This window comes from Mesorhizobium sp. M0833 (assembly GCF_040319905.1).
Taxonomy (GTDB): Bacteria; Pseudomonadota; Alphaproteobacteria; order Rhizobiales; family Rhizobiaceae; genus Mesorhizobium.
This window is the reverse complement of record NZ_JAMYOQ010000017.1, coordinates 55134-108948: the sequence shown is the minus strand read 5'-3', so window position 1 is coordinate 108948 and position 53815 is coordinate 55134. Positions and strand designations below refer to the sequence as shown.

Below are 53815 nucleotides of genomic sequence, written 5' to 3'. Positions count from 1 at the left end.
TTCAACGCCGGAGACTAGCGAAAGCCTGGGTGACATCCGATCTCCCCCTGAGGGACCCTGAGGGGGAGATGCCCGGCAGGGCAGAGGGGGGCGCTGTCCCGCTGGCCTTTCGGGTGGATCGCAATTCAAGGAGCATCCTTTGCCAGTCGAAGCCATTGCGCCCTCTCCCGCCCTGCTCGCCGTCGAGGGCGTGACCAAGCGCTTTGCCGGCGTCACCGCGCTGAACGACGTTTCGCTTGAAGTCCGTCCCGGCGAGATCCTCGGCCTGCTCGGCGAGAACGGAGCCGGCAAATCGACGCTGCTCAAGATCCTGTCCGGCGTGATGCCGCCGTCCAGCGGCCGCATCGTCTTCGACGGTGTCGAATTCAGCCCGCACAATCCGCAGGATGCCAAGCGCCACGGCATCGTAACAATCTACCAGGAGCTGAGCCTGATCCCGACGCTGACCGTGGCGGAGAATATCTTCATCGGCCGCGCGCCGCTCGGCCGGTTCGGGCTGGTCAGTTGGCGGCGAATGGAGGAAGATTCCCGCACGATCATCGCTCGCGTCGGGCTCAATCTCGACCCGGCGACGCCGGTTTCCGCACTGTCGGTGGCCGAGCAGCAGCTGGTCGAAATCGCCCGCGCGCTATCGCTGAAGAGCCGCTTGATCATCATGGACGAGCCGACCTCGGCGCTGACCGAAACCGAAGTGCACAGGCTGATGTCGATCATGGACCGGCTGCGCAAGGATGGCGTCGCCATCATGTTCGTCACCCACCGGCTGGAGGAGGCATCGGCGATCTGCGACCGCATGACCGTGCTGCGCGACGGCAGGCTGGCCGGCCATCTCGACCGCGAAGGCGGGCCGATCAGGCTGCCGAAGATCATCGAGAAGATGGTCGGCCGTGCCGCGTCCGAGCTCTATGCCAGGCCGACGCAGCGCGATGTCGCCGGCGACGTCCGGCTCTCGGTGCGCGGCCTGCGCACGGTGCGCGATCCGCAGGCGCCGCACGCCATCGTACTCGAAGGCGTCGATCTCGACCTCAAGGCGGGCGAAATCCTCGGCGTCGCCGGGCTCGTCGGCTCCGGCCGCACCGAGCTCGCCCGCGCCATCTTCGGTGCCGACCGCATTGCCGCCGGCACCATCATGCTCGACGGCAGGCCGATCGCGCCGGCCTCGCCCGCCGACGCCATCGAGCTCGGCATCGGCCTGGTGCCGGAGGACCGCAAGCACCAGGCAATCTTCGCAGCACTCGCGATCCTAACCAATTTCTCGATCGCCGCGCTCGACCGCTACTCCAGTGTCGGTTTCATGGCCGAGCGGCGCGAACGCGAGGCGCTGGCAAACTACAGGAAGATGCTGTCGATCCGCATGGCTTCGCCCGAACAGGCGATCGAGGGCCTGTCCGGCGGCAACCAGCAGAAGGTGATCCTTGCCCGATGGCTGGCGCGCGATCCCAAGGTGCTGATCGTCGATGAACCGACGCGCGGCGTCGATGTCGGCGCCAAGGCGGAAGTGCACCAGATCCTGGTGGAACTCGCCGCGCGCGGCATCGCCATCATGATGATCTCATCGGAGCTGCCCGAGGTGCTTGCAGTGTCGGACAGGATCGTGACCATGCGGCGCGGGCGCATTACCGGCGAGATGCCCGGCGTCGAGGCGACCGAGGAGAAACTGATGGAACTGATGGCGCTCGACCAGAAGCAGGAAGCAACGCAATGACCAGTACGACCGAACGGAGCCAGCGCGGTGGCGTCAATATTGCGCGCCTGCTGATGAGCTTCGGCCCGCTGATGTTCCTGGCGTTGCTGATCGTCGTCTTCACCGTGCTGAAGCCGAGCTTCATCGACCCGATCAACCTGTTCAACATCATGCGCCAGATCTCGATCACCGGCCTGATCGCACTCGGCATGACCTTCGTCATCCTCACCGCCGGCATCGACCTGTCGGTCGGCTCGCTGCTCGCCTTCTGCGGCATGGTCGCGGCGGTGGTGGCCAAAGGCGGCACCGCCAACACGCTGTCGCTGTCGACAACGGGCACGCAGGGCTATGGCTGGTTCGCCGCCCTTCTCGCCGCCGTCGTCGTCGGCGCCGTGGCCGGCGGCGTCCAGGGCTTTGCCATCACCAGGCTGAAAGTGCCGCCTTTCGTCGTCACGCTCGGCGGCCTAACCGTGTTTCGCGGCCTGACCTTGACAATCTCCAATGGCGGCCCGATCTCCGGCTTCGACGCCTCGATGCGCTGGTTCGGTACCGGCCTGATCGGCCCGGTACCGGTGCCGGCGATCATCTTCGCGATTGCCGCCATCCTTTGCCACATCGTGCTGCGCTACACGCGCTACGGCCGCGCGGTCTACGCAGTCGGCGGCAATGCCGAGGCCGCGCGCCTCTCCGGCCTGCGTGTCGACCGCATCCTGATCTCGGTCTACATCATCGTCGGCTTCTTCGCCGGCCTTGCCGCCTTCGTTTTGTCGGCGCGGCTCAACTCCTCCGAAGCCGTCGCCGGCATAGGCTACGAGCTGACGGTGATCTCGGCGGTCGTTATCGGCGGCACCTCGCTGTTCGGCGGCATCGGCAGCGTCGGCGGCACGGTGGTCGGTGCAGGACTGATCGGCGTCTTGCAGAACGGGCTGCAGTTCAACAACGTCTCGTCCTACACGCAAAGCATCGTCATCGGCCTGATCCTCATCCTCGCCGTGGCCTTCGACCGCTGGCTGAAATCGCGGGTAAGGCGGTGATGGCCGAGCGAACGTTGCGGTGCCATAAACTGCCCGGGAGGTGGCGATGCCTCAAATAAGAACCATGACCGAACAGGATGTTCCGGCGGTATCGCGGCTGCTTGGAGGGTCCTGGCGACAGACCTATTCGCCGATCCTGGGTGCCGAGACCACGGCACGGCTGTCGGATGAGAGGCACGCGCCGGAGCGGCTGGCGTCCGAGCTCGGGGACGACAACAAGATGTCCTTCGTCGCCGAGCGGGCTGACGGCTCGCTCGCCGGTTATGCGATGGCAGCGATGGACGACAAGGGCGAGGTCATGCTCGAGCGGCTCCATATAGACAAAAGCGAGTACGGCACCGGCCTTGCCGCCGACCTGCTGCATGCCGTTCTTGCCGCGCATGCGGGTATTCCCAGCATCGCCCTGGAAGTGATCGAGGGCAACGACCGCGCAATCGCCTTCTATCGTAAGCACGGCTTCGAGGTCGTCGAGCGCCGGCCGGCTGCACACGGCGTGGGCGGCCACGCCTCGCTGATCATGCGCCGGCTGCTGCCGATGGCTTAGCAAGCGAAAGCGGCTGAGCGCGTAATCTCCCCCCTTGAGGGGGAGATGTCCTGCAGGACAGAGGGGGGCGCCAACTTTCTCTTTCGTCCAATATGGCGTCGCGCCAGGACGTGCCGACCCCCTCTGTCGCCTTCGGCGACATCTCCCCCTCAAGGGGGGAGATTGGCACTCGCTCAGGCCGGGGCGTTGACGCGCTGTGGGCGCGTTGCCCAGTCGGCAACGGTCGCGCCAGCAACGCTCTCGCCGGCAACCATCCCGTTCGTCTGCGGCGCAAGCAGGTCGTTGCGGCGGGCGAAGGCAACGAAGGTGGCGCGCGCCGTTTCGGCGTCGATCTCTCCTTCCAGTGCTGCACGGCACGCTTTTGCGGCGATGTCATGCGCGGCCGTCCGGCTCGCTGCCGGCCATTCAGCCAAAAGTGCATAGGCCTCAGCCGCGCTTTCTATCTTCGTCGGTGTACCGAGGCCGGTGAGGATAGTAACCGGCTTGTCGAACGAAGCACGATCCATGACACTCTCCTTTCCTGGCTCAATCGGCTCCTTTCGGAACTCCACCGCGCGGGCGCTTCGATCCCCGAGGGCCGCCTGCAGAACGATGCCACCGATCTGCGAGTTGGACGCAATCGGGGGCATGCCCGGCCGCGGCAGCAGCCGATGCACCTTGACCAGCGCCTCGAGCCAGGCCGCCACGCCCAGCGGCGGATGTTCGCGCCCGTAGAGCCACGCCTTTGCCTTGGCGAGCGGGTATCCCGCCTCTTCGGCGAAATCGTTTTCCGACCACCGCAGCAGGCGCAGGCATTCGCGCATCCGCGCCGCGATCATTTGCGCTCCTCCGTGCCGGCCCCCACGCGTTGAGCCGACAGAAACATCAGCGTGTAGGCCGCCTTGCGGCGGTCCCAGCCGGCCGACTCGGCCATATCCAGCAAGCCGTCGACCAAAGGCGCCAGCGCCGCCCTGCAGTCGGCTTCATAGTTGAAATCGTTTTTCGGGCGGGTCGGCGCCGCGATCTTTCCAAAACTGTCCATCATATCCATGGCAACACCTGCTCAGCATTAGTCCCGGACCGGCAAGACCGTGCCCGCTTTTGGCGGACACGGTCCATCTGCCGTTTCGAAGTCGCGCTTTGGAAGCCTGGCTTTAGAAGTCCATGCCGCCACCGCCGGGCATTGCCGGCGCACCAGCTTCCTTCTTCGGCTTCTCGGCCACCATCGCCTCGGTCGTCACCAGCAGGCCGGCGACGGAAGCGGCATCCTGCAGAGCGGTGCGTACCACCTTGGCCGGATCGATGACGCCCTGGCCGAAGAGATCGCCATAGTCGCCGGTCTGCGCGTTCCAGCCGAACGAGAACTCCTGCTTTTCGCGCAGCTTACCGACGATGATCGAACCTTCGGCGCCGGCATTCTCGGCAATCTGGCGCACCGGAGCTTCGATCGCGCGCCGCACGATTTCGACACCGGTCTTCTGGTCGGGATTGTCGACCTGAATATTGTCGAGCGCCTTTGCCGCCCGCAGCAGCGCCACGCCACCGCCGGGCAGGATGCCCTCCTCGACCGCGGCACGGGTGGCATGCATGGCGTCGTCGACCCGATCCTTGCGCTCCTTGACCTCTACCTCGGTCGAGCCGCCGACGCGGATGACGGCGACGCCACCGGCGAGCTTGGCCAGCCGCTCCTGCAGCTTCTCGCGATCATAGTCGGAGGTGGTCTCCTCGATCTGCGCCTTGATCTGGGAGACCCGGCCCTGGATTTCGCTCTTCGAGCCGGCACCGTCGACGATCGTGGTGTTTTCCTTCTCGACCACCACCTTCTTGGCGCGGCCGAGCATGTTGAGCGTGACGTTCTCGAGCTTGATGCCGAGATCCTCGCTGATTGCCGTGCCGCCGGTCAGGATGGCAATATCCTCCAGCATGGCCTTGCGGCGATCGCCGAAGCCCGGTGCCTTGACGGCCGCGACCTTCAGGCCGCCGCGCAGCTTGTTGACGACCAGCGTCGCCAGCGCCTCGCCCTCGACGTCCTCGGCGATGATCAGCAGCGGCTTGGACGACTGCACCACCGCCTCCAGCACCGGAAGCAGCGCCTGCAGGTTGGACAGCTTCTTCTCGTGGATCAGCACATAGGGCTCGTCGAGCTCGACGCGCATCTTGTCCTGGTTGGTGATGAAATAGGGGCTGAGATAGCCGCGGTCGAACTGCATGCCTTCGACGACTTCGAGCTCCGTCTCGGCGGTCTTGGCTTCTTCGACGGTAATGACGCCCTCATTGCCGACCTTTTCCATCGCTTCGGCGAGGAAGCGGCCGATCTCGGCGTCGCCATTGGCCGAGATGGTGCCGACCTGGGCGATTTCGTCGTTCCTGGTCACCTTGCGGGCATTGGCCTTGAGTTCGGCGACGACGGCTTCGACCGCCTTGTCGATACCGCGCTTCAGGTCCATCGGGTTCATGCCGGCGGCAACCGCCTTGGCGCCTTCCTGGACGATCGACTGCGCCAGAACGGTCGCGGTCGTGGTGCCGTCGCCGGCGACGTCACTGGTCTTCGAAGCCACCTCGCGGACCATCTGTGCGCCCATGTTCTCGAACTTGTCCTCGAGCTCGATCTCCTTCGCCACGGTGACGCCGTCCTTGGTGATGCGCGGGGCGCCGAACGACTTGTCGAGGACGACGTTGCGGCCCTTGGGACCGAGCGTCACCCTCACCGCGTCGGCAAGGATGTTGACGCCGCGCAGCATCTTCTCGCGGGCTTCGGTATGAAATTTCACATCTTTGGCAGCCATTGGATCACTCCTTCGATAGGCAGCTTCGTTGACTGGAATGCTTGTTCAGGCCCACTCAGGCAGCCTTCTTCATCTCGCCGGCGCCCTCGATAACGCCCAGCACGTCGCTCTCTTTCATGATGAGCAGATCCTCGCCATTGAGCTTGATCTCGGTGCCGGACCATTTGCCGAACAGGATGCGGTCGCCGACCTTGACGTCGAGCGGCTGCAATTGGCCGCTGTCGTCGCGCGCGCCCGGACCAGCGGCAATGACCTCGCCCTCCTGCGGCTTCTCCTTGGCGGTGTCGGGGATGATGATGCCGCCGGCGGTCTTCTCGTCGACCTCGATACGGCGGACCAGGATACGGTCGTGCAATGGACGGAACGTCATGTCGTTCTCCTCTCGGGACAAACAGATTTTCGAAGATCCTCCTGACCGAACCGGCAATATCGGCCCGGCACGGGGTGCGCGACCCCTTCATCAGGCATCGCGCGCATACGAACTAGTCGCGCTTTTTTCTGCTTTCAAGAGGGTCGCGCAAAAATTTTAGCACTCGACGCATGAGAGTGCCAATGCACTGTAATCGTTCGCACATTAGCCGCTCTCAGCTAAAGTGCGGCTCAAATTTTGGCGCGATATTTCAAAATGCCGCCCGTTCGGAGCCGCTCGTGGCGGCGGGAACCTATGTGGAAGGCGAGGCGTTTTGCAGACCGAGATTTCAACGGGCCGAGATTTCAACGGAAAGGACGATCGCATGACCAGCAGGGACTTTCAGCTCCAGATGCAAGGGTTTGGTCTTACCACGGCGGAGATCCACTACCGCCTGCCCGATCATCGGAGCCTGCTGCAACTCTATATCTGGCAGGAATACGATATTGCCCCCGATTTCCCGACGCTGAAGCATTTCCTCGATTTCTGGGAGCGCGAAATCGAAGGCCCGCTGCATTCGGTGCGCGTCGCCCATCATCACCTGATCCAGCCCTCCGAATGGCGGGCCGTAAACGGCATTATCACCGTCCACTGAAGAGCAAGCCGATCTGCCGCTAGACAGCGGACAAAGTCTCTCGAGGGGGGGAAAGGGCAGTTGCATCTCCCCCCACTTGTTTTGGATCTCACAATATCGGAGGGGTCCGGGCTAGCCGGGCGTGGTCGACAGGCTCGCAGGCGAGCAATCCCGCGTTGCGCGCCGCCCTGACGAAGGCCTTGCGCGCATCACGCGCGCTGCGCCAGCCGTCGAGCGCGTCGCGGCAGGCCCGATAGGCGGCGCGCCAAATCCGGCCGCGTGCACGGTCCGGCCACTGCTGACGCATGCATTCGATGGCTTCCCAACTACTGGCGACCTTGCGCTCGCTGGATTGGAATTTCAACGTGATCGGCTCGGCGAAGCGGACGTCGTCCATCACTTCCTCCTTGTTTTCTGATCGTCTTCTTGTTTGAGCAAGCAACGTCATGCTGGCGGCACCGTCGACCAGCCGGCGCCGCTGAAGGACATGGTTCGTCCCTTTGCGCGGTTCAAGAGCATCGCGGCAACAGCGGTTATTCCTCCTCGTCCGGCCCTTGCAGCAGTTCGATCAGCGTCGCTACTCTTGCCGTCGGCAGCGGTCGGCCTTCGTTCACCAGCGCCTCGTCGGCGGCGATCCAGGCCAGGGCCTCACGCAATTCCTGGACCGTCCCGTCCGTCGCCGCAATGTCGGCGATAACGGCGTCGTCGACCGGGCCCAGCACGGAAATGATCTCGTCGCGTGTCATGGTCAGCTCCATCTGCGAGTGCCGGGAATGGGCCCGGCAACACAAGAATCTGGGTCTTGACCTGCGGCAGACAATAACCGGCCGGGGAACTCGGCGTTGGCGATTGAAGCCAAACAGGCAATCTCCTGCCGGACATCTCTCACAAGTAGATTGGCAGCCTCGCCGAACCGACCAAAAACCGGCCCGAAAACCGGCAACGCGAGAGCCATCGGGGTCTTGACTTGCGGCGGACAATAACCAAATCGATGGCACCGGTCGCCGAAATGGGGCCGGCGAAACCAGGGAGCGCCAGCTCTTTGGCGCTCCTCGTATCTATGTTGCTCGATGGAGGATGTAGCTATGAGAACCGCATTCGACTTTTCCCCGCTCTATCGGTCGAGCATCGGCTTCGACCGCGTCTTCAACCTGCTGGAAAATGCGCCGCAGGCTTTCGACGCCTGGCCGCCCTATGACATCGCGCGCAGCAGCGAGAACAACTACCGCGTCACTATCGCCGTCGCTGGCTTTTCCGAGGACGACCTCGAAATCATTCATGAACCCAACCTCCTGATTGTCTCCGGCCAGCATAAGGAGCCGGACAACGCGGAGTATCTGCATCATGGCCTCGCCACACGGCCCTTTACCCGCCGTTTCGAGCTTGCCGATCACGTCAAGGTCGCAGGCGCCTCGCTCGACAACGGCCTGCTCAGCATCGATCTGGTACGTGAGGTGCCCGAGGAGATGAAGCCTCGGCGCATCGCCATCGCGACCGATGTCGCCTCGCCGAAGACCGGGCCGAAGGCCGCGCAGGTCGAAGCAAACAAGCAGGCTGCCTGAACGAACCAGTCGAGAAAGGAGACTATGCAAATGGCTATTCGTGATCTCATTCCCTGGGGCCGGGAGAATAATCAGGCCCCCAGCCTGTTCCGCAGCGGCGATCGCGATCCCTTCCTGACGTTGCATCGCGAAATGAACCGCCTGTTCGACGAGGCGTTCCGCGGCTTCGACACGAGGCTGCCGTCGCTCGGTGGCTTCGCCGCTGCCCGCGCCGGCTGGCCGAGTGTCGAAATCTCCGATGGTGAAAAGGAAATCCGCGTCACCGCCGAGATCCCCGGCATGGACGAGAAGGACGTCGAGGTGCTGCTCGATGACGGCGTGCTGACGCTGCGCGGCGAGAAGCGTGAAGAGACCGAGGACAAGGACAGGCAGTTCTCCGAACGCTTTTATGGCCGTTTCGAGCGGCGTATCCCGCTCGGCTACGAAGTCGACGAAGACAAGGTGAACGCCGCGTTCCGGAACGGCGTGCTCAGCGTGACGCTGCCGAAGACTGAGCGCGCTCAGGCCAAGGCCAAGCGTATCGCCATCAACGGCGGCAACGGCAAGTCCTGATGGCTCGCAGCAGGACGATGCCCGCTTCTGCCCTGCCGGTTCCGGCGGGCAGAAGCGGGCAATGTCGATGACCCGTTCTCCTGACGCTCCGGTTCCGCCTGACCAGGCGCAGCAAGTCTTGCAGTGCCTGACGACCGAGCATGTCGTGCTGCAAAACGCTCGCGCCGCGACCATTCAGGAAGCGAACCAGCGAGCCAATCTGTTCCTGACCTCGGTCTCGAGCGCAACGATTGCCTTGTCCTTCGTCGCCCAGGTCACGGAGATGGGCAGGCCGTTCGTGTTGTTCAGCCTTATCTTGCTACCTTGCCTTTTCTTCATCGGCCTGGTCACCTTCGTGCGCGCTGTGCAGGTTGCCATCGAGGACATGGTGCATGCCCGCGGCATGGCCAGGATCCGCCACTATTTCGTCGAGCTGGCGCCGGTCCTGCAAAGATACCTTGTCAACTCCACGCATGACGACCTCTCGGCGGTGCTGGTCGACAAGGGCCTCCGCCCCTCGCCGCTGCAATATTTCATGACCACCGCTGGGATGGTGGGCACGATCAACGGCGCCATCGCCGGCGCCTTCACCGGCATCGTTGTTAAGTCCGCTTTCGGCGGAGGCATGTCGCCCGGCGTGATTTGCGGGCTGGCGGTCTTCGCGACATGCATTCTCGTCCTGCGGCGTTATCATAGTCGCGCCTGGGCCACGGCCGAAGAAAGCTTGCCAGCACGGTTCCCGGTCGACAATGACAGGAAAAGCTAGCGCCGACATATCCGGATGTCGAAAAGTGGCAGGGCGCCGCCCTTGCGTCTTGCGCGCCAATTGACCATCCTCGCCAACATCATTTGCACCGCGGCCGGGGGGTTCGCACATGCCGACGCTTTATGCGCTGAAACCGGCCTTCCAGGCCAGGCTGCGGCCGCTTGCCGACGGCCTGGCCAAGGCCGGCGTCACCGCCAACCAGATCACACTGCTGGCCGCTGCCCTCTCGCTCGCCGCCGGCCTTGCGGTGGCAGCCCTTGCAGGCCGCCGCGCGGTCTTTCTGCTGATGCCGCTCGTGCTGTTTACGCGAATGGCGCTAAACGCCATTGACGGCATGCTCGCAAGGGAACATGGCCAGGCCTCGACGCTCGGCATGTATCTCAACGAGCTTTGTGATGTCGTCTCCGATCTCGCTTTGATCCTGGCCTTTACCGTCATTTTTCCTGCCTGGGGCGTCGTTGCATTCGCTATCGCGGCTATGATCGCGGAATTCGCCGGCGTGCTCGGCATCGCGGCCGGAGCTGGGCGCAACTATGCCGGCCCGTTCGGCAAAAGCGACCGGGCGCTGGCGCTTGGCATCCTCGCCGTGCTTATCGCGTCCGGCCTGTGGGTCCCGGCGCTCACGCCGCTCGTGTTTCCGGCCATGGCTACACTCTCGCTGGCGACCGCCATCAACCGGATACGCAGCGGCCTTAACGGGAGCGGTAGCTGAATTCCGGTCTCGCCAGGGAGAACAATATGCTTCACCAACAGACGGTTGCCGCCGTGGCTTCAGTCAATATCGAGCGGGTGGCGCAGGAGCGCAGCTTCAAGAGCCACGATGGCACAGAGATCTTCTATCGCTATTGGCCGGCGCTGTCGGAAAACCCCAAGGGCGCCATCCTGCTGTTCCACCGCGGCCACGAGCATGGCGGCCGTATGGCGCATCTGGTCGACGAGTTCCAGATGCCCGACCACGCCTTCTATGCGTGGGACGCGCGCGGCAATGGCCGCTCCGCCGGCGAACGCGGCTATGCGCCGTCGTTTGCCGCGCTGGTGCGCGACATCGATTGTTTTGTGCGCGAGATCGACAGCGACGGTTTTGCCCGGCGCGACATCGCGCTGATCGCGCAATCCTTCGGCGCCGTACTTGCCGCCGCCTGGGTGCACGATTACGCGCCCGACATTCGCGCCCTGGTGCTGGCCTCGCCAGCCTTCTCGGTCAAGCTCTACGTGCCCTTCGCCAAGCATGGCATTGCGTTGTGGCAGAAGCTGAAGGGCCGCTTCTTCGTGAATTCCTACGTCAAGGCGAAATTCCTGACGCATGACCCCGAGCGTATCGCCTCCTTCGACGCCGACCCGCTGATCACCCGGCCGATCGCCTCCAACATCCTGGTCGAGCTCTACGACCATGCCGCGCGCATCGTCGCCGACGCCCGCGCCATCACCGTGCCGACACAGCTTCTGATCTCCGGCAGTGACTGGGTGGTGCGGCATGAACCGCAGCACGAGTTTTTCGTCAATCTGGCGAGCCCGGCCAAGGAGCGGCATGTGCTGCCCGGCTTCTTCCACGACACGCTGGGCGAGCGCGACCGCCACAAGGCACTCGACCTGATCAGGCCTTTCCTTGAAAAGCAATTCGCGGCGTCGGAAAAGCCAATCGACCTGACCGAGGCCGACCGCGCCAGCTACACGCGCGACGAGGCCGACCGGCTGGCCTCGCCGCTGCCGCTGCTGTCGCTAAGGGGCCTCTACTGGGCAATGAGCCGCGCATCGATCCGCATGGGCGCCTGGCTGTCGTCCGGTATGAAGACGGGGATTGCCACCGGCTTCGATTCGGGCTCGACGCTCGACTATGTCTACGAGAACGAGGCGCGGGGCATCAGCCCCATCGGCCGCATGATCGACCGCACCTTTCTCGATGCCATCGGCTGGCGCGGCATCCGCCAGCGCAAGCTGCATCTGGAAGAACTGATCGGCAGCGCCGCCGCCTCGCTCAAGGCCGCCGGCCGGCCGATCCATATCGTCGATGTCGCCGCCGGCCATGGCCGCTACGTGCTCGATGCCGTGCAGAAATGCGCCGAGCCGCCGGCAAGCGTACGGCTGCAGGATTTCTCCGAGCTCAACGTCTCGCTCGGCCGCAAGCTGATCGCCGAGCGCCAGCTGCCGGCGAGCGTCACTTTCCATCAAGGTGACGCCTTCGACGCAACGATGCTGGCCGGGCTCGACCCGGCGCCGGATCTCGCCATCGTCTCGGGGCTTTACGAATTGTTTGCCGACAATGCCGTGATCGCTCGCTCGCTCGGTGGACTGGCCAGCGCCATGCAGCCGGGAAGCCTGCTCGTCTATACCAACCAGCCCTGGCATCCACAGCTCGAGATGATCGCGCGCAGCCTGACCTCGCATCGCGGCGGCCAGGCCTGGGTGATGCGCCGCCGCACGCAGGCCGAGATGGACCAGCTGGTGGCGGCCGCCGGCTTTGAGAAGCTCGACCAGCGCATCGACCAGTGGGGCATCTTCACCGTTTCGGTCGCGCGGCGCGTCTGAACATGGACTTGCCTGCCTCTGCCTTACCTCGCGATGCCCTTCCGGCCTTGCCGCGCGAGCCGTATCCCGGGATCGTCCTGCGCGCCGCATTGTGGCTGGCATTTCTGGCGCCGTTCTTCTACGCCACCTACGGCTTCGCCAATTGGCTGGCGTCGCGGCGCGACGATGTCGGCAGCATCGTCTTCGGCTGGGAGCATGGCATCCCGTTCCTTGCCTGGACGATCGTGCCCTACTGGTCGATCAACCTGTTCTATGGCTTGTCGTTGCTGTTGAACAATTCGAAGAGCGGCGTCGACCGCCTTGCCGGCCGCTATCTGACGGCGCAGCTCGTCGCCGTCGCCTGCTTCATCCTGTTCCCGCTGACTGCGACCTTCGTGCGCCCGCAGACAAGCGGCCTGCCCGGCTTCATGTTCGCCGTGCTCGGCGGCTTCGACAAACCCTTCAACCAGGCGCCGTCGCTGCATATCGCGCTGCTGGTCATCATCTGGGACCATTGGCGTTACAGATTGACCGGCGTCGCCGGCTTCGCCTGGCATGTCTGGTGTTTCCTGATCGGCGCCTCGGTGCTGACGACGTGGCAGCACCATTTCATCGACATTCCGACCGGCGCGCTGCTCGGCCTTTTCGCCCTGTGGCTGTTTCCGCGCGACAGCGAGCTGCCGTTCACCGGCTTCCGCCTGAGCGCTGACCCGAAGGCGCGGCGGTTGGCGCTGTTCTATGCGCTCGGCGCAAGCCTTGCCCTGGCCGGCGCCGCTGCCGGCGCGTTGGTCTCGGCGCTGTGGCTCATCCTGTTGTGGCCGGCACTGGCGCTGGCCATAGTCGCTTTCGCCTACGCCGGCGCCGGCGCCAAAGTGTTCCAGAAAACAGCCGACGGCCGCGTGTCGCTGGCCAGCCGTCTACTGCTTTGGCCCTACCGCCTTGGCGCCAAGGCCAATGTGTGGGCATGGACGCGAAAGCTTCCGGCGCATATCGTCATTGCCGACGGTGTTTCCCTTGGCCGTTTTCCGACCGCCGCCGAAGCCGACCCTTTCGGCACGGTGATCGACCTTGCCGGCGAACTGGAAAGGCCGCGCGGCACCTCGATCCGCTGGGTGAGCCTGCCCATGGTCGACCTTTTGCCGCCGTCTCGCGAGGCGCGTGCGCAAGCGGTGGCGGCGATCGGGGCGGCGCAGAAGCAGGGCGCGGTGCTGGTCTGCTGTGCGCTCGGCTTCCAACGCAGCGCCGCCGTGGTCGCCGAATGGCTGGTCGCCAGCGGCCGGGCCGCCACGCCCGATCAGGCGCGAGGCAAGCTCGCCGCCGCGGGCCGGCCGGTGCATCTTTGCAGGGACGCACCGGCATGACCCTCTATCGTGACAGGGCCGAAGCGTTCGCTGCCGGGCTGATGGTGCAGGTGACATGGCCGCTGCTGCTGATTGCTGCTGCCTTGCTGGCGGCGCCGGTCATCGGCCTGGCGGCTGCGCCGAAAACATCGTCGCTGTCCGCGGTAGCCTGGCTGATCGCCGCCGCAAGTGCCATAGCCACAATCATTCTCTCGGCCCTGCTTTTGTTCGACGCGCTGCTGTTTCGGTTGATGGCCAGCCACGCCAGCGAGGCAGGCGGCGGCGCGGCGATCGACGACGTGCTGGCGCGCATGCGGCTGAAGTCCACGGCTGCCGGCGGCCGCCCGCTCGAGCAGCGGATGGCCGGCACGCGCCGCCTGCTCGCCAAGCAGCGTATCGCGTTCGGCCTGTTCGCGGCGGCCTCGCTCGTCGCGGCATTCTTTTGAGCCCGTCCATGACAAAGCTTCGCGTCAGCACCTATACCCTGCTGCAGACGGTGACCTCGGTCGGCCTGTCGGCGCTGGCCTGGGCGGTCACCGGCGTGCGGCCGATCTGGAACGGCAGCCAGCCATCGGACCGGCAGCGCATCTACTTCGCCAACCATGCCAGCCACGGCGATTTCATCCTGCTGTCGGCCTGCCTCAGCGAGAAGGAACGCGCCCGTACCCATGCGGTGGCGGCCGCCGATTATTGGGGCAAGACGCGGCTGCGCCGGTTCATTGCCGAGGACATGCTGTCTTCCGTGCTGATCCACCGGCAGTGGACGGATGAAACGCAGCACCCGATCTCGATCATGCTGTCGGTGCTCGACCAGGGCCATTCGCTGATCCTGTTTCCCGAAGGCACGCGCAACATGACCGACGAACCGCTCCTGCCGTTTCGCTCCGGCCTCTACAATCTGTCGATGGCGCGACCCGATGTCGAGCTCATCCCGTGCTGGATCGAGAACATGTCGCGGGTGCTGCCCAAGGGGCAATTCGTGCCGGTGCCGCTGCTCTGCCGCGTCGTCTTCGGCGCGCCGATCGCCATTCAACCTGGTGAGGAACGCCGCGCCTTTCTCGACCGCGCCCGCGAAACGCTGCTGGCGCTGAACCCCCGGCCGGAGCGAGACGATTGAGGATCAAGGCAAAATGCTGCCGATGATGCACGAAACCCTCATTCTGATTGTCGGCCTGCTGGCGGTGCTGATCAGCGCCAGCGTCGTCGCCGGCGTTTTGTCGTGGCGCGCGCCGAAGCCGTTGTCGCCGACGCTGGTCAACCTCACCCAGCGCATCAATGCCTGGTGGGTGATGGTGGTGGCGATCACCGTTGCCTTCTTCTTCGGCCGCCCCGGCATGACCATCCTGTTCGCGCTGATTTCGTTCGCCGCGTTGCGCGAATTCGTGACGCTGACGCACAGCCGCCGCAGCGACCACTGGGTGCTGCTCGGCATGTTCGGCATCGTCATCCCGTTCCAGTACTGGCTGGTGTGGACCGCCTGGTATGGCCTGTTCACCATCTTCATCCCGGTCTACTGCTTCCTGCTGATGCCGGCGATCACCGCGCTGCACGGCGACACCGAGCGCTTTCTCGAGCGCGTCTCGGCGCAGCAATGGGCGGTCATGATTTCGGTCTACTGCGTCAGCCACGTGCCGGCGCTGCTGACGCTCGATGTGCCTGGCTTCGAAGGCCGCAACCTGTTGCTGATCGCTTTCCTGATCATCACCGTGCAAGGCAGCGACGTGCTGCAATATATCTTCGGCAAGCTGTTCGGCCGGCATCTCCTGGCGCCGACGGTCTCGCCGTCGAAGACTTGGGAGGGGCTGGTCGGCGGGCTGGCGGCATCGAGCCTGCTCGGCGTGCTGCTGTCGTTTCTGACGCCGTTTTCGCCGCTGCAGGCAGCCGGCGTCGCCTTCATCGCCTGCCTGATGGGCTTCCTCGGCGGGCTGGTCGCCTCCGCCATCAAGCGCGATCAGGGCGTCAAGGACTGGGGCCATCTGATCGAAGGCCATGGCGGCATGATGGACCGTGCTGACAGCCTGGTCTTCGCCGCCCCGGTCTTCTTCCATACGGTGCGCTATTTCTGGACTGTATGAAGGTTGGCGCCGTTTGCCGGGGCGGACGGTTCAGCGCGACCTTGCGAAGATAACCTGATCCGTTTGGTTATTACCACTTTCGCGAAAGCGGTAATAACCCGACCTGCCGCCGTCGTCGGCCGCGTTCATTTTGCCGCGGCGAGCGGCTCTTTCTTGCGCGCTGGCGTCAGGCGGCGCATGCCGCGTTTGGCGGTGGCCTTCAGCGCCACCGGCGGAGCGCTGGACAACGCGCCGATCACCGCGCCGACCATGCCGTGTGCGACGAAATCGGCGTTGATCTCATTGGCCAATCTGGCGTCTGCCTCCTGGTTGTCGCTGTCGGGCTCCGACCACAATACGACGCCCACCCGCAACCTTGGTTTGGCGCGTTTCAGCCGACGGACCAGGAACCGGCCGTGCTTGACGGAATCGCGGTTCAAAAATCCGACGACGACGGTATCGACGGCGTCGAGTTCAAGGCGGCGAATGCTTCCCGGTTCCAGATCGGCGAAGCTCGCCCTCAACACCGTAGCGCCCTGGACTTCGAGCACCTGCGCCAGCATGGCGGCAGCGGCGTCGTCGAGTTCGCCGCGCCCTCCGGCGCACAGCACCGACATGCCCGTGCCATCCGGCAGTTCGGTGTCGTCCTCGTCCTCCCCCTGAATCTGCTTGTCCTCGCGTACGCCGTTGTCCTCGGCCGCGGCCGTATCGTCCGCTTCCGCCTCCTCCTGCGCGCTGTCGTCGAGGTTCGCCACCATCGTCAGCGCGCTGCCGGCGACCTGCTGTCTTTGCTCATCGCTCAACACACCACGCACACGGTCCTGCTCGCCGAGCAGAAGTGCGGGAATCGCGACCTTGTCGTAGAACTCGACCAGATAGTTTTCCTCCAGCATCTCCTCGGCATGGTCTGTCGCTTCCTCGGGATCGCCGGCCAGCAGCCGCTGGTAAAGCCGGGCGTGCGGTTCGAGCACGGGTTCGTTGCCGAACAGAACGTCGAGGAATTCGAACTGCGGCACATGGCGGCCGAGCACGACGAGGCAGACCGTGAGCGGCGTCGACAGAACCAGGCCCAATGGCCCCCAAAGCCAGGTCCAGAAGATCGCCGCCACGATGATGGCCAATGGCGACAGCCCGGTGCGCGAGCCGTAGAGCCAAGGTTCGATCACGTTGCCGGTGATCAGTTCCACCACGACGAAAAGCCCGGCGGTCCATAGCACGAGCGACCAGCCGGGCGCCACGGCCAGCGCCAGGAACAGAGGCAGCAGCGTCGCGATGACCGGGCCGATATAGGGAACGAAGCGCAGCGCCAGCGCCAGCAAGCCCCACAACAATGGATTGGGTATGCCCAGAACCCAAAGCCCGAACGTAATCGGTACGGCATAGACGATGTTCACGACCAATTGCATGAGCAGATATCGGCCGACCCGCTTGCCGGCATCCTGCAGCGCCTCGGTGGTTCGATGCAGATCGCCGTAGCCGACGAGACGTATGAAACGATCGCGCAGGTCTTCCCGCTCGAGCAGCATGAATATGACGACCACGACGATCAGCCCGGCCGATGCCAGCGGGCTCAGCAGCGGGCCGATCAGATTCTGGAGAACCTCGAGCGGTCGTTCGCGCGCGACGATTTCGACCGGGATCGGCTCCCGCGGAGGCTGATCGGCGGCGGGTTGCACAGGTCCGGGTCTGTCGAGTTCCTGGCCGACGCGTTCGATCACCCGGCTCAATCTGGAAACGATACCGCCGCCGACGCCGGTGTCCTTGAGGGACCGGACCTTGGTCAGGATATTAGCCTGGTAAAGCGGGATGTTCTGCGCCAGTTCACTAACCTGCGTGGCGACGATGAAGGAGAACAGCGCCAGCACCGTGAATGCGCCGAGCACGCTCGCAATCACGGCAGGAAGACGCGGTATGCCGGCGCGCTTGAGTGCCGACACCATCGGTACAAGCGCAAAGGTAAGCAGCAGGGCGATTGCGATCGGCAGAAAGACCTCGCGCCCGAAATAGAGCGCCGCGACGGCCGTCACGACCGACGCTACGCTGGGCAACGATGTGCGCGGAAGCGCCCTGGCAGCGGCAACAATACCCGCCCGCCGGGGCTCCGCCAGGTGCGCGCCGTTTCGACGATTTGCCGCCACTTTATACCTCCGCCCCGCCGTCGTCATGATCGGGCATATTGAGCCGGCGTGCAACGTCGCAGCGCCTCCCCCAACTGGACACCGATTGCCTGGACCTTCGTTGGCTTTGTCGGGCTTCAGATCGGCAGCGCGGCTATTCAGTCACGGTAGAATTTTTTGCATAAATGGCGTCACGGGCAATCCTGTTCCATGTCTGCGCCAGAACGCGGAACTTTTGGGTCAAAACACCGTTCCTTCGTAGATCGCTGATGGATAACCTCAAAGCAGCAGCTCAGGAGGAATGATCATGAACATCAAGATGCTTTGCATGGGCGCGATGGCGCTTTCGATGATGACCGGCGCAGCGCTCGCCGCCGGTGCCACTGGCACTTCGGCGCTCGACGATCCGCAGAAAATGTCACCCTTCTTCACCGACGCCGGCATGAAGAGCATGAAGTCGGAAGCCGAATTCAAGACCGCATGGATGGCCATGTCCACGAGCGACCGGGCCATGGTGTTGAAGGAATGCAGCGACGCCGGCATTGCCAAGACGCATGCCGACTTCTGCAAGATGGCCAACCAGCTCGGTAACAAGTGACCGCCGGCTTCTTGCCGATTGCAATAACGGACCAAGCGAAAGGCGGCAGGTCCGCCATTGTGCGACCTTCCAGTCTGCACCGGCGGGCGTTCAGCCATTTGATGTCGCTACGCCGGAATGTCCGCGCAATGAAGGCCACGGCTTTTGTTCGATTGCCGTGGCGCCATCGGCATGGCCTGGTCGGAACGCATGTCGCGGAGTGGCAATGCCACCCCGAGCGGTCCCGTCTGCTCGTAGCCCGCCGGTTAGCCTCCGCATGGCATTGCCGGCACCGGCAATCCAGGCGAGATCGAATGCAGCACCAGGCAGGTGAAGGGCCTGGTGCTGAAGACCGAGTTTTTGAAAAAGGCCTGATCGCCTCGGCACCCTTCGCTTCCATATCAATCGCCTCATGACTGAACCGCCAATGTGAGCGAATCGCCCATGCGACGAGTGGGAGGAGCCTGTCCCCTCGCCCTATGTTGCACTGCGTTAGATTTGTTGCATTGCAATATCGGCGCATCGGGTCGAGCCTCTGCGAGGTGGGCATTCCTTGCACGAGGTGATTGTGTCGGCATCATTTCGGCCTGACATCGAAGGGCTGCGCGCACTGGCGGTGGCGGGTGTCATCGCCTTCCATTTTGGTCTCTCCGGCCTGCCCGGCGGCTTTGCTGGCGTCGACATCTTCTTCGTCATCTCCGGCTACCTGATTACAAAACACCTGGTTACGGAAATAACCGAAACCGGGCGGCTGAACCTCTGGCGCTTCTACGCCCGGCGCGCCCGGCGCCTGCTGCCGGCGGCACTGTTCGTCATTCTCGCCACGCTGTTTGCTGGTTACTTCATCCTGTCGCCGGAGGAACAGGCGCTCTATTCGAAAGGCGCTATGTTCGCCTCCGCCTACATGATCAACCTCTGGCTGATCCGCTGGTCGTTCGACTATTTCGCCGCCGACGCCACCAACAACCCCTTCATCCACTTCTGGTCGCTCTCGGTCGAAGAACAATTCTATTTGGCATGGCCGGCGCTGCTTTTGATGGCCGCATGGCTGCGCCCAGGCAAGCGCACCGCTATAATCGTCATTGGCCTCGCCGGCCTAGCCTCCTTCGCCGCCTGCGCCTGGCTGACGGAAGTGTCGCAGCCCTGGGCCTTCTACTTCTCGCCTCTCAGGGCCTGGGAATTCGCCGCCGGCGGCCTCGCGACCATGGCGCCGGCAAAGATCTGGCGCGACCGGCCGCTGCTGGCCACGCTCCAGGCATGCCTCGGTCTGGTGCTGATCGCCTGGGCCTATCTGATGCTGGACGAAGACTCGCCGTTTCCCGGGGTGAATGCGCTGGCGCCTGTCGCCGGCACCGTGCTGCTGCTGCTCAGCGGCAGCGGCGGCCGCAATCTGCCGAGCGCCGTGCTGGCGCTGGCGCCCCTGCAATGGCTGGGCCGGCTGTCGTATTCACTCTATCTCTGGCACTGGCCGGTTATAGTCTACGCGGCAATGGTGGTTCCCAACCTGTCCATCCTGGACCGCTTTGCCTGCGCGGCGCTGACGCTGGTTCTGTCGATGTTCACCTATCATTTCATCGAGAACCCGATCCGCCGCAACGGCTGGCTGATGGCCGGAGCAGCGCGGGCGCTGGTGCCCGCCGCCGCGCTGACCGGCGCCGGCGTGGTCGCGGCCTATGGCAATGCGCGCTTTGCCGAGCACAATCTCAGCCCCGAACAGCACGTCATCGCCGACAACGCCGCCCAGCTCTCCACCGTGCGCGCGACCAATGGCGGCTGCGTGCTCGATTTCGAGACCGTCAAGCCGAAGCCCTGCATGTTCGGCCGCAAGGATGCCCAGCGCTCGGTCGTGCTGTTCGGCGACTCGCATGCCGACCATTGGTCGACGCCGCTGATCAAGGCGGCCGAGAAGAACAATTTTCGCGTCGTCACCTTTCTCAAATCCTCCTGCCGGGCTTCGCGGGTGACGACCTGGAACTGGCGGCTGAAGCGCGACTACACCGAATGCGACCAGTGGCGCGAGCAGTCGGTCCAGGACATCATCGCGCTGCACCCGCAACTGGTGGTGATTTCGGAATTCTCGATCGGCAATGTGATGAAGGAATCGCCCGAGGAGTTGAAGCACGCCGATTGGCAAGCGCAGTGGCGGACGGGTCTCGCCTGGACGCTTCAGGCCTTCAGCCAGGCCGGCATCAAGGTCGCGGTCATCAGGGACGTGCCCTACAATGCAAGCTATGCCGACAAATGCGTGGCACGGGCGCTGTGGCGGGGCCAGACGCCCGCGACATGCGACACGCCGAGGATCATGGCGGCAAACGACGACATCGCCACCGTCGAGCGCGACATCGTGCGCTCGACGCCGAACGCCACTTACGTCGACATGACCGACCGGTTTTGCGACCAGACCACCTGCCACGTCTTCATCGACGGCAAACTAGCCTTCCGCGACCGCCACCACCTGGCAACGCCCTTCGCCGAAACGCTGGAGCCGGCGGTGGAACGGGCGCTGTTTTCGGATGTGATGGCGGCGGCTGTGAAGTAACAGTGCGGGATCTTGTCGGATCACGACCGACCAGCCCTTGGCGAGCAACCCACGCCAGGTCAGCTAAGGATGAGACCAGCCAGTAAAACGGTAAGGATAAGCGACAGCGGAACTGCAAGAAGGCAGCACAGCTCGAAAGTATTGGCTCGCCAAGAAGTCATTGGTCGCTTTTCCATGTTGGCCTCCTCCCTCAACGGCCAAACCGGGACGGCAGTTCCTAGATGGTGCTCATCCCCACCACTCATCACGCAATTGGCGCAGTTCGTTCCGCTTCCTGGTCATCCACCGTGCACGCGCCAAATGTGTCGCCCACGCCCGGAAAGCCCTCTCCGGTTCCCGCTCCGGATCAATGTGCAGAACGATACGGGCGACCTCGCGCCAATCGGTTCCTTCCGCCGAAGCATCGAGCAGCCGGATATAAGTAAGCATGCGATCTTCGTCATAACCGGTCAGAACCGAAGACGTCGGCGCTGCGTTCGCGATATGAAGGTTTGGCGGCTTTAGCATTGCGACCTACCAGCAATGGCGCACCGTAGCAGCCTATGAAGAAGCCCGCGCCCTTTGATCGGAGGATGCGGATCGAGATTCGCCTCGACGGTCGACAAATGCCGACCTCGGGCGGGGGTTCCGCGCAGTTGGGCTCACGTCTTGCCCATCGCGATCGGGTGGGCGCAATCTATGTATTTTACTATGTATTTCAGTGGAACCTAATTTAGTCGGCGCAATTATGCGTGCGTGAGAAAGCGTGAAATCCAGACCGTCACTGAGAGCCGGCTATCGCGGGATCAGTTGGCCGATGATCCAGTGATTGCAGTCGATTTGACCGAACGGATATTACAGGCGGCCGACAACGACAGGATAGTCTGCCTCGTCGTGGCAACGGAGCAGCTGGAAGCCGACCGCGTCGAGAAAGCGGAGCCTCAGGAGACCAGGATTGCTGCAAGCTTCGTCCGGGACTTTGAGGTCATGCTGCTTGTTCTTTATGCGGCCTACGCCCTCGCTGTGCTGGGTGCGACCGCTTTCGTTTTGCTGGAACTGGGCCATGTCCTATAGGTCGGTGACGGGACTGGCACCCCCCGATTGTCGCTGTTTGACGGGACACCGGGATACATACGGCGCGGACCACAACCGGCTCGAGGCTTGCGTCGACGGCCACCCTGCCGCACAGCCAGAGGCGTTTTCGCCCACGCGGCGCTAATTTAGGGCTCTAGGTTCGTGGCATCTTGCAAATTTGTGGAACGAGCCTGCCCTTCGCGGGTTTTTCTATTAGAGGGACGTTAAAGAAGGAGGTAGCTATGAAGAAGCTCCTGCTTGCCTCGGTGATTGCCGTCGCCTCGGCGGCTTCCGTGATCGGCCCGGCCAACGCCGGCGGCAGCGTCACGATCGGCATCGGCAACGGCTATGACGACGACTATTATTATCGCCACCATCGGTATTCCGATTACGACGATGAGTACGTCCCCCGTTACCGCTATGATGTCTATAACGAGGACTACGCGCCGCGCTACCGGTACCGGTACCACCGGCGCTGCCATACCGAAGTGATCAGGCACTGGCGTCATCATCACCGGATCATCGAAAGAATCCGTGTCTGCCGTCGTTGACGGATCGATCCGGCCGGTAGTGCCGGCCGGATCGGGCGGGGCTCCTCATCTTGGCTTGCGCATCAGCATCATGCCGTAATGCACGGCCAAAATGTCGAGCCCGATCTTGAGCAGTTTCACCACCACGTCGCGCGGCTCGCCCGCCTGTTCGGCCAGGCTCTTGACCGTTGCGTCGGCACAGCAGACCTTTTGCACGATGCCGGCGATCTCCCAATGGACAAGCGCCCTGGTGGCCTCCGCATGGTCGCGGCCGGCGGACAGGATGTGTTCTGCGACGCCGCTGCCGGTGCGGCCGCCGTCGACGCGCTCGGCCCAAGCCATCGGCTTGGCGGTTGCCTCCGACGAGTTGCGGAAATCCTGGCGGTAGCGCATCCCCGCCTCGCGCTGCTGGCGCGACAGCGAGGTGAGGCCGCTCAGCGGGTCGACATTGCGCACCCGCACGATGCCGCCGGTCGCGGTGTGGCCGTCATTGGAGACCTCATAGACGCGCGCCGCCTCCTTCGTTCCTTTGGCCAGCCGCTTACGGCCGAACCTGTCGTCCTTCAGCGCGAAATCATGGCCGATCTCCTTGCGGATGCGCACCTGCTCGGCCTCGCCTTTCGGCAATCGCGGCAGCCTGGCTTTTGTCTTTTGGGCGGTTTTGTTGCTCATCGGCTCGGTCCTCCTGTTTTTCTGTCGTCGGGCTCTGTCGAATTTCCGTCATCCACTGGGCTCAAATCGCTTCGGCCGGCAGCGTGCGCAGGAAGCGCGCCGCGTGATAGGCGCAGTAGCTTTTCGAAGGCTTTGTGCGCAGCCCGCAGCACAGCATGTCTAAACCGGGGCGACTGCCGGGGGCATCGTTCTCGGCATCCTCCTGCAGCGTCGTGTCGAGCGGCGCGCGGCAACGGTCGAACAGGCAATCGATGAAGCGCATGGCGGCGGAATGTGGCTGGCGGCCGCCGGCGGCGATCGGGCGCGGCGCCGGCATTTCGAGCGGCTCGCCATCGGACCCGGTGATCCGAGCCGGACCCGGCTGCCAGGCCGGCGGCGCCAGCCTGGCCGACAGCCTTGCGGGGCGGCAGCGTGGCTCGGCCTTCGGAGCGGCCTCCGCTTGGCTTGCGGCATTTGATGGCTCAGGCGCCGAATCTCCGAGCCGGCCGCCCGAGCGTCCGCCACACCGGCCCTTGGATCTGGCAAGGCCGATGGTGCGCAAACGGGCGGTGCGGTGGACGATGCCGATGATGGCCGCGCGTGAGACCGGGCTACCACGCTGCGCACCGAGCCTGGTGGCGATCTTCGCGGCCGACAGCCCGCTCATCAACCAGTTCTTGATTTGTTCCAATTCAGAGGCGGAATAGCGGGCGGCCATGATGTTTTATTCCCTGCAAGGGTGGTTGTGTGTGGCGCCGGCTTCGCCGGCTCTCAGGCTCGAAAGCCGATCAGCCTTCGCGTGGCCTGCTACGATCGAGCTTCATCTCGGCCGCCTGCCTGGTTGCGCCGGAGACTGCCTTACCCGTCCGCTTGTCGAAGGCGATGACCGTGCCATCTTCGGTACGGATCCAGGAAACCGCGGCATCCGCGTTGCCGGTCGACGGGTAATTCGTAGCCGGAGCCGTGAGGGGAACGGCTCCGGCCGTTCCGGCCGCTTGCGCTGCCGGGTCCGAGGCGCGAGCCTCGGGCATAGCCCCGGCCGGGGAGGAGGACAGCCGCGACGAAGGGGAAAGGTTTGGCACATGCATGGCCTTGGCGATCGGTTGCGCTACCGCCTCCAGGCGAGCGCTGCCGGCGCGCTGAAGGGAGGATTCGAGGACCGAAAGCTGGTGAAGCGACTTGTGCATGATCGTATAAGAGCATAACTCAAACAGAAATGCAAGCGATTCTTGCATAGACGAAACCGAATCTTATGCCTCAGATGGAGCCATGGCGAAAACTGCACTGTCGATCAAGGTCGGGGCGGCGATCCGCCGGGCGCGCAAGCAGCGCGGCCTGGTGATGCGCCATATTGCCGAGCACAACGACACCGACGTCGCTGCCGTCGGCAATTGGGAAACCGGGCGCAACCTGCCCAAGACCGAGAACCTTTTGAAGACCGCCGCCTTCCTGCGCGTCGACCCGGTGGCGCTCGGCAAGGGCGAGGTCGTCTTCCTCGAAGATGCCGGGCCGGTTGCCGATGCGGAGATCGTCACCGATCCTGGCCCCCTGCCCGCCGGGCCGATGGATATCCAGCTTCTCGGCACCGCCGTCGGCGGCGACGATGGCGACTTCACCTTCAACGGCCAGCCGGCCGGCTATGTCCAGCGGCCGCCGGGGATCCGGCATCTGCGGAACGTGTTTGCGCTGCACGTGCTGAGCGATTCGATGGTGCCGCGCTACGAACCCGGCGAGATGATCTATTGCGGCGGCCGCGAGGCGGTGCCCGGCGACCATGTGGTAATCGAGACGCTGCCCGAAGAGAACGAGCAAAACGGCAAGGCTTTCATCAAGAAGCTGGTCAAGCGCACCGCCGCCGAGTTGATCGTCGAGCAGTACAATCCGCCCAAGACGCTGACCTTCAACCGCTACGCCATCAAGAACGTCTTCCGCGTCATCCCGCTCAAGGAACTGCTGGGGTATTGAGGAGGGAGCTTTCCCTTCTCCCCTTGTGGGAGAAGGTGGCCGAGCGAAGCTCGGTCGGATGAGGGGTGCCGGACGGATCGCTACGTAAGGCTTTAAAATCGTTCCATATTTTAACGCCGAGTTTCTTCCAGCACCCCTCATCCGGCTCGGCGCTACGCGCCGATCCACCTTCTCCCACAAGGGGAGAAGGAAGTTCCCCCCTCAAGCCCGCCTCGACTGCTCCGGCTCTTGACCGTTGAGCAGGCGCGCCTCGGCGCGCACCCGTTGCCGGTCGTCGATGAAGGCGGCCTGGATCGAAACGGCGGCGCCCGGCAGGCCATCGGCACGGCAGGCCTTGCAGATGAGGCGCCCCGAAAGTGCTGATAGCGGCGTCTCCGGCCTCACCCCATGCCGCTTGAGCTCGGCCGGCTTCCACCACCTGTTACGGCCGCAATCGATGCACTCGACGGCAATCGAGACGACATCGGCGATCGTCGCTTCCTTGCCCGCCAATGCCATAGCCATCCCCATCATTGTTCCTGCTTTGTTCCACATCATTATCGGTTTTAGAGGCGGAGTCGAGTCGGTTCCGCTTACATCAACGCTAAAGTTTCACTTGTTCCATTATTTGAGTTATGCTTATATCTCATGCGGGCTGGTATCGGCGCGAGCCACGGAACCGCAGCCGGCCGGCAGCAAGGAAACGATGATGAACCCAGCCCAGTTCGCCCATGCCTGCGGCTATAGCGGCGACAGCCCGGCCATGCTTGCCGCTTTCGCGGCCATCCGCCAGGACGGCATCCGCAAGGCACGCCAGGGCCATCGCCAGCGCAAGGTGGCGATTGACCAGATGAAGCCGAGCCGCGTTCTGTTCCTGGCGGCGATCCGCCCGGCGCAGACAGCCGAGGAGGCACTCGAGGACGCCGCCCGCTTCCTGGCGATGTTCCGCAACATGCCGCGCTGGCGGCAGGAAAGGCGCGCCGCCGACCTCGCCCGTGCCAGACAGCAGCGCCTCTTCGCCCGCTTCTTCCGCCGCTACGGCCACCGCCTCTGGGCGTTCGAGATCACCTGAAGGCGCGGGCCTTCCCTTGCAAGTCAAAACGGATATTGCGATCGCCGACGTCGCACCGTATGTCTTCGCGCGATGAGCGAGATCGAATTCCGTCGCGCGCAGGCGCCCGACCTGCCGGCGATCGTTGCAATGCTTGCCGACGATGTGCTCGGCGCAGACCGGGAAGACCTATCCACGCCGCTTGCGCCATCCTATCTCGATGCCTTCAGCGCAATCGATGCCGACCCCAACCAGTTGCTGGCCGTGGCTGTCGAGGCCGGGCAAGTGGTCGGGACCCTGCAACTCACCTTCCTTCCGGGTATCTCCAGGAAGGGTGCCTGGCGCGGCCAGATCGAAGGCGTTCGCGTCGCCCGGCAATGGCGCTCGCGCGGCGTCGGCAAGCTGATGGTCGAATGGGCGATTGAAACGTGCCGTTCGCGCAATTGCAGCTTCGTCCAACTCACCACAGACAAAGGTCGACGGGAAGCGCACGATTTTTACGAGCGCCTCGGTTTCACCGCCAGTCATCTCGGCTACAAGATGGCGCTGTAGGTTGCGGCGGCAGCCTCCACGCTGCTTGACAATTCGCCCGCAATGTTCTCTTTATGTTCCTATCATAACGCGAGACAATGCGGCCTTCGAGCGGCCGCAGGCGAACGGGCCGGATGGAAGCCAACATCCTCCACGCGGATCTGGATGCCTTCTATGCCTCGGTCGAACAATTGCTCGACCCGGCCTTGCGCGGCAAGCCGATTGCCGTCGGCGGCGGGGTAGTGCTTGCCGCATCCTATGAGGCCAAGGCGTTCGGCGTGCGCGGCGGCATGCCGGGACGGCGGGCGCGGGAACTCTGCCCGCAACTCATTTTCGTCGGCGGCCATTTCAAGGACTATCAGCGGCTGGGCGATGCGGCAATCAAGGTGCTCGGCGACTTCACGCCGGTGGTCGAGCGGATTTCGATCGACGAGGCCTTTGCCGACGTGGCCGGCTGCACCCACCTGTTTGGCTCGCCGGCCGAGATCGCCGGCAAGATACGCCGCCGCGTGCGGGCTGAGCTCGGCTTGCCGATCTCGGTCGGCGTGGCCCGCACCAAGCATCTGGCCAAGATCGCCTCACAGGTCGCAAAGCCGGACGGGCTGGTGGTGGTCGATCCGCGCCACGAGCTGGAGTTCCTGCACCACCTGCCGGTCGAGCTGATGTGGGGTGTCGGCCCGGTCACCAGGGAGCGGCTGGCCGGTATCGGCGTCAACACCATCGGCGAGTTGGCGAAGACCAACAGTGGCGCGCTGGAGCGCCTGCTCGGGCCGGCGGCGGGAGAGAAACTGAATGCGCTGGCGTGGAACCGCGATCCGCGCAAGCTTGAGACGCAGCGCCGGGCGCGCTCGGCCGGCGCGCAATCGGCGCTCGGCCGAAAACCGGCCGACGAGCAGGTCTTCGTCCCCGCTTTGCTGCATCTGGCCGACAGGGTCGCCACCAGGTTGCGTGCGAAATCCCGGCCCGGCCGCACGGTGACGGTTCGTGTCCGCTTTGCCGATTTGCGCTCGGTGACGCGCTCGGTCACGCTCGACCAGCCGATTTCGGCAACCGCCGTGCTGGCCGAAATCGCCGAGGCGCTGGTGCGCAAGGTGCTCATCGACCATCCGCACGAAAAGACCATCTCGCTGCTGGCGATCGCCGTATCGCATCTGGAGCAGCATGCCGGGCTGCAACTGGAGCTGCCGCTCGGGCTCGACGACCGCCGCCGCCCCGGCACCCGGAAGGGCGCGGCGCGCTGGATCGCGGATCGCGCCATCGACAAGATCCGCGACCGCTTCGGCTGGGAGGCGGTCGGCTACGCCTCGGTCGCGCTCGGACTACAGCGGTCGGTTCCCGACGCATTTCGGGAGCTGGCCGAGAAGGAATTGTGAGTTGCGCGGCGGGGGCGAAAAAAAAATTATCCGACAGGAGCCAGGGGCGATACGGCCGGCCCGTTCAAAGCCGTGCCGTCGACGGCAAAATGCGAGCCGTGGCAGGGGCAGTCCCAGCAGCGTTCCAATGAGTTCCAATGGACGTGGCAGCCGACATGGGTGCATGCGGCCGAGCGCTTGTGGAGCGTGCCGTCCTCATCGCGAAAAGCCGCGACTTTGGTAAGCCCTTCGCGCACGATGGCGCCCTCTCCCGGCCGCAGCTTGTCGGCGGAATCGATTTCGCCAGGCGCGACATACTCGGCAAAACTCCTGATCGCTGTCGCATTCTCCGCCAAATAGTCGCCGATCGCGCGTGCCGTCTTGCGGGAGGGTTCGTAAAGTTCCCGCCAAGGGCTTTCCCCCTTCAGGATCAGGTCGGAAACCAATTGGCCGGCAACAACCCCATGGGTGATGCCCTGACCGGAATCGCCGGTGACCACGAAGACATGCCGGTTGCCGGGATTGCGGCCGATGAAGCCGGCATAGTCGACGGTCTCCATCACCTGCCCGGACCATCGATTGGTTTCCGCGCCGATATCGGGCACCAATTTTTTGATCCAGTCCGCCAGGGCCGCGAAGCGGTTGTCGGCATCGTCGGCCTGCCCTGTCTTGTGGTCCTCACCACCGACGATCAGAAAGTCGGTTTTGCCTTCACCAGGCTGCAGGCGAACGTAGTGATAGGGATCCAGCGTGTCCCAATAAAGTGCATCCGGCAAAACGTCGCGCACGATCTCGAATGCCATGGCGTAAGTCCGATACGGCGCTTGCTTGGTGTGGAGCGCGACGCGATCGTTGATCGGCGAATTGGTGGCGACAACGGCCGATCTGGCAGACACGGTAAAGCCTGAGACCGTGCTTACGCGGACGCCGCCGTCGGTCTCCGCGACCTTGTCGACGATGGTCTCCGCATGAAGCATGCCGCCGCGCGCGCGAATGCCCGCAGCCAGCCCGCGGAGATATTTGAGCGGGTGAAATGTCGCCTGATTGGCGTAGCGAAGGACGGGCGTATCCGAAAAGCCTGCAAACGGCACGCCTGCGGTTTTCTCGACGTCGACACCAATCTTCAGGGCGGCGCCCAGTTCGCGCTCGATGACGGATTCCCTTCTGGCTGACGCCGGAAACAGAAAGCCGTCGAGGCGGCGGAAATCACACGCGATACCCTCTGCTTCCTGGATCGATTGGACACGGTCGATAGCCGCCGACTGACTTTGGTAGTAAATCCGCGCCAGTTCCTCGCCGCGCAATTTGATCAGTTCCGAAAAGTAGTCGTCGCAGATCGACGACAGATGCGCGGTGGTGCGTGCAGTCATGCCGCTTCCGATCCGGCCGCGATCGAGCACCGCCACCTTTTGCCCGGCGACGGCCAATTCGTAGGCGACCGACAGTCCGGCAATGCCAGATCCGACGACCACCACATCGACCTGTTCACTCCGCTCGAGCGGAACCGCCTCAGGCGCGACTTCGGTTGCCGCCCAAAGCGATACAGTCCTTTCATCGCTGACATTCATTGGCGGAGCCCTTCATACCCGACATTCGGATAAACGGACGCCAAGATTCAAAGTTCCTCGACGCCTGAATGCCTGCGTAAGCTTGACGTCACCGCCGGTCCGCCCCGACGCGTTGTGAGCCGGCCTGGCTGGGGCGGTGCGATGCACTTTGCGTCAGGAGGTATCGTTTCCTGCAAATGCGACATTCGAGGCAGCCCTGGTCGTCAGACCACAAGCGTTGCACCGCCCCAAGCGATCAGGGCGGTGCCGGCCGCACGGCCAACCCACCGGCCGGCAGGAAACACCGGTTCGACGAGAACCTACGAAGGTCCCGAAATGACCCAGAAGCGGGCGTTCGGCAGCGATCCGAGCAGCAACGATTTGGCAGGACCGAAAATCGGCATGGAATGTCGCAATCATCATCATGTCCCGTCCAAGTTGTGGACACTTCCTTCTCAAAGGCGCACTCTTGGCATGCGAAACGCGAGCCAGAGTTTCGTCCAACGCTTCACATGCCTGACTTGCGTCGGTGATCGTCTGAGCTATCCGGATATTTCCGGGTTGGCAGACTTCACATTGTGTCGCCTATCCGTGATCAGGCTACGGCCTAAGGCACGTTGCAGCCCGTTCCGGATCAACTGGGAGGTAAACAACATGCCTGATTTTCAGCGCAGAGAACTTCTTGTTCAAGGAAGCGCGGCTCTTGCCGCAATTGCTGCTCTCCATACCTCGCGTCGGGCTTACGCTTTTCCAACACGGCCGAGCGAGGAAGTTATTCCATGGCTGGATCAGCCGACCGAAAATCCCGATCCGGTAGGTATCCAGAAGCAGCTTGTCTGGGAGGATTTGGATAGCTGGATAACGCCAAACGACAAGTTCTTCAGCATCTCGCATTTCAACCGACCAACGATCGACGAGAAGACATGGTCGATGGAGATCGGAGGCCTGGTCAAGAAGCCCTTAAAATTGACGCTCGCCGACATCAGGGCACGACCGCGGCAGGAGGTCGTTTTCACAGTGGAATGCTCGGGCAACCACGGGTTTCCCTTTTTCACCGGCGGCATCGGCAATGCCCGCTGGGCTGGGACGCCGCTCGCCCCGATCCTCGAGGAAGCCGGCGTTCTGGAGAAGGGCATCGAGGTCGTCTTTTTCGGTACTGACAAAGGCGAGGTCGCAATACGCGACGTCAAGATGCAGCAGAACTTCGCTCGCAGCATGTCGCTCGCCGACGCGATGAACCCCGATAATCTCCTCTGCTATGAAATGAATGGAGCCGTCTTGCCGGCGCCCAATGGCTTCCCGGTACGGCTCATTGCGCCAGGCTGGTACGGGATCGCCAACGTCAAGTGGCTAAAGCGCATCGAGGTTCGCGATACGCGGTTCATGAGCCTTCTGATGGCCCGTGACTATGTGACCATCCGGGAGGAGGACCACAACGGCGAGACCGTATGGGCCGAGACGTCAGTCGGGCGAGCGCTGATAAAGTCCGCGCCTGCGAAGGTTACCCGGAAAGACTCAGATTACCGCATCGTTGGCGCAGCCTGGGGGGCGCCGATCGACCGGGTCGAAGTGCAAATCGACCAGGGGCCTTGGGCACCAGCGACCATTGACCACAGTGAGGAGGCAGAACACGCCTGGAAAATTTGGTCCCTGGCTTGGGCAAATCCCTCTCCTGGAGAACACACGGTGACCTCGCGCGCGGTCAGCACCACGGGACAAATTCAACCGGCGATGGACGATCCCTTGATTGCCAAGAAACACACATACTGGGAGAGCAATGGCCAGGTGACGCGCCGCGTGCGTATCGGCTAGAGCATTTTGCAGCCAAATGGAATCATTTTGCGTCCGCATAAATGCGGCAAAACAAATAGTTAGAGCGGGCTACCGGTTCCAGGAGAGCCGGAACCGCTCTAAGAACTTGCTGCCATGTGGCAATTGCGTTTGGGTCAACCAGGAAGAGGCTGCCTGATCCGAAAGCTGGCGCCGCTCTATATCGAGCATGACGGCTGTGGGCCGTAGATCCTCTTCGCGACGATACCGCTCCCCGAAATCGGACGCGGACCCCTTCAGCTTGGTGGCCGAGGCGATGGCAGACTTGTTCGGTGGCGCAACCTTGGCCACGTCGCCTCCGCGCGCCATCTCGGCAAGCCCCTCACCGCTCTATCGTACTGATCTCCGCATCGGGCAAGCACCAGGGTGCGTAGCGGAAATCGCGGATCTGGACGACCTGCTCGTCTCGCCATTCGACCAGCATGAAGCCGCGCACGGCGCCGTCCGGGTCCCCAGGGTTGCGGATGAGAACCGCCGGCCGGCCGTCGACAAAGCCCAGCGACAGCGCCCAATCGGTCGCGCGGTCGTAATTGCCGAAATAAGTCGACACTTCGGCCTTGCCGCGCAGGCGGACGCGGTTGACGACATCGAGCCGGATGTCCTCGGCGATCAGAGCCCTGACCGCGTCGAAGTCGCGCGCGTTGAACAGGTCGACATAGCGCCGCAGCCGGCGCTCGTCATCGGCGTCGAGCCTCGGCGCGAGCGCCTGCTCGGGCTGCAGGGCCAGCAGCTTGAGCTGCGCCCGCCCGCGATGCAGCGCGGCCTTGGTGGCGGCGAGCGTCGCGCCGGTGACTTCGCAGGTCTCGTGCAGGCTGAGGCCGAGCACATCGACCAGGATCACGGCGCTGCGCTGCGGCACCGAAAGCTGCATGAAGGAGCGCAGGCCGGTCTGGGCGGCGAGCCGGCTGTCGGCGCTGCCGGAGGGATCCTCGATGACGCTCATGTCGGCCTCGGTCATGCGCGACCTTTCCCGATTGCGCCGCCGCAGATGATCCTGCGCGGCATTGTGGGCGATGCGAAACAGCCATTGCTCCGGCCGTTCGACCATCGCGCCGCCGTCGATCGCCTGCAGCGCCTTGATCAGCACCTCCTGGACGATATCCTCGCCGTCGATCACCGAGCCGGCCATGCGCGCGCAGTAACGATGCAGCCTTGGCCGCAACTCGACGAGCATCGCCTCCAAAGTCGCCCTGTTCATTTTCGGCGTAGCGTCCCATTTCTGCGCGAGCGGCATGGCAGGCGCTACCCGGCTTTTTGATCCGCCAGCATACGATAGTTGCCGATGACTTTGACAGGCGATCGCATTGCCGGGGTGGAGCGGCGCTGGGCGTGGTTTTCCGTAAACGCCTTGAAGGCCGCAAGCCCGGTCAGCGCCGACGAATCGCCGTCCTGACCGACGATGTGGACGAACGAACCGTCGTCCAGCTCGAGTACGAGATAGCGGACCGTCGACGGTGCCGCCTCGCCAAGCGCTTCGAACACTTTTTCGACCAGCGCGCGGTTATTGTCCAGGTCGGCTTGGTTCACACCATATCGAATGAGCGCATAGTTCATCGTCGTCTCCTGACTGGTTGGTATGAACGAAGGACGACCGGCCGCGCTGAAAAGATTCTCATTACCGAAGAATCTTTTCGGTTGCCCGCATCGTCTTTCCCGCGTGGGCGGCTGCGCGGCAGCCATCAAGCAGGAGAGACGATCATGCATATCCAGTTTGCCGAGCTTCCAGTGTTCGATCAGGACCGTGCCAAGGCGTTCTACACCAGGCATCTCGCCTGTCAGGTGCTGGCCGACCAGAAGATGGGCGATGGCGGCTGGCGCTGGATCGAGCTGGCGTTTCCGCATGCCGTGACGAACCTGCATTTCATCAGGCGCGCCGACGACACCCCCGCCGCGGAGCCGGTATTGGTGCTGGTCGACGAAAATGTCGGAGCAATGACCGCGGCGTTGAAGGCGGGCGGCGTCGAGATCGTCACCGAACCTCATGAGGCGCCGTGGCAGCCGGGCCGCATGGTGGCGGAGTTTCGCGACAGCGAAGGCAACCGCATGGTCCTCGCCAGCCGATAAGCCTCCGGAACCCTCTGTCTGGCGGGGCGTCGTACCTAAGTCCTACCTCCGGCCGGACCATCGGCCGTGCTTCCTTCGCATTATTATTTCGTGACCTCTGCGCGCCGGAACCTTCCCTTGCATCGGGCGTTCGGGCGCTGTATTCGCGATGCCTCATATTTAGGCAGGCGGAGGAACTGCGAATAAGGGCGGGTGGCAAAACAAACATGGGCCGGGGAGGAGCATCTTACCATGTCGAACCGTAAAATCGGAATGTCCCACAGTTTGGGGCTGCGCGTTGCTGACCTCAAAGCCAGAATGCGAAGCGCCCAGATCACCGAGCACGAGATAAAGACGTTTCAGAAAGTTGCCGCCATCATGGGAGGCGCCGAAGGCTCCCTGCGGCTGGATGCCGACGATCTGATCGCCGCATCCTTCCTTGCCGACCCCTTAGAAGATCTCCCGCTACCCAGGTGAAGGGGGTGAACGCTGGTCAAATCCTATCGGGACTGAACCTGCGATTCCCTCCGGCGGAGCATCCGCCAGCCCAAGCCGCATGCCAGGAGGACGTTGGCTAGCGCCAGACCGGAAAGCGCGGCCAACGTCCCATGCGGGCCGAAGCGCTCCAGCAGCAATGCGCCGGCCGAGGGTGCCGCCGCCTGGGCGATCAGGCTCGGCATGGCGAGGCGACCCATTAGTCTCGCATAGCCGTTCGAGCCGAACAGCGCGAGCGGCAGCGTTCCCCGTGCGATGGATTCGAGGCCGATGCCCGCGCCATAGAAACCGAGCGCCAGCGGGATGATTGGCATGCCGGCCCAGAGCGCCGAAACGCCGATCGCCACAAAGGCAACCGAGGCGAACTTGGTCAGGATCGGATGGTGGTAGCGCGCGATCATCATCTCGATCGCGCGCGCCGCCACCTGAGACGGGCCGACCAGAGCGCCGAGCCCGACGGCCGCGGCCAGCGCCATGCCGCTGCCCTGCAGGATGGTGAGCAGATGCACCGACAGCGTCGAGGAGATTACCGCCGCAAGCGTGAGGGTCGCGGCCAGAACGATCATGATCGACGGATCCATATTGTTTTCCAGGACCGGTGCCGCCTCCTGCAATTCTGGTTTGACTGCCGGTTGCGGCGCCGCGCGGGGCAGGATCACCAGATAGAGCGGAAGCGCAATTGCCAGCTGAAAGGCGGCGTAAACCAGGCAGGTGCCGCGCCAGCCGACCTCCCCCAGCAGCAAGGCTGAGATCGGCCAGCAGATCGTGCTCGCAAGACCGCCGAACAGCGTCAGCGCGGTGATGGCGGAGCGCGCGCCGTGGCCGTAGTGGCGGCCAAGCGTGGCGAAAGCGGCATCGTAGAGCCCCGCACCCATGCCCAGTCCGATGATCAGCCAGGCAGCGATATAGGCCGCAAGGTTGGGAGCAAGGGCTAGCCCGATCTGGCCGACCCCGATGCATCCGGCGCTGAATGCCAGGACGTTGCGGCCGCCATGCCGCTCGATCGATGAACCGACGCGCGGAGAGATCAATCCCGCCATGAGCAAGCCGAGAGACAGCCCGCCGACAACCCATGCCAGCGGCCAGCCGGTATCGGAGGAGACCGCCGGTGCAATGACCGCGGGAAGATAGTAGGACGATCCCCACGCCATGATCTGCGTCAGGCCAAGCGTGGTTATGATCACGCCGCGGCTGCGCAGGACGGCCGTCGAAGGCGGCGAAAGGCTCATGCCGCGACGCTGCAGCCGCAACCGCTTTTGCCGATCGTCTTCGCCTCGACATCGGCGACACAGCAGGCATCCGAAGCGGTGGGCGCCGGACCGCCGCAGCACCCCTTGTCGGCAGTACCGATGGTCGGCACGGTGCAGACGCCGGTCTCCGGCAGCACGAGCTGTACATTGTCGGCCGCCACCATGTCGCCGGCGATCGCTGCGGCGACGGAGCGGACCTGCTCATAGCCGGTCAGCAGCAGGAAGGTCGGCGCGCGGCCATAGCTCTTGATGCCGACCGTATAGAACCCTTGCTCTGGATGGCTGAGCTCGCGGTGGCCGTGCGGCGGCACGTCGCCGCAGGAGTGCTCGTTGGGATCGATCAGCGGCCCCAGTGCCTTGACGCTTTCCAGCCACGGATCGAGCTCGAGCCGAAGCTCGCGCGTCAGCGACAGATCCGGGCGTTGTCCGGTCGCGGCGATGATACGGTCGACCGGGCCAAGCGCCTGCAAGCCGCCCCTGGTCTGGCCTTCGACGACCAGCCGTCCGTCGGCATCGCGGATCGAAACAGCCGCAAAGCCCGTCACCAGCCTGACGCCGCCGCTCTCGGCGAGTTCGCGCACTTCGGCGCCGAGTTCGCCGCGTGCCGGCAATTGGTCGGCATCGCCGCCGCCATAGATGCGCACCAGATCGGTGCCGCGCGTTGTCCAGATGAAAGCCGTGCCGGCCTCCACATCCGCCAGCCTGGCGAGATCCAGCACCGCATTGGCGGCCGAATGGCCGGAGCCGGCGACCAGCGTCGTCTTCCCCGCATAAAGGCTGCGATCGCGGCCGAGAATATCGGGTATGCCGTACGCGATGCGGTCGGCAAATTCGGCTTCGCCTTCTGCAGGAATTCCGCCGGCGCCGAGCGGGTTCGGCATCTGCCAGGTTCCCGAAGCATCGATGACGGCGCGGGCGCTGTCGCGCCTGGTGCCGGTGGCGGTTTCGACCACCAGCATGAATGGCCGGTTCCCGCGTCCCTTGCTCAGCACCTTGTCGGCGCCCCAGCGCGAAATGCCGACGACGCGGGCGCCGGTTTCGATCGACTGCGACAATTGCGGAAGCTTTGCAAGCGGCTCGAGATAGTCCGCGACGAGGTCGTCCGCGGTCGGGAATGCCTCGGGCTCGGGCATCCGCCAGCCATGCGCCTCGAGCAGGTCTCTGGCCGCCTGATCGACGCAATAGCGCCAGGGCGTGAACACCCGGACATGGCCCCAATCCCTGAGATTGGATGCAACCGCATTGCCGGCTTCATAGACTTTGACAGGAATGCCCTGCGCGATGAGGTGGACCGCTGCCGCCAGACCGACCGGCCCGGCGCCGATCACCGCCACAGGGAGTTTTTCGATCGTGTCCATATCTTCCGTCCTTCCGGTAATTTCGAATTATAATGCCAAAAAAATCACGCCGCCGTTTTGGCGACCGCTTCCGCCGATGCCGGCGCACAGGTGCCGTCGGCGCAGCATTCGTCCGCGAGGTATCCGATGAGCCCGTTCATGGCGGGATAGTTGGCCCGGCAGATCAGCGTGGTCGCCTTGCGCTCCTGCGTTACCAGGCCGGTGTCGACCAGCCGCTTGAGGTGATGCGACAGCGTCGAAGCGGCGATGCCGAGCCTGTCCTGGATGCGCCCAACCGGCAGCCCCTCATCGCCGGCTCGCACCAGCGTCCGATAGAGCTGCAACCGCGTCGGGTTGCCGAGGGCTTCAAGTTGCGCGGCTGCTTTTTCGAGTTTCATGGAAATAAGCTATTTCCAGAATCGCTGCACGTCAAGAGAATTTCGACAAAGATCGAAATAAGACGATATCTAGCCGACGCGCTTACCGCTGGCGTCGATGACGACCTCGCCGTCCTCCTTGGTGAACGGGCCGATATCCGGATTGGGCAGGATATCGAGCACCGCTTCGGAGGGTCGGGCGAGCATGGTGCCGAGCGGCGTCACCACGATGGGCCGGTTGATCAGGATCGGATGCGCCAGCATGAAATCGAGGATCTCGTCGTCGCTCCACTTGGGGTCGCCCAGGCCGAGTTCGCCATAGGGCGTGCCCTTCTCTCGTAGCAATTGGCGCGGCGTCATGCCCATCGCCGCGATCAGCTCGACGAGTTTTTGCCGCGATGGCGGGTTCTTCAGATATTCGATCACCTCCGGCTCCTCGCCGGACTGCCTGATCATGGCCAGCGTGTTGCGCGAGGTGCCGCAATCGGGGTTGTGGTAGATGGTGATGGTCATTGCGCAGCTTTCATCTGTCCGACTGGTTTCGGTTGGGCGAGCAGCCACCCTGCCAATGCCATGGCCAGCAACGCGCCTAAAAGCTCGGCGGCGATGAAGCCCGCCAGATCGGCGGGGCGGATCCCGGCAAACGTGTTGGAGAACGCACGGGCGATGGCGACGGCCGGATTGGCGAAGGATGTCGACGCGGTGAACCAATAGGCGGCGGTGATATAGAGCCCGACCAGCCAGGGGATCGAATCCGGACGTGAGCGCAGGCCGGCGAGGATGGTGAAGACCAGCCCGAAGGCGGCAACCAACTCCGCAATCCATTGCCCGCTTCCGGTCCGCACCGTCGCCGACGCTTGCAGGATCGGCAGTTCGAACATCGCGTGCGCGAGCAACGTTCCGGCGATGCCGCCGGCAATCTGGGCGGCGACGTAAGCAAGCGCAGCGTTCGTTTCGATCTCGCGTCGAAGCGCGAATACCAGCGTCACCGCCGGGTTGAAGTGCGCTCCGGATATCGGCCCGAATATGGTGATGAGCACGACCAGGATCGCCCCGGTCGGCAAGGTGTTGCCGAGCAGGGAGACGGCGACATCATTGCTCAGCCTGTCAGCCATGATGCCGGAACCGACCACGGTGGCGACCAGCAGAGCTGTGCCAAGGGCTTCGGCGGTAAGGCGGCGGGAAAGATTGGCCATGATGCTCAGCCGGCCTTCGGCAGATTGCGGCCGATCTCATCGAGGCGCTTCTGCAAGGCAAGCTTGTCGACCGCATTGATCGGCAGGCTGACAAAGATCGAAATCCGGTTGTTGAGCATGCGGTAGGCTTCGGCAAAGGCGAGATGCTTTTCCGCCTCGGTGCCTTCAACAGCGGCAGGATCAGGTATGCCCCAATGCGCCGTCATCGGTTGCCCTGGCCAGACAGGGCAGGATTCCTTGGCGGCATTGTCGCAGACCGTGAAGACGAAGTTCATCTCCGGGGCTCCGGGCACGGCAAACTCTTGCCAGTCCTTCGAACGGGCAAAGGACGTATCGTAGTTGAGGCTTTTTAAAAGCTGGAGGGCATAGGGATGAACCTCTCCCTTCGGATGCGACCCAGCCGAATAGGCCTTGAACTTGCCGGCGCCGACGCGGTTCAGGATCGCCTCGGCGAGGATCGATCTTGCCGAATTGCCGGTGCAGAGAAAAAGAACATTGTATGGCTCGCTCATGGCGTACCCTCCCTTCTAGCAGTTGCAGGTCACGGCCTGGATGACCGGCTGGCAAAGTTCCGGCGCGCCATTGCAGCAATCCTCCATGAGGTAGGCCAGCAGATCGCGAAAGCCGGTCATATCTGCGAAGTAGCGCACGCTGCGGCCCTCTCGTTCGGTCCGCACCAGGCCGGCATGCGACAGTATCTTGAGATGGGCCGACATCGTATTCGGCAACGCGGCGAGCCGTGAGGCGATCTCGCCCGCAGCTACGCCCTCGGCGCCGGCCCGCACCAAAAGGCGAAAAACGTCCAGCCGGGTCTCCTGGCCGAGCGCGGCAAGTGCGGAAAGGGCGAGCGTCTTGTCCATATTTCCAGATTTCCAGAAATGGGGAATAGAGTCAACGCGCCTATGCCGGTGACGGCTCGCCTAGCTTATCAGCCAGGCACTGTGGCGGCGACCGCATCAGCGCGACCAAGGCTTGCAACCGCTTTCCTGACCCGCTGCAGATGCGCCTGGCGACCGGCGGCCGAGACGCTGTCCATCCGGTAGAGCGCCACGAATTTGGTCCGGCACAGCGGATGGCAGACGGAGCGGAAGCCGCGCAGCAGGGTTCGCCGGCCGGGCTGTCCCATGATCCACGACATCAGCGGCGTGGCACCGCATGTGGTCATCGCCATCACCCGGCGTATGTGCCGCAATTTGGGCCGTGGACCGCGGCGTGCGGTCGGCATCTCGAAAGCGAAGCCCGGCACCAGCACGCGCTCCAGCCAGCCTTTCAGCATCGCCGGCAGGCCATACCACCAGGTCGGGTAAATGAAGACGACCGCCTCCGCCCAGAGCAGCTCCTGCGCATGTTCGTGCACGAGTTGCAGGTTCGCCGCCTTGTCGTGGTAGCCGCGCCACTCCTGCGTGCGCATGACTGGGTCGAAGCCGGTCGCATAGAGGTCGAGCAGATGGACCTGATGGCCGCGTTCGGCAAGCGTCTCCAGCACCATATCGCGGACGGCGCCATTGAAGCTGTCCGTGCAGGGATGGCAATAGACGACGAGGACCTTCATCTTGCGCTTAGCCCGGTCGGTCACGAAAGGATAGCGGTGGTGCCTGCAGGCGCGTCGCATGCAAACAAGCCACCCGCAGACATAGTCGATCAGCTGTTTTCATGCGAAGCCCCGCAGCCCGTATCAAGACGCAACAGCTCCAGTCACGTCAAGGCCCGCTCGTTCGCTCAAAGAAAATTGCGCAGACATGGGCTTGCCGGAGGGCGCTGTCCCGGCCCTTCTGTCCCGCAAGCCGTCCGGTCCTTCAGTCGCCCATAAGCATTGCTTTCAGAGCATCCGCACCTAGCTTCAGGGCGTATCCAAAACCTCGGGAGAAAAAGATGCAGACAGGAAAACTGAGCGGCAAGATCGCCTTGGTGACTGGTGCCTCCTCAGGCATCGGCCAGGCCACCGCCTTGGCGCTGGCGGCCGAGGGCGCCACGCTGGCGATTGCTGCGCGGCGCGCCGAGCGCCTGGACAATCTGGCGAGGCGGATCCGTGAGACCGGCAGTGCGGCGCTGCCGATTGTCGTCGACGTCACCGACGAAACGCAAGCCACGGCGATGGTCGAACGGGTCCAGCAGGAGTACGGCCGGCTCGACATTCTGCTTGCGGTTGCAGGCGTCGGCGTCGCCGCGCCGTTCCGCAACACGACGCCGGAAGAGTACCGCCGGATGGTCGACGTCAACATTCTCGGGCTGCTTTATCCGATCCATGCGGCACTGCCCTCGATGCAGCGGCAAGGCGCCGGCCACATCGTCGTCGTCTCGTCCGGCACCGGCCGTTATATCCACCCTTCGGTGGTCTATTCCGGCACCAAGCACGCGGTGAGCGCGATGGCGGAATCGCTGCGCCGCGAGATCGGAAAGGACGGTATCCGCGTCACCTGCATCGAGCCCGGCGCCGTCAAGACCGAGTTCACCCAGAATATGCGCGCCGATGTGCGCCAAGCGGTCGAGCAAAGGCTGGGCGACATGGAGCAGCTGGAAAGCGAGGACATCGCCGCCGCCATCTTGTACGCGGTGACCCAGCCGCCACGGGTCAACGTCAACATCCTGACCCTCTATCCGACCGAGCAGGCGTGAGGGCCGCAAAGGTGGTACCCTGCCGCCCCCGCAGCCCTGCAGCATCATCCGCCGGTCATCAGCGTGAACACAAGCTGCCGCAGCTTGCCGCCCGGGCCGAATTCGACCCGGTCGAAATCGCGGCTCGCCTGCCGCTGTGCCTGCGAAATTCCGGCGAGACGTCTCGTCACTTCGGTCCTGATCTTGCTGCAGCCACGGTCATCGGCGACGGTCAGGCCGATGGTGGCCGCCTCGATCTTATGCACCATGTCGATGATGCTGGCGCCATGCACCTTCTCGTGGGCGGCAAGGCCGGCTGAGAAAACCTCCCAGTTCTTCTGGATTGCGCCCGGCAGCCGCGCGGCCGGCTTCGGCAAAGTGTAGGTGATGATCAGCTTCGGTCGCGCCGACACCAGTACGCAGGCGTCGCCTTGCGGCTGGTAGTCCCTCACCCAGGTCAGCTTGAAATTGGTATGCGCGATAACGCGGCGCTCGCCGAGCAGCGGCCCGCGCCCGCCGATCGAGGCATAGAGCTCCGGGCCGGACTGCCCCGAGATGGCGTAGGTCTCGACCTTCTCGACCGCCTGCCAGCCGGCATGCGCCAGCGATGTCGGCAGACAGGCGAGCAGCAGGCAAAGGCGAACGGCTGTTTTCATGCAAGTCCTCGCAGCCGCCGTGATCGATGCAAGTGGCGAGCAGTTCCCTTCCGTGGACACAGCCGGCAGCCGGCTATGCTGGGATGCTCGTATACAAGAATCCACAGGCAACGCCATGTCGCCGCGACCGAACATTGCCCGGCAACGCCCTGCCCCCCGGACCCAGCCTCCCGGTGTCAGCCTGCCGCGCGCTGTCTAACTTGGCCTGTGCTCGCGCAAGTCGGAGTGCGTTATCGCTTCTAGCTGACACCTGAATGCTTCGAGTCAGGGTTGACATTCTGTGAAGGTGCGCCGGTTGCCGCCCGCCCGCGAACGCTGCCCTCACCTCTCCTCAACTTGCCGCCAACTTCCCATGCGCATGCGTTCGGTCGGCGAGCGTTTCGATCACGCGACACTCGCCGACCCGCCCGCAGGCGCATTCCTCGACCATCTTCCGCAATTCCCTGCGCAGAGCGGTGAGACTGGCGATGCGCTTCTCCACCTCGACCAGCCGCGCCTTCGCGATCTCGTCGGCGCGGGCGCATGATTGATCCGGATCATCCTGCAGCGAAAGCAGCGTACGGATCGCATCAACCTCGAAGCCGAGTTCTCGCGCGTGCCGGATGAAGGCAAGCCGCGCTACTGCCCTCCTTCCATAGCGTCGCTGCTTTCCTTCGGTTCGACCCGTTTCGGGCAACAGGCCAATTTGCTCGTAGTAGCGGATCGTCGGTATTTTCACCTCCGCGCGACGAGACAATTCACCGATCGACAAATCCATAAAAAGCCTCTTGAGCCTCTAGCCACTAGAGATCCTACAGTGTCTTCACTGAGGAGTCACCCCATGTCTGAAGCTTGCTGCGATCATAAAACCAAAAGCTGTGCGGGACCGCCGCCGCTGGTTCTGCCGGCGAAGCTGCACGGTCATTCGCATGATCGTGCAGCGGAAGCCTCATGCTGTTCGGACGGCGTGCTGGTCTTTGACGGCATGAACCCGCGCTACAAGCGTGTGCTGTGGACGGTCATCGCTATTAATGCGGCCATGTTCCTGACCGAAATGACTGCCGGCTCACTTGCCGGTTCTCAGGCGCTGAAGGCCGACGCGCTGGATTTCGTCGCCGACACCCTCACCTATGGGCTGAGCCTCGCGGTCATCGGCGCGAGCTCGAGGACGCGCGCAACGGCTGCGCTGCTCAAGGGTCTGTCGCTCAGCCTGATGGCGCTTTGGGTTTCCGGCTCGACCGTCTATCAGACGCTGATCCTCGGCGTACCCAGCGCGGAAGTCATGGGCATCATCGGCTTTCTGGCCCTTGCCGCCAATCTTGCTTCCGTTGGTTTTCTGATGCCCTACAAGGATGGTGACGCGAATGTCCGCTCGGTTTGGCTGTGCTCGCGCAACGACGCGATCGGCAATATGGTGGTGATGGCCGCAGCTCTCGGCATTTGGAGTACGTCAAGCGCATGGCCGGATCTGGCCGTCGCCGCACTTATGGCCGGTATCTTTCTAACCTCATCGGTGCAAATCCTGCGGCAGGCCTGGAGCGAATACCGCGAAGGCGCACCAGACCGAACGACTGTGCCTGCCGCATGATCTGTCGGTTATGTGGGCAAGAGCGGATGTCCAGGATCCCCGTCTCGTTGTCTGTAATCGGGTCACGGAGCGACGCTTTGTGAAAGCGCCGCTCCCTGTCTTCTGCACGATCACGGCCTAATCACCCACGCTGCCGGAAAGGGCGACGTCTCCGACGGTGATCGTGACCAGGTCGCAACCCCGCAGCTTGCTGTCGTTGGCAAGATTGAACAGCGCAAGATCGCGTTCTGCACCTGATACACTGCAGTCGTTCGGATGCTCCAGACCTCTCGTGCCTTGGGCGGAGACTTCTGGCCGACGATGTGGCCCGTGTTCCAACTGCGCATGGTGCTTCTCCTATGCCGCCCTCCACAGCCGCAGCGGCCGATGCGGGCCTGCGAAATTGCAACGTCTAACCTGGAGCCGCCTCCGAGGATTCTGTTCGGAAGGTTACCGACTTGCGCCGCGTCCGATGAGGTGGATCACGCAATGCGCGCAGTCGCGCCATTCGTTGCGCTTCTAAAAAGCGTAAGGGCTCAAGTCGACCAAGGACGCCCGTCTGGAGCATAAATCGACTTCGCCGCTGGGTCGCCCCCCACGGACGAGACGACCCACTGTTCCGCGGCGCTCGAGACGGCTCGCGAAACGGGCGACCCGCAGATGAATTTTTCGTGTTATGATGAGCTTGCAACACGCGTAATCTCGACCTCGGCAATATGGCAGAGGTCGAAAGCTATTGCCTTGGCACCAGGAAGCTTTCGCCCCCGGCAACTTGATCGCCTCCGAAACGCTGGGTGTGCTGCTTTCCCTGACTGACCCAGGGCGAGGAGGTTGTCCATGTCCACGAGTAGTGTTGACCGCCCGCTGCAGCCGGGCGATCGGGCACCGAATGTTGTGCTCAATGCGATCTCACGCGAAGGCAAGATCGCGCTCGATGATTTTCGAGGCCGTAGCCCGTTGTTGATCGGTTTGTTCCGAGGCCTGCACTGTCCGTTCTGCCGGCGCCATGTCGCGGCGATGGCGCAACTTAAGCCGGCCCTGCGTGAGCAAGGCGTCGAATGCCTGGCGGTGGTCAATACGCCAGTCGAGCGGGCGCGGCTCTATTTCCGTTACCACCCGGCACCCGATCTTCTCGCTGCATCCGACCCGGAGCGGGCCTCGCACCGTGCCTTCGGCTTGCGCGAGGTCGGGATGGAAACGGTCATGGCGATACCGTTCCATCTCCCGGGCGAGTTGCCCGAGCCTATGGACGTCATGGCAATGAATGAATTTCTTAACAAGAAGGAAGGTTATGAGATTACGGAAGTCGATCAGCAGGCGATGGCTTCCAGCCAGGCGCAGCTTGTCGGTCAGTTCCTAATCGACCGGGCGGGCATCGTACGCTGGAACTTCACTGAAGTTCTGGAGGATGGCCTCAACACCTTCAGAGCGCCGAATCCCGAGGAATTGATGTCGGCAGCTTCCGAAGTTGCACATACTTAGGCTGCGGAACCAGGCTGCTGAAAGCTCGCTCGACGAGCACCGAACTGTGGTGATTTTGGATTCAACCATCATCGAGATGCTCAGGCGTGGAGAGCTAACGGCCGGCTGGCGTGCCGTCCAAGTGGTACAGCGCGTGGTCCAGGCGGAGTGGCGCGTGGTCGTCTTCGATCCCCATCAAATCCCCCGCATGAGTTAGGACGTCCCGTGGGCACTGGGATGGTTTGCTGCCCGGGTGCGTACCCGGCGCGTTTACCTGAGGTGTCGCCCGGTGTCGGGCGGCAGCATCGGGAAGGTTCCTGGGCGCGTTGAAAGCGCACGGCGCTGAGCGGATCAAGATGGATCCGGCGCGGTCTTCTGCTCAACATTGCCGAAAGCTTGCGCCGCAAAGGGGCGGATCGCTGGTTGCTAGCGGGCGGCGAGCTTGTCGGACCGTTTGCAATACAGGCGGACGCCGACGGGCACGATCTCATAGCCGGCGTTGTTCAACTGGAGCTTCATCTCCTCGAAATGCCGCTTTGAGCCGCTGACGATCGATTCAGGCGTGTAGTCCCAGCCGTTGCGGGCGGCATTGGCCAGGATGTCGGCGTAGAGTCGCATGCTCGTGATTTTCACATCCGATTCCAGCACCTGCCTGCATCCTCTTGCGAACGACGGCGACAGACCCGCCGAAAAACTCAAAATCGTGCATGCAATAACGACCGAAACGGTACGCATGGAAGCCCTCCCCTGACTACAGCTGTTGCTGCGGGCGACCTTGCAGTTTGTGCGTCAGCGGCGGCATCGGGCAGATGCAGTATTCGACCTCCTGCATTTGTAGTATTCTTCCGCTGGGGACGGGTTCCAGCATGATGCTCAACGACGCTTCGAAAGCGCAGGCGCTCGACGCCTTGTCGGGTCGCGAGCGCGCGGTTGCGGAAAAATTCGCGTCCGGTATGACTTACCGTGAAATCGGCAAGGCGCTTTTCATTGCCCCGACCACAGTTCGCACTCATCTTGCGAGCATCTACGAAAAGCTCGGCGTTCGGACCAAGATCGGGCTCGCGACCTACTTTAGCGGTATCCCGCGCGCGTCGCAGGAAGCGCTTTTGCCTTTGTCCGAAGCCCCGCCAGCGCTTGCCATATTCCCGATTGAATGCCTCAATTCCGAAGAGCGATGGCGTCGCTTTGCCGATGGCCTGTCGTCGGACATCACCATCGACCTGGCGCGCTACGCAGGCCTGCCTGTCATAGCCTTTCACACGATGAAATCACTGGGCAGCAAGCCGGCCGATTTTGCCGCGGACGGTAAGACGCTCGGCGTCACCTATATAGTTTCGGGCCGGTTGCGCGCCGACGACCAGAGGGTTCGCTTGACGATAGAGCTTGCCGATGCTCGTAACGGCGTCAGCCTGTGGAGGGAGCGCTACGACCGGCCTGTCGAGGACATTTTCGAGCTGCAAGACAGCCTGACCGAAAGCATCATCAATGTGTTGGCCGGCAGTTACGGAACCCTCGCCACCGTCGGCCGCAACGCGGTTCGCCGCAAGCCGCCGGCCAGCCTGCGCGCCTATGATTGCTATTTGCTCGGTGTAGAACAGCACACGACGTTCAGCCGCGCCGGCAATGCGGCGGCGATCCGTCTGTTTTTACGAGCGCTGGAGCTTGACCCCACTTTCGCCAACTGCTGGGCCGAACTCGCCTATGCCTATTCGATCGAGGCCTGCAACGGCTTTGGCGACGACGTGCTGACCTCGATCGAGAACTGGCGGACGGCGGCCGAAAACGCACTGCGCCTCGACCCGACGGACAGTTGCGCCCACGCGTGCCTTGGCAACCTCAGAGCATGCATTGGCGATCTCGAAGGAGCGGAGCGCGCCCACCGGCGCGCTCTCGAATACGGCTTCAATCATGCCGGCATATTGCCGCTACTTGCCGGCAGCAAGGCGCTTGTCGTTGGCGATCCGGCCGAGGCAATTCCGCTCATCGAGCGTGCCATGCGGCTTAACCCACTGGCCCCGCCCTGGTATTTCGGCATGCAGGGCCGCATTCTGTTCGCCGCCGGCAGACACCGGCAAGCCATTGCAGCGCTCCGCCGGAGTTCGCCGGAGTCGCCGGACGTGCTGATGTTTCTGGCGCTCGCGCATGCGGTCATGGGTGAGGCCGGCGAAGCGGCCAGGTTTGCCGCCCGTTTGAAAGCCGAATTCCCCGAATTTTCGGTCGAACGCTTCATCACTGCCTATCCCGTGACCAATCCGGATGCCGTGCTGGCCATACGCGACGCCGCAAGGCTGGCCAGGCTCATCTAACAGGGCCACATGCATCCGAGGCGACATTCCAGTCCTTGCATGGACACAGCCGGCAGCCGGTTATACTGGAAACGCGTAACGAGAACCAACGCCATGTCGCCGCGACCGAACATTGCCCGGCAGCGCCCTGCCCCCGGGACCCAACCTCCCGGCGTCAGCCTCTGTCGCGCGCTGTCGAAGCTTGGCCTGTGCTCGCGCAAGCAGGCCGAGCTTCTGGTTGCCGAGGGCCGCGTGCGGGTCGCCGGCAAGATCGTGCGCAACGGCTCGATGCGCGTCGATCCAGGCCGCGACCGCATCGAGGTCGACGGCCGCCGCGTCGCCGCCGAGCGCAAGGTCTATCTGATGCTCAACAAGCCGCGCGGGCTGGTCACCACCCGTGACGACCCGCAGGACCGCGGCACCGTCTATGATTGTCTGGCCGGGCTTGACCTGCCTTTCGTCTCGCCCGTCGGCCGCCTCGACAAGGCCAGCGAAGGCCTGCTGTTGATGACCAACGACACGCGCCTCGCGCAGCGCCTGCTCGACCCCGCCTCGCATGTCGCCAAGACCTATCACGTGCAGATCGGCGCGCTGCCCGACGAGGCCATGCTGGCGCGGCTGCGCGCCGGCGCGACAGTCGACGGCGAATTGCTGACGGCCCGCTCGATCGAGCTGCTGCGCGGCGGCACCAGCACCGCCTGGCTGGAAATCGTGCTCGACGAGGGCCGCAACCGCCATATCCGCCGGCTGCTCGCCGCCCACGACGTCGAGGTGCTGCGCCTGGTCCGGATCGCGATCGGATCTCTGCAACTCGGCGACCTTGCCAAGGGCAAGGTACGCCATCTGACTGCCGAAGAGCTGGCGCTGCTTCGGGCCTGAGCGACCAGGCACTGGAGACCCCTCGAACCGAAGCGGCAATTGACATTTGCATCTCTGTTTCATATTTTCCATTTGTGAAACCGAAATGCGCCGATGCAGTCAAAGTGTCAGGCTGACACGCATGGGCGAAGCTGGCTTGGAAGCCGGAGAGAAAATATGGCTACGGCGTTGCGGGCGGTTCCCAGATTCCTGGACGAATTGGGCACGTTTGGCGGTCTCAAGGGAACCGATATTGCAAACATCACCGACGTGTCCAAGGCCACGGTTTCGAGGTGGAAGGCCGGCGACATCAAGCCCCAGCCACGCAGCGAGCTCATTCTATCGGATCTGCACTATATCGTCGGCCGACTGCAGGAATTCTACGAGCCAAGCGATATCCGCACCTGGCTTTACGCTCGCCACCCGCAATTGAACGGTGAAAGGGCGATAGATCTCATTCACGACGACCGTGCTCTCGACGTGCTCAAAGTCATCGATCGGCTTGAGAACGAGGTCTTTCTCTAGTTGGCGATCGCCGGGCGGAAACGACGCGATAGCCGGCTCATCGACGCTATCGAGGCAATAGTTCCGGTCGAATACTCCGGAACGGTTTGGCGTGTCGCGCGCCAGGGCCGCAGCCCGATCCAATGCTCGAGCTCCGGTGGCCGTTGGGACGATGGAACATTCGACGTGCTCTACACCTCGCAAGAGCGCGAAGGTGCCTTGAGCGAGATGAGATTCCACCTGACGCGGGGGCAGCCAGTGGTCCCTTCGCGTGTCAGATACAATCTCTTCGAGATCGATCTTTCTTTGGACCGAACGCTCAGACTGCTCGACCTGGCAGCCTTGCAGACCCTTGGCCTCGACACCTCGCGCTACGGCCAGCTTTCGTATCAGGAAAAGCACGCCGAATATCCGAGGTCGCAAGACATCGGCGAGGCCGCATATTTCCTCGATTATGACGGTCTGATCGTGCCCAGCGCGCGATATGACTGCCTGAACGTCGTCGCGTTTTGTGATCGGCTGCCGGCCGGGGCGATAACGACAAGAACCGATCACGGGGAAATCGACTGGACTTAGCGGCGGGTCCGCCGCCCTCAGGTAAGGCCGCCGACCTCGTCTATGTGGCGCGACATGTCGTCGGGTCTGCACAGCCGCGGGACGTCACCCGCCGCGAAGCGTCATGGATTTCGGCAAAATCCAGCCCATATCCTAGGTGTGGAGCTTTGAGCGTGAAACTCGCGCGTGCGGTCTTGCTTGCCGCGGCTTTCGTGGCTGTTGCGGCCGTTTGTCCCTCTTCCGCAACCGGAGAGGCGAATGGCCGGGAGAAAATTGCGTTGCGCGTCGAGATAGACGGCGCCATCGGTCCGGCGAGTGCCAGGCAGCTCGAGGAAGCGCTGGCGGTGGCCGCGGACCGAAACGTCGAGGCTCTCATCCTGCAGATGGACACGCCCGGCGGGCTGGTCACCAGCATGCGCGAGATGATCGCCGGCATCCTCGCCTCGCCGGTTCCAGTCATCGGCTATGTCGCGCCCGCCGGCGGGCATGCGGCGAGCGCCGGAACCTATATCCTCTACGCCACCCATCTGGCGGCGATGGCGCCCGGCACCAATCTGGGCGCGGCAACGCCGATCGAGATGGGCGGGCCGCTGCCATCGTTTCCCGGTGGCAAGAACGATGCCCCCGAGGCGGACAAGGACAAGAAGAACGCCCCCGCGGGCGATGCGATGATCGCCAAGGCGACGAACGATGCCGTTGCCCTGATCCGCAGCCTGGCTGAATTGCGCGGGCGCAATGCCGAATGGGGAGAAAAGGCCGTGCGCGAGGCGGCCAGCCTGTCGGCCGGCGCGGCGCTGCAGGAGCATGTCATCGACTTCGTCGCCCGCGACACCACCGAACTGCTTCAACTGGCCGACGGCCGGACCGTCGAGATCGCCGGCAAAAAAGAGGCATTGGCGACGAAAGGGCTGCCGGTCGAAACGCTCGAGCCAGGCTGGCTCATACGGCTTCTCGCCGTCATCACGGACCCCAACATCGCCGTCATCCTGATGCTGGTCGGCGTCTATGGCCTCGTCTTCGAGTTCACGAGCCCGGGCGCGGTCGCGCCCGGCGTGATCGGCACGATTTGCCTGCTGCTCGGGCTCTATGCGCTCAATCTCCTGCCGATCAGCTATGCCGGCCTGGCCTTGATGCTGCTTGGCATCATCTTCCTGGTCGTCGAAGCCTTGAACCCGACTGTGGTCCTTGGGCTGGGAGGCGTGGCTGCGTTTCTGCTGGGCGCAGCCATGCTGCTCAGGATCGAGGGGCCCGGCTTCGAGATGTCGTGGGCCGTTATCGGCACCGCCGCCGTCCTGACGCTCGGCCTGGCACTGTTGACCGGCAGCTATCTGTGGGCGGCCCGCAAGAACGTTCCGCGTGTTGGCGCACAGGCCATGCAGGGGCTGACGGCGGAGGTCCTCGACTGGCAGGGCAGCGAGGGCCACGTGCTCGCCCGGGGCGAGCGCTGGCGGGCAAAGGCCGACGAACCGCTTGCAGTGGGCGACAGCGTCGAGGTGGCCGATGTCAGAGATCTTGTGCTGACGATACGGCGCCGCAATGTGAGAAGCGATGGAGCAAGGCAATGATCATCGGTTATGTGGCCTATCTGGCAGCAGCACTTGTCGTGGTCATGTTCCTATCCGCGGCCATTCGCATCCTGCGGGAATATGAGCGCGGCGTGGTCTTCACGCTCGGCCGCTTCACCGGGGTCAAGGGCCCCGGCCTTATCATCCTCATCCCCTTCGTGCAGCAGATGGTGAAGGTCGACCTGCGAGTGGTGGTCCAGGACGTGCCGCCGCAGGACGTGATCTCGCGCGACAACGTCTCCGTGAAAGTGAACGCGGTGCTGTATTTTCGTATCGTCGACGCTGAGCGGGCGGTGATCCAGGTCGAAGACTTCATGACCGCCACCAACCAGCTGGCACAGACCACGTTGCGCTCGGTGCTCGGCAAGCATGAGCTCGATGAAATGCTGGCCGAACGTGACAAGCTCAACAGCGACATCCAGGAGATCCTCGATCAGCGAACCGATGCCTGGGGCATCAAGGTCTCCGATGTCGAGATCAAGCATGTCGACCTCAACGAGAATATGGTCCGCGCCATCGCCAAGCAGGCCGAGGCCGAACGGCTGCGGCGTGCCAAAGTGATCAATGCCGACGGCGAACAGCAGGCGGCGGCAAAACTCGTCGAGGCCGGCAAGATGCTGGCCGAGACACCGCAGGCCATGCAGCTGCGCTATTTCGAGGCTCTCCATGACATCGCCGGTGAGCGCTCGTCGACGGTCGTGTTTCCGGTGCCGATGGACCTGCTCGGTCATTTCATCAAGCAGGGAGGTGGAGGCGGCTGAGCGCGTAATCTCCCGCCTCGAGGGGTCCTCAAAGGGGGGAGATCAGCACCCTCACCTCCGCCACGGCGGAACCGGCGCAAAGCGTTTGCCGATCCAGTCGGCGAAGGCACGTGTCTTGGCGGCTTGCCCCTTGGCAGAAGGCATGACGACATAGACGGCGCCCTCATCGGCAAGCGTCCAGTCCTCCAGCACTGGCACCAGCCGGCCGTCGGCGAGCTCGCGTCCGACCAGCCAATCCGTGCTCATCATCAGCCCGACGCCTTGCACCGCGGCTTCGACCAGCACCTCGGCATCGTCGGTGACCAGCGGGCCGGAAACCTCGATACTGACGCGCCGGCCAGAACTGTCGGTCATCTCCCAGGCCGGAAAGGTCTGGAAGCCTGAGAAGCCGAGACAGCTGTGTCCCAGCAGCGCTTCAGGTTCGGTCGGCGTGCCCCGGCGGGCGAGATAGGACGGTGCGGCGCACAGCAGCCGTCGCCGTGTTGCGACCTTGCGCGCCACCAGCCGCGAATCCTCCAGTGCGCCGAGACGCACGGCGACATCGAAATTCTCGGCGACGAGATCGGCGAAGCGGTTGGAGAACTCGGCCTCGATACGAACGTCGGGAAATTCGGCGAGAAACTGCGGCAGCAGCGGGGCGATCCACATGCGCCCGAACGAGCCGGGCAGCGCCAGCCGCAGCACGCCGCGCGGCCCGCCGCCGGCATGCGCCGACGCGGCAGCCTCGGCCTCGTCGACCGCGGCCAGGATGGCGCGGACGCGGACGAGAAATTCCGAACCCGCCTCGGTCAGCGACACGCTTCGCGTCGTCCGGTGCAGCAGGCGCACGCCCAACCGCTCTTCCAGCGAGGCAAGACGCCGCGACAGGATCGTCGCGTCGCGGCCGATGCGAGCCGCCGCCTTGGTAAACGAGCGTGCTTCGGCGATTGCCGCGAAGGCGGCCATTTCGGCCAATGCCGCCGGTTCGTACGATTGCTGCATCAGGCGCAGAGCTCAAATGTAGAAGCCAAGGATTATATACCAATAGCGCAGCAGCTAGTTTCACTCAATCCCGGCCCGTCAATCGGCCATCAACCGGAGTGAGACATGAAAGCGATCGAACTGACTGCCCCGAGACTGGACGCGTTTCGCGCGGCCACCGTTCCCACGCCTGAACCGCAGCGCGGCGAAGTGCTGATCCGCCTGCGCGCCGCAAGCCTCAATTTTGTCGATGTCGCGGTAGCGAGCGGCAACTATCCAGGTCCGAGCTTTCCGCTCATTCCCGTCGTCGACGGCGCCGGCGAGATCGTCGGCATCGGCGAGGGCGTGTCGAGGGTTGCCATCAACGACCGCGTCATCGCCCACGCAAAACCGCGCTGGATCGGCGGCCGTCCTCGGCCTTACGAGACCAGAGAGATGCGCGGCCTGACGCTGCCCGGCTCGCTCGCCGAGTATGTCGCGCTGCCGGCCAATGCCGTCGTGCCGATGCCGGCGCATCTTTCCTTCGAAGCGGCAGCGACGCTGCCGATCGCCGGCACCACCGCGTGGAATGCGCTTCGCGCCGCCGATGCCGGGCCGGGGTCGGTCGTCGTCCTGCTCGGTACCGGCGGTGTCTCGATCCTGACCCTGCAGTTGGCCAAGGCAGCCGGCGCGACGGTCATCATCACCTCGTCGTCGGACGAAAAGCTGGCCCGCGCCAAGGCTTTGGGTGCTGATCACCTCATCAATTATCGTCAGACGCCGGACTGGGACGCCAAGGTGCTCGAGTTGACCGACGGCCTCGGCGCCGATCTGATCGTCGAAACCGGCGGCTCGGCCACCTTCGCCCGCTCCATCAATGCCGCGGCGCCTGGCGGCACGGTGTTCGCCATCGGCTTCGTCACCGGCGCCGAGGCCACCACGAACCTGCTGCCGATCATCATCAAGGCACTCAAGGTGGTGGGCAACAACACCGGTTCGGTATCCGACCTGCGCGACGCGGCGCGCGCCATCGGCGCCGCCCATATCGATCCGGTCATCGACACGGTCTACAGCCAGCACCAGGCGACCGAGTCCTACGCCCATATGGCAGCTGGCGGCCGGCATTTCGGCAAGCTTGCGTTTGCGTTGACGTGGTGAGCCTGGAGAAGGCGCCGTCGCTGAAGCTGCCGATCTCCCCCCTCGTGGGGGAGATGTCCGGCAGGGCAGAGGGGGGCGCGAAGGATCGCCGGCATTCCGGTCGACCTATGATGAGCTGAGAAATTTGGGCAGTTATGTGAACTGCGATGGAAGATAGGTCGGCGGGACAGCGCCCCCCTCTGCCCTGCCGGCCATCTCTCCCTCAAGGGGGAAGATCGGCACCTTCGCCGTCTGCCCCTAAATCAGCTTCTCCAGCGTGATCGGCAGGTCCCGCACCCTTTTCCCGGTGGCGTGGAACACCGCGTTGGCGATCGCTGGCGCCACGCCAACAATGCCCAGTTCGCCGACCCCCTTGCCGCCAAGCACCGAGGAATGCGGATCGGGAATGCCGACCGAGATCACCTCGATATCGGGAATGTCGGCATTCGTGGCGATGAGATAGTCGGCGAGATTGTTGTTGACGATGCGCCCATGCCGGCGGTCGACGATGCCTTCCTCCAGCAGGGCCTGGCCGATGCCCATGATGATGCCGCCCTTCCACTGGCTTTCGGCGAGCTTGGGGTTGTAGAGCCGGCCCGAATCCAGCGCCGACACCACACGCGACACACGAACCGTGCCAAAGTCCTCGTCGACGCGCACTTCGATGAAATGCGCGCACCAGCTGTAGCGGGAATAGTCGCCCTCGGTGTGTGGCAGCGCCATGGCTATGGTGGTGTAGTTCTTGTAGCGGTCCTCGACCGTCGA

63 protein-coding genes and 1 pseudogene (1 of these 64 running past the window's edge) are annotated in these 53815 nt (G+C 63.7%); 35 read left to right on the top strand and 29 right to left on the bottom strand.

Annotated features, from left to right (window positions below):
* The first annotated feature begins 139 nt into the window (after positions 1-139).
* From NKH98_RS20045 to NKH98_RS20035, 3 genes are read left to right on the top strand one after another with little or no spacing between them, the layout of a single operon-like run.
* A complete protein-coding gene (locus tag NKH98_RS20045; RefSeq protein WP_352807126.1) occupies positions 140-1705 on the top strand; it encodes a sugar ABC transporter ATP-binding protein in 1566 nt (521 codons plus the stop codon).
* Positions 1702-2718, top strand: coding sequence for an ABC transporter permease (locus tag NKH98_RS20040; protein ID WP_254819652.1), 1017 nt, complete (start codon positions 1702-1704; stop codon positions 2716-2718). The genes NKH98_RS20045 and NKH98_RS20040 overlap by 4 nt, the downstream gene beginning before the upstream one ends.
* Positions 2719-2764: 46 nt before the next feature.
* The gene (locus tag NKH98_RS20035; RefSeq protein ID WP_352900881.1) at positions 2765-3262 is read left to right on the top strand and encodes a GNAT family N-acetyltransferase; all 498 of its coding nucleotides are present in this window, start codon (positions 2765-2767) and stop codon (positions 3260-3262) included.
* Positions 3263-3435: 173 nt separating this feature from the next.
* Here the strand turns inward: NKH98_RS20035 and NKH98_RS33000 are convergent, their stop codons facing one another.
* The 4 genes from NKH98_RS33000 to NKH98_RS20015 all read right to left on the bottom strand — a co-directional run bounded on the left by NKH98_RS33000 (position 3436) and on the right by NKH98_RS20015 (position 6397).
* On the bottom strand, positions 3436-4080 hold the full coding sequence (locus NKH98_RS33000; protein ID WP_502894282.1) for a DUF982 domain-containing protein: 645 nt from the start codon (positions 4078-4080) through the stop codon (positions 3436-3438).
* On the bottom strand, positions 4077-4292 hold the full coding sequence (locus tag NKH98_RS20025; protein ID WP_254819654.1) for a hypothetical protein: 216 nt from the start codon (positions 4290-4292) through the stop codon (positions 4077-4079). The genes NKH98_RS33000 and NKH98_RS20025 overlap by 4 nt, the downstream gene beginning before the upstream one ends.
* A gap of 103 nt (positions 4293-4395) precedes the next feature.
* On the bottom strand, positions 4396-6027 hold the full coding sequence (groL, locus tag NKH98_RS20020) for a chaperonin GroEL (RefSeq protein WP_352475547.1): 1632 nt from the start codon (positions 6025-6027) through the stop codon (positions 4396-4398).
* Between the two features lie 55 nt (positions 6028-6082).
* A complete protein-coding gene (locus NKH98_RS20015; protein WP_254819656.1) occupies positions 6083-6397 on the bottom strand; it encodes a co-chaperone GroES in 315 nt (104 codons plus the stop codon).
* Positions 6398-6761: 364 nt separating this feature from the next.
* On the opposite strand from NKH98_RS20015, the gene NKH98_RS20010 reads away from it, so the two are divergent.
* Positions 6762-7031 (top strand): usg protein, encoded by a 270-nt coding sequence (locus tag NKH98_RS20010; RefSeq protein ID WP_023718102.1) that lies wholly within the window; start codon positions 6762-6764, stop codon positions 7029-7031.
* Positions 7032-7119: 88 nt separating this feature from the next.
* Here NKH98_RS20010 and NKH98_RS20005 read toward each other — a convergent pair whose 3' ends face one another.
* Together NKH98_RS20005 and NKH98_RS20000 are read right to left on the bottom strand one after the other, a co-directional pair.
* Positions 7120-7407 carry a DUF982 domain-containing protein gene (locus NKH98_RS20005; RefSeq protein WP_352900879.1) on the bottom strand — a complete coding sequence of 96 codons (288 nt, stop codon included), beginning with the start codon at positions 7405-7407 and terminating at the stop codon, positions 7120-7122.
* Between the two features lie 136 nt (positions 7408-7543).
* Entirely contained in the window at positions 7544-7756 is a 213-nt protein-coding gene (locus NKH98_RS20000) for a hypothetical protein (protein ID WP_352475551.1), read from the bottom strand.
* Between the two features lie 339 nt (positions 7757-8095).
* On the opposite strand from NKH98_RS20000, the gene NKH98_RS19995 reads away from it, so the two are divergent.
* The 9 genes from NKH98_RS19995 (at position 8096) to NKH98_RS19955 (ending at position 15789) form a co-directional block, all read left to right on the top strand.
* Complete coding sequence (locus NKH98_RS19995) at positions 8096-8572, top strand: Hsp20 family protein (RefSeq protein ID WP_254819660.1); 477 nt, start codon at positions 8096-8098, stop codon at positions 8570-8572.
* A gap of 30 nt (positions 8573-8602) precedes the next feature.
* Positions 8603-9124, top strand: coding sequence for an Hsp20/alpha crystallin family protein (locus NKH98_RS19990; protein ID WP_352900876.1), 522 nt, complete (start codon positions 8603-8605; stop codon positions 9122-9124).
* A 67-nt stretch (positions 9125-9191) separates the two neighbouring features.
* A complete protein-coding gene (locus tag NKH98_RS19985) occupies positions 9192-9869 on the top strand; it encodes a hypothetical protein (protein WP_352900873.1) in 678 nt (225 codons plus the stop codon).
* Positions 9870-9978: 109 nt separating this feature from the next.
* A complete protein-coding gene (locus NKH98_RS19980; protein ID WP_254819663.1) occupies positions 9979-10581 on the top strand; it encodes a CDP-alcohol phosphatidyltransferase family protein in 603 nt (200 codons plus the stop codon).
* A gap of 26 nt (positions 10582-10607) precedes the next feature.
* Positions 10608-12395 carry a bifunctional alpha/beta hydrolase/class I SAM-dependent methyltransferase gene (locus tag NKH98_RS19975; RefSeq protein ID WP_352900870.1) on the top strand — a complete coding sequence of 596 codons (1788 nt, stop codon included), beginning with the start codon at positions 10608-10610 and terminating at the stop codon, positions 12393-12395.
* Positions 12396-12397: 2 nt separating this feature from the next.
* Entirely contained in the window at positions 12398-13735 is a 1338-nt protein-coding gene (locus NKH98_RS19970; protein WP_352900867.1) for a phosphatase PAP2/dual specificity phosphatase family protein, read from the top strand.
* Positions 13732-14160, top strand: coding sequence for a hypothetical protein (locus NKH98_RS19965; RefSeq protein ID WP_352900865.1), 429 nt, complete (start codon positions 13732-13734; stop codon positions 14158-14160). The genes NKH98_RS19970 and NKH98_RS19965 overlap by 4 nt, the downstream gene beginning before the upstream one ends.
* 8 nt (positions 14161-14168) lie before the next feature.
* The gene (locus tag NKH98_RS19960) at positions 14169-14831 is read left to right on the top strand and encodes a lysophospholipid acyltransferase family protein (protein WP_254819667.1); all 663 of its coding nucleotides are present in this window, start codon (positions 14169-14171) and stop codon (positions 14829-14831) included.
* A 22-nt stretch (positions 14832-14853) separates the two neighbouring features.
* Entirely contained in the window at positions 14854-15789 is a 936-nt protein-coding gene (locus NKH98_RS19955; RefSeq protein WP_254819727.1) for a phosphatidate cytidylyltransferase, read from the top strand.
* A gap of 125 nt (positions 15790-15914) precedes the next feature.
* Here NKH98_RS19955 and NKH98_RS19950 read toward each other — a convergent pair whose 3' ends face one another.
* A complete protein-coding gene (locus NKH98_RS19950) occupies positions 15915-17906 on the bottom strand; it encodes an AI-2E family transporter (RefSeq protein WP_352900862.1) in 1992 nt (663 codons plus the stop codon).
* 286 nt (positions 17907-18192) lie between these two features.
* On the opposite strand from NKH98_RS19950, the gene NKH98_RS19945 reads away from it, so the two are divergent.
* From NKH98_RS19945 to NKH98_RS19935, 3 genes and pseudogenes are all read left to right on the top strand, one after another.
* Positions 18193-18483 (top strand): hypothetical protein, encoded by a 291-nt coding sequence (locus NKH98_RS19945; protein WP_254819668.1) that lies wholly within the window; start codon positions 18193-18195, stop codon positions 18481-18483.
* 258 nt (positions 18484-18741) lie between these two features.
* Positions 18742-18837 (top strand): annotated as a pseudogene (locus tag NKH98_RS19940) (alkylphosphonate utilization protein); the annotation flags it as partial.
* Between the two features lie 193 nt (positions 18838-19030).
* Positions 19031-21001: an acyltransferase family protein gene (locus NKH98_RS19935; protein WP_352900859.1), complete on the top strand. Its 1971-nt coding sequence runs from the start codon at positions 19031-19033 to the stop codon at positions 20999-21001.
* Between the two features lie 228 nt (positions 21002-21229).
* Here the strand turns inward: NKH98_RS19935 and NKH98_RS19930 are convergent, their stop codons facing one another.
* Positions 21230-21508: a DUF2285 domain-containing protein gene (locus NKH98_RS19930; RefSeq protein WP_352475563.1), complete on the bottom strand. Its 279-nt coding sequence runs from the start codon at positions 21506-21508 to the stop codon at positions 21230-21232.
* Between the two features lie 282 nt (positions 21509-21790).
* On the opposite strand from NKH98_RS19930, the gene NKH98_RS19925 reads away from it, so the two are divergent.
* A complete protein-coding gene (locus NKH98_RS19925; RefSeq protein WP_352645018.1) occupies positions 21791-22054 on the top strand; it encodes a hypothetical protein in 264 nt (87 codons plus the stop codon).
* A 242-nt stretch (positions 22055-22296) separates the two neighbouring features.
* Complete coding sequence (locus NKH98_RS19920; protein WP_254819673.1) at positions 22297-22605, top strand: hypothetical protein; 309 nt, start codon at positions 22297-22299, stop codon at positions 22603-22605.
* 45 nt (positions 22606-22650) lie between these two features.
* On the opposite strand, the gene NKH98_RS19915 is transcribed toward NKH98_RS19920, so the two are convergent.
* The 3 genes from NKH98_RS19915 to NKH98_RS19905 form a co-directional block, all read right to left on the bottom strand.
* Entirely contained in the window at positions 22651-23256 is a 606-nt protein-coding gene (locus NKH98_RS19915) for a DUF6456 domain-containing protein (RefSeq protein WP_254819674.1), read from the bottom strand.
* Positions 23257-23317: 61 nt separating this feature from the next.
* A complete protein-coding gene (locus NKH98_RS19910) occupies positions 23318-23953 on the bottom strand; it encodes a GcrA cell cycle regulator (RefSeq protein WP_352900855.1) in 636 nt (211 codons plus the stop codon).
* Between the two features lie 70 nt (positions 23954-24023).
* On the bottom strand, positions 24024-24422 hold the full coding sequence (locus tag NKH98_RS19905) for a hypothetical protein (protein WP_352900853.1): 399 nt from the start codon (positions 24420-24422) through the stop codon (positions 24024-24026).
* Positions 24423-24504: 82 nt separating this feature from the next.
* Between NKH98_RS19905 and NKH98_RS19900 the strand changes: the two genes are divergently transcribed.
* Positions 24505-25200: an XRE family transcriptional regulator gene (locus NKH98_RS19900; RefSeq protein ID WP_254819677.1), complete on the top strand. Its 696-nt coding sequence runs from the start codon at positions 24505-24507 to the stop codon at positions 25198-25200.
* A gap of 201 nt (positions 25201-25401) precedes the next feature.
* Here the strand turns inward: NKH98_RS19900 and NKH98_RS19895 are convergent, their stop codons facing one another.
* The gene (locus tag NKH98_RS19895) at positions 25402-25704 is read right to left on the bottom strand and encodes a hypothetical protein (protein ID WP_352799278.1); all 303 of its coding nucleotides are present in this window, start codon (positions 25702-25704) and stop codon (positions 25402-25404) included.
* A gap of 181 nt (positions 25705-25885) precedes the next feature.
* Between NKH98_RS19895 and NKH98_RS19890 the strand changes: the two genes are divergently transcribed.
* The 3 genes from NKH98_RS19890 to dinB all read left to right on the top strand — a co-directional run bounded on the left by NKH98_RS19890 (position 25886) and on the right by dinB (position 28134).
* Positions 25886-26251 carry a hypothetical protein gene (locus NKH98_RS19890; protein WP_352900849.1) on the top strand — a complete coding sequence of 122 codons (366 nt, stop codon included), beginning with the start codon at positions 25886-25888 and terminating at the stop codon, positions 26249-26251.
* A 72-nt stretch (positions 26252-26323) separates the two neighbouring features.
* Positions 26324-26782: a GNAT family N-acetyltransferase gene (locus tag NKH98_RS19885; RefSeq protein ID WP_352900846.1), complete on the top strand. Its 459-nt coding sequence runs from the start codon at positions 26324-26326 to the stop codon at positions 26780-26782.
* Positions 26783-26895: 113 nt separating this feature from the next.
* Positions 26896-28134, top strand: coding sequence for a DNA polymerase IV (dinB, locus tag NKH98_RS19880; protein WP_352900844.1), 1239 nt, complete (start codon positions 26896-26898; stop codon positions 28132-28134).
* Positions 28135-28160: 26 nt separating this feature from the next.
* Here dinB and NKH98_RS19875 read toward each other — a convergent pair whose 3' ends face one another.
* Complete coding sequence (locus tag NKH98_RS19875; RefSeq protein WP_352900840.1) at positions 28161-29681, bottom strand: FAD-dependent oxidoreductase; 1521 nt, start codon at positions 29679-29681, stop codon at positions 28161-28163.
* 633 nt (positions 29682-30314) lie between these two features.
* Between NKH98_RS19875 and NKH98_RS19870 the strand changes: the two genes are divergently transcribed.
* Entirely contained in the window at positions 30315-31472 is a 1158-nt protein-coding gene (locus tag NKH98_RS19870; protein WP_352900983.1) for a sulfite oxidase, read from the top strand.
* 69 nt (positions 31473-31541) lie between these two features.
* On the opposite strand, the gene NKH98_RS19865 is transcribed toward NKH98_RS19870, so the two are convergent.
* The 3 genes from NKH98_RS19865 to NKH98_RS19855 are packed head-to-tail and all read right to left on the bottom strand — an operon-like array spanning position 31542 to position 33044.
* Positions 31542-31781: a hypothetical protein gene (locus NKH98_RS19865; protein WP_352649590.1), complete on the bottom strand. Its 240-nt coding sequence runs from the start codon at positions 31779-31781 to the stop codon at positions 31542-31544.
* Between the two features lie 31 nt (positions 31782-31812).
* Entirely contained in the window at positions 31813-32724 is a 912-nt protein-coding gene (locus NKH98_RS19860) for a sigma-70 family RNA polymerase sigma factor (RefSeq protein WP_352900838.1), read from the bottom strand.
* Between the two features lie 8 nt (positions 32725-32732).
* A complete protein-coding gene (locus tag NKH98_RS19855; protein ID WP_352649592.1) occupies positions 32733-33044 on the bottom strand; it encodes a hypothetical protein in 312 nt (103 codons plus the stop codon).
* A gap of 144 nt (positions 33045-33188) precedes the next feature.
* Between NKH98_RS19855 and NKH98_RS19850 the strand changes: the two genes are divergently transcribed.
* Entirely contained in the window at positions 33189-33554 is a 366-nt protein-coding gene (locus NKH98_RS19850) for a VOC family protein (protein WP_352649593.1), read from the top strand.
* 231 nt (positions 33555-33785) lie between these two features.
* Positions 33786-34010 carry a hypothetical protein gene (locus tag NKH98_RS19845; protein WP_352900835.1) on the top strand — a complete coding sequence of 75 codons (225 nt, stop codon included), beginning with the start codon at positions 33786-33788 and terminating at the stop codon, positions 34008-34010.
* Positions 34011-34033: 23 nt separating this feature from the next.
* On the opposite strand, the gene NKH98_RS19840 is transcribed toward NKH98_RS19845, so the two are convergent.
* From NKH98_RS19840 to NKH98_RS19805, 8 genes are all read right to left on the bottom strand, one after another.
* Positions 34034-35257, bottom strand: coding sequence for an MFS transporter (locus tag NKH98_RS19840; RefSeq protein ID WP_352900833.1), 1224 nt, complete (start codon positions 35255-35257; stop codon positions 34034-34036).
* Positions 35254-36636: an NAD(P)-binding domain-containing protein gene (locus NKH98_RS19835; RefSeq protein ID WP_352900830.1), complete on the bottom strand. Its 1383-nt coding sequence runs from the start codon at positions 36634-36636 to the stop codon at positions 35254-35256. Before NKH98_RS19835 ends, NKH98_RS19840 begins: the two co-directional genes overlap by 4 nt.
* Before the next feature lie 44 nt (positions 36637-36680).
* A complete protein-coding gene (locus NKH98_RS19830) occupies positions 36681-37013 on the bottom strand; it encodes an ArsR/SmtB family transcription factor (protein ID WP_352900827.1) in 333 nt (110 codons plus the stop codon).
* 69 nt (positions 37014-37082) lie between these two features.
* Positions 37083-37505, bottom strand: a complete 423-nt coding sequence (gene arsC / locus NKH98_RS19825) for an arsenate reductase (glutaredoxin) (protein WP_254819694.1) — start codon at positions 37503-37505, stop codon at positions 37083-37085.
* Positions 37502-38188, bottom strand: a complete 687-nt coding sequence (locus NKH98_RS19820) for an aquaporin (protein ID WP_352900823.1) — start codon at positions 38186-38188, stop codon at positions 37502-37504. Before NKH98_RS19820 ends, arsC begins: the two co-directional genes overlap by 4 nt.
* Before the next feature lie 5 nt (positions 38189-38193).
* Complete coding sequence (locus tag NKH98_RS19815) at positions 38194-38700, bottom strand: arsenate reductase ArsC (protein ID WP_352900821.1); 507 nt, start codon at positions 38698-38700, stop codon at positions 38194-38196.
* A 15-nt stretch (positions 38701-38715) separates the two neighbouring features.
* Positions 38716-39048, bottom strand: a complete 333-nt coding sequence (locus NKH98_RS19810; protein ID WP_352475581.1) for an ArsR/SmtB family transcription factor — start codon at positions 39046-39048, stop codon at positions 38716-38718.
* A gap of 68 nt (positions 39049-39116) precedes the next feature.
* Positions 39117-39740, bottom strand: coding sequence for an NAD(P)H-dependent oxidoreductase (locus tag NKH98_RS19805; RefSeq protein WP_352900819.1), 624 nt, complete (start codon positions 39738-39740; stop codon positions 39117-39119).
* A gap of 320 nt (positions 39741-40060) precedes the next feature.
* Here NKH98_RS19805 and NKH98_RS19800 point away from each other — a divergent pair, with 320 nt between their 5' ends.
* Entirely contained in the window at positions 40061-40804 is a 744-nt protein-coding gene (locus NKH98_RS19800) for an SDR family oxidoreductase (RefSeq protein ID WP_352900816.1), read from the top strand.
* Between the two features lie 44 nt (positions 40805-40848).
* Here the strand turns inward: NKH98_RS19800 and NKH98_RS19795 are convergent, their stop codons facing one another.
* Complete coding sequence (locus tag NKH98_RS19795) at positions 40849-41439, bottom strand: DUF922 domain-containing Zn-dependent protease (protein WP_352900814.1); 591 nt, start codon at positions 41437-41439, stop codon at positions 40849-40851.
* A 331-nt stretch (positions 41440-41770) separates the two neighbouring features.
* Positions 41771-42196: a MerR family transcriptional regulator gene (locus NKH98_RS19790; protein ID WP_352799256.1), complete on the bottom strand. Its 426-nt coding sequence runs from the start codon at positions 42194-42196 to the stop codon at positions 41771-41773.
* Positions 42197-42259: 63 nt separating this feature from the next.
* Here NKH98_RS19790 and NKH98_RS19785 point away from each other — a divergent pair, with 63 nt between their 5' ends.
* Positions 42260-43006 (top strand): cation efflux transmembrane domain-containing protein, encoded by a 747-nt coding sequence (locus NKH98_RS19785; protein WP_352900810.1) that lies wholly within the window; start codon positions 42260-42262, stop codon positions 43004-43006.
* An 816-nt stretch (positions 43007-43822) separates the two neighbouring features.
* A complete protein-coding gene (locus tag NKH98_RS19780) occupies positions 43823-44467 on the top strand; it encodes a peroxiredoxin-like family protein (RefSeq protein WP_352803925.1) in 645 nt (214 codons plus the stop codon).
* A gap of 405 nt (positions 44468-44872) precedes the next feature.
* Here the strand turns inward: NKH98_RS19780 and NKH98_RS19775 are convergent, their stop codons facing one another.
* The gene (locus NKH98_RS19775) at positions 44873-45079 is read right to left on the bottom strand and encodes a hypothetical protein (protein WP_352475586.1); all 207 of its coding nucleotides are present in this window, start codon (positions 45077-45079) and stop codon (positions 44873-44875) included.
* Between the two features lie 233 nt (positions 45080-45312).
* On the opposite strand from NKH98_RS19775, the gene NKH98_RS19770 reads away from it, so the two are divergent.
* The 6 genes from NKH98_RS19770 to NKH98_RS19745 all read left to right on the top strand — a co-directional run bounded on the left by NKH98_RS19770 (position 45313) and on the right by NKH98_RS19745 (position 50974).
* Positions 45313-46752, top strand: a complete 1440-nt coding sequence (locus tag NKH98_RS19770) for a LuxR C-terminal-related transcriptional regulator (RefSeq protein ID WP_352900807.1) — start codon at positions 45313-45315, stop codon at positions 46750-46752.
* A 93-nt stretch (positions 46753-46845) separates the two neighbouring features.
* Positions 46846-47610: a pseudouridine synthase gene (locus tag NKH98_RS19765; RefSeq protein WP_352900804.1), complete on the top strand. Its 765-nt coding sequence runs from the start codon at positions 46846-46848 to the stop codon at positions 47608-47610.
* A gap of 156 nt (positions 47611-47766) precedes the next feature.
* Positions 47767-48114, top strand: a complete 348-nt coding sequence (locus NKH98_RS19760; RefSeq protein WP_254819704.1) for an antitoxin Xre/MbcA/ParS toxin-binding domain-containing protein — start codon at positions 47767-47769, stop codon at positions 48112-48114.
* Positions 48115-48669 (top strand): RES family NAD+ phosphorylase, encoded by a 555-nt coding sequence (locus NKH98_RS19755; protein WP_352900802.1) that lies wholly within the window; start codon positions 48115-48117, stop codon positions 48667-48669.
* A gap of 152 nt (positions 48670-48821) precedes the next feature.
* A complete protein-coding gene (locus NKH98_RS19750) occupies positions 48822-50213 on the top strand; it encodes an NfeD family protein (RefSeq protein WP_352900800.1) in 1392 nt (463 codons plus the stop codon).
* Positions 50210-50974, top strand: a complete 765-nt coding sequence (locus NKH98_RS19745) for a slipin family protein (protein WP_254819707.1) — start codon at positions 50210-50212, stop codon at positions 50972-50974. The genes NKH98_RS19750 and NKH98_RS19745 overlap by 4 nt, the downstream gene beginning before the upstream one ends.
* 51 nt (positions 50975-51025) lie before the next feature.
* Here NKH98_RS19745 and NKH98_RS19740 read toward each other — a convergent pair whose 3' ends face one another.
* The gene (locus tag NKH98_RS19740; protein ID WP_352649605.1) at positions 51026-51955 is read right to left on the bottom strand and encodes a LysR family transcriptional regulator; all 930 of its coding nucleotides are present in this window, start codon (positions 51953-51955) and stop codon (positions 51026-51028) included.
* Positions 51956-52060: 105 nt separating this feature from the next.
* On the opposite strand from NKH98_RS19740, the gene NKH98_RS19735 reads away from it, so the two are divergent.
* Positions 52061-53071 (top strand): zinc-dependent alcohol dehydrogenase family protein, encoded by a 1011-nt coding sequence (locus NKH98_RS19735; RefSeq protein WP_352900798.1) that lies wholly within the window; start codon positions 52061-52063, stop codon positions 53069-53071.
* A gap of 237 nt (positions 53072-53308) precedes the next feature.
* Here NKH98_RS19735 and NKH98_RS19730 read toward each other — a convergent pair whose 3' ends face one another.
* On the bottom strand, positions 53309-53815 hold the 3' portion of the coding sequence (locus tag NKH98_RS19730; RefSeq protein ID WP_352900796.1) for a xanthine dehydrogenase family protein molybdopterin-binding subunit. The gene runs 1815 nt beyond the window's last position; only the last 507 of its 2322 coding nucleotides appear in the window; the start codon falls outside the window, past its right edge — the gene reads right to left on this strand; its stop codon occupies positions 53309-53311.

Coding starts and splice junctions, on each gene's coding strand:
- NKH98_RS20040 (WP_254819652.1), top strand. CDS start 1,702: ATGACCAGTACGACCGAACGGAGCCAGCGCGGTGGCGTCAATATTGCG.
- NKH98_RS20035 (WP_352900881.1), top strand. CDS start 2,765: ATGCCTCAAATAAGAACCATGACCGAACAGGATGTTCCGGCGGTATCG.
- NKH98_RS33000 (WP_502894282.1), bottom strand. CDS start 4,080: ATGATCGCGGCGCGGATGCGCGAATGCCTGCGCCTGCTGCGGTGGTCG.
- NKH98_RS20025 (WP_254819654.1), bottom strand. CDS start 4,292: ATGGATATGATGGACAGTTTTGGAAAGATCGCGGCGCCGACCCGCCCG.
- groL (WP_352475547.1), bottom strand. CDS start 6,027: ATGGCTGCCAAAGATGTGAAATTTCATACCGAAGCCCGCGAGAAGATG.
- NKH98_RS20015 (WP_254819656.1), bottom strand. CDS start 6,397: ATGACGTTCCGTCCATTGCACGACCGTATCCTGGTCCGCCGTATCGAG.
- NKH98_RS20010 (WP_023718102.1), top strand. CDS start 6,762: ATGACCAGCAGGGACTTTCAGCTCCAGATGCAAGGGTTTGGTCTTACC.
- NKH98_RS20005 (WP_352900879.1), bottom strand. CDS start 7,407: ATGGACGACGTCCGCTTCGCCGAGCCGATCACGTTGAAATTCCAATCC.
- NKH98_RS20000 (WP_352475551.1), bottom strand. CDS start 7,756: ATGACACGCGACGAGATCATTTCCGTGCTGGGCCCGGTCGACGACGCC.
- NKH98_RS19995 (WP_254819660.1), top strand. CDS start 8,096: ATGAGAACCGCATTCGACTTTTCCCCGCTCTATCGGTCGAGCATCGGC.
- NKH98_RS19990 (WP_352900876.1), top strand. CDS start 8,603: ATGGCTATTCGTGATCTCATTCCCTGGGGCCGGGAGAATAATCAGGCC.
- NKH98_RS19985 (WP_352900873.1), top strand. CDS start 9,192: ATGACCCGTTCTCCTGACGCTCCGGTTCCGCCTGACCAGGCGCAGCAA.
- NKH98_RS19980 (WP_254819663.1), top strand. CDS start 9,979: ATGCCGACGCTTTATGCGCTGAAACCGGCCTTCCAGGCCAGGCTGCGG.
- NKH98_RS19975 (WP_352900870.1), top strand. CDS start 10,608: ATGCTTCACCAACAGACGGTTGCCGCCGTGGCTTCAGTCAATATCGAG.
- NKH98_RS19970 (WP_352900867.1), top strand. CDS start 12,398: ATGGACTTGCCTGCCTCTGCCTTACCTCGCGATGCCCTTCCGGCCTTG.
- NKH98_RS19965 (WP_352900865.1), top strand. CDS start 13,732: ATGACCCTCTATCGTGACAGGGCCGAAGCGTTCGCTGCCGGGCTGATG.
- NKH98_RS19960 (WP_254819667.1), top strand. CDS start 14,169: ATGACAAAGCTTCGCGTCAGCACCTATACCCTGCTGCAGACGGTGACC.
- NKH98_RS19955 (WP_254819727.1), top strand. CDS start 14,854: ATGATGCACGAAACCCTCATTCTGATTGTCGGCCTGCTGGCGGTGCTG.
- NKH98_RS19945 (WP_254819668.1), top strand. CDS start 18,193: ATGAACATCAAGATGCTTTGCATGGGCGCGATGGCGCTTTCGATGATG.
- NKH98_RS19930 (WP_352475563.1), bottom strand. CDS start 21,508: ATGCTAAAGCCGCCAAACCTTCATATCGCGAACGCAGCGCCGACGTCT.
- NKH98_RS19920 (WP_254819673.1), top strand. CDS start 22,297: ATGAAGAAGCTCCTGCTTGCCTCGGTGATTGCCGTCGCCTCGGCGGCT.
- NKH98_RS19915 (WP_254819674.1), bottom strand. CDS start 23,256: ATGAGCAACAAAACCGCCCAAAAGACAAAAGCCAGGCTGCCGCGATTG.
- NKH98_RS19910 (WP_352900855.1), bottom strand. CDS start 23,953: ATGGCCGCCCGCTATTCCGCCTCTGAATTGGAACAAATCAAGAACTGG.
- NKH98_RS19905 (WP_352900853.1), bottom strand. CDS start 24,422: ATGCACAAGTCGCTTCACCAGCTTTCGGTCCTCGAATCCTCCCTTCAG.
- NKH98_RS19900 (WP_254819677.1), top strand. CDS start 24,505: ATGGCGAAAACTGCACTGTCGATCAAGGTCGGGGCGGCGATCCGCCGG.
- NKH98_RS19895 (WP_352799278.1), bottom strand. CDS start 25,704: ATGGCTATGGCATTGGCGGGCAAGGAAGCGACGATCGCCGATGTCGTC.
- NKH98_RS19890 (WP_352900849.1), top strand. CDS start 25,886: ATGATGAACCCAGCCCAGTTCGCCCATGCCTGCGGCTATAGCGGCGAC.
- NKH98_RS19885 (WP_352900846.1), top strand. CDS start 26,324: ATGAGCGAGATCGAATTCCGTCGCGCGCAGGCGCCCGACCTGCCGGCG.
- dinB (WP_352900844.1), top strand. CDS start 26,896: ATGGAAGCCAACATCCTCCACGCGGATCTGGATGCCTTCTATGCCTCG.
- NKH98_RS19875 (WP_352900840.1), bottom strand. CDS start 29,681: ATGAATGTCAGCGATGAAAGGACTGTATCGCTTTGGGCGGCAACCGAA.
- NKH98_RS19870 (WP_352900983.1), top strand. CDS start 30,315: ATGCCTGATTTTCAGCGCAGAGAACTTCTTGTTCAAGGAAGCGCGGCT.
- NKH98_RS19860 (WP_352900838.1), bottom strand. CDS start 32,724: ATGCCGCTCGCGCAGAAATGGGACGCTACGCCGAAAATGAACAGGGCG.
- NKH98_RS19855 (WP_352649592.1), bottom strand. CDS start 33,044: ATGAACTATGCGCTCATTCGATATGGTGTGAACCAAGCCGACCTGGAC.
- NKH98_RS19850 (WP_352649593.1), top strand. CDS start 33,189: ATGCATATCCAGTTTGCCGAGCTTCCAGTGTTCGATCAGGACCGTGCC.
- NKH98_RS19845 (WP_352900835.1), top strand. CDS start 33,786: ATGTCGAACCGTAAAATCGGAATGTCCCACAGTTTGGGGCTGCGCGTT.
- NKH98_RS19840 (WP_352900833.1), bottom strand. CDS start 35,257: ATGAGCCTTTCGCCGCCTTCGACGGCCGTCCTGCGCAGCCGCGGCGTG.
- NKH98_RS19835 (WP_352900830.1), bottom strand. CDS start 36,636: ATGGACACGATCGAAAAACTCCCTGTGGCGGTGATCGGCGCCGGGCCG.
- NKH98_RS19830 (WP_352900827.1), bottom strand. CDS start 37,013: ATGAAACTCGAAAAAGCAGCCGCGCAACTTGAAGCCCTCGGCAACCCG.
- arsC (WP_254819694.1), bottom strand. CDS start 37,505: ATGACCATCACCATCTACCACAACCCCGATTGCGGCACCTCGCGCAAC.
- NKH98_RS19820 (WP_352900823.1), bottom strand. CDS start 38,188: ATGGCCAATCTTTCCCGCCGCCTTACCGCCGAAGCCCTTGGCACAGCT.
- NKH98_RS19815 (WP_352900821.1), bottom strand. CDS start 38,700: ATGAGCGAGCCATACAATGTTCTTTTTCTCTGCACCGGCAATTCGGCA.
- NKH98_RS19810 (WP_352475581.1), bottom strand. CDS start 39,048: ATGGACAAGACGCTCGCCCTTTCCGCACTTGCCGCGCTCGGCCAGGAG.
- NKH98_RS19805 (WP_352900819.1), bottom strand. CDS start 39,740: ATGAAGGTCCTCGTCGTCTATTGCCATCCCTGCACGGACAGCTTCAAT.
- NKH98_RS19800 (WP_352900816.1), top strand. CDS start 40,061: ATGCAGACAGGAAAACTGAGCGGCAAGATCGCCTTGGTGACTGGTGCC.
- NKH98_RS19795 (WP_352900814.1), bottom strand. CDS start 41,439: ATGAAAACAGCCGTTCGCCTTTGCCTGCTGCTCGCCTGTCTGCCGACA.
- NKH98_RS19790 (WP_352799256.1), bottom strand. CDS start 42,196: ATGGATTTGTCGATCGGTGAATTGTCTCGTCGCGCGGAGGTGAAAATA.
- NKH98_RS19785 (WP_352900810.1), top strand. CDS start 42,260: ATGTCTGAAGCTTGCTGCGATCATAAAACCAAAAGCTGTGCGGGACCG.
- NKH98_RS19780 (WP_352803925.1), top strand. CDS start 43,823: ATGTCCACGAGTAGTGTTGACCGCCCGCTGCAGCCGGGCGATCGGGCA.
- NKH98_RS19770 (WP_352900807.1), top strand. CDS start 45,313: ATGATGCTCAACGACGCTTCGAAAGCGCAGGCGCTCGACGCCTTGTCG.
- NKH98_RS19765 (WP_352900804.1), top strand. CDS start 46,846: ATGTCGCCGCGACCGAACATTGCCCGGCAGCGCCCTGCCCCCGGGACC.
- NKH98_RS19760 (WP_254819704.1), top strand. CDS start 47,767: ATGGCTACGGCGTTGCGGGCGGTTCCCAGATTCCTGGACGAATTGGGC.
- NKH98_RS19745 (WP_254819707.1), top strand. CDS start 50,210: ATGATCATCGGTTATGTGGCCTATCTGGCAGCAGCACTTGTCGTGGTC.
- NKH98_RS19740 (WP_352649605.1), bottom strand. CDS start 51,955: ATGCAGCAATCGTACGAACCGGCGGCATTGGCCGAAATGGCCGCCTTC.
- NKH98_RS19735 (WP_352900798.1), top strand. CDS start 52,061: ATGAAAGCGATCGAACTGACTGCCCCGAGACTGGACGCGTTTCGCGCG.